The 57,671-nt window shown below is 42.7% G+C and carries 47 protein-coding genes (1 of these 47 running past the window's edge); 33 read left to right on the top strand and 14 right to left on the bottom strand.

Annotation, left to right across the window (positions count from 1 at the left end; genetic code table 11):
* Positions 1–152 carry the 3' portion of a DTW domain-containing protein gene (locus tag AAEY94_RS13820; RefSeq protein ID WP_101086658.1) on the top strand. Its footprint begins 319 nt before the window's first position, so the window shows 152 of its 471 coding nt (coding positions 320–471); the start codon falls outside the window, past its left edge; it ends in the stop codon at positions 150–152.
* Positions 153–227: 75 nt separating this feature from the next.
* On the opposite strand, the gene AAEY94_RS13815 is transcribed toward AAEY94_RS13820, so the two are convergent.
* The 10 genes from AAEY94_RS13815 to AAEY94_RS13770 all read right to left on the bottom strand — a co-directional run bounded on the left by AAEY94_RS13815 (position 228) and on the right by AAEY94_RS13770 (position 16,597).
* Positions 228–2,891 (bottom strand): glycoside hydrolase family 3 C-terminal domain-containing protein, encoded by a 2,664-nt coding sequence (locus tag AAEY94_RS13815; protein ID WP_350979066.1) that lies wholly within the window; start codon positions 2,889–2,891, stop codon positions 228–230.
* Between the two features lie 15 nt (positions 2,892–2,906).
* A complete protein-coding gene (locus tag AAEY94_RS13810; RefSeq protein WP_350979065.1) occupies positions 2,907–3,668 on the bottom strand; it encodes a DUF6445 family protein in 762 nt (253 codons plus the stop codon).
* 9 nt (positions 3,669–3,677) lie between these two features.
* A complete protein-coding gene (locus tag AAEY94_RS13805; RefSeq protein ID WP_182744524.1) occupies positions 3,678–5,165 on the bottom strand; it encodes a tryptophan halogenase family protein in 1,488 nt (495 codons plus the stop codon).
* A 42-nt stretch (positions 5,166–5,207) separates the two neighbouring features.
* On the bottom strand, positions 5,208–6,227 hold the full coding sequence (locus AAEY94_RS13800) for a cupin-like domain-containing protein (protein WP_350979064.1): 1,020 nt from the start codon (positions 6,225–6,227) through the stop codon (positions 5,208–5,210).
* Positions 6,228–6,232: 5 nt separating this feature from the next.
* Positions 6,233–6,955, bottom strand: a complete 723-nt coding sequence (locus tag AAEY94_RS13795) for a SapC family protein (RefSeq protein ID WP_011636785.1) — start codon at positions 6,953–6,955, stop codon at positions 6,233–6,235.
* Between the two features lie 110 nt (positions 6,956–7,065).
* Positions 7,066–8,643, bottom strand: coding sequence for a tryptophan halogenase family protein (locus tag AAEY94_RS13790; protein WP_350979063.1), 1,578 nt, complete (start codon positions 8,641–8,643; stop codon positions 7,066–7,068).
* Positions 8,644–8,965: 322 nt separating this feature from the next.
* Positions 8,966–11,902, bottom strand: a complete 2,937-nt coding sequence (locus AAEY94_RS13785; RefSeq protein WP_350979062.1) for a TonB-dependent receptor — start codon at positions 11,900–11,902, stop codon at positions 8,966–8,968.
* Positions 11,903–12,776: 874 nt separating this feature from the next.
* Positions 12,777–13,790 (bottom strand): LacI family DNA-binding transcriptional regulator, encoded by a 1,014-nt coding sequence (locus AAEY94_RS13780; RefSeq protein WP_101086666.1) that lies wholly within the window; start codon positions 13,788–13,790, stop codon positions 12,777–12,779.
* A gap of 55 nt (positions 13,791–13,845) precedes the next feature.
* Positions 13,846–15,174, bottom strand: coding sequence for a glycoside-pentoside-hexuronide (GPH):cation symporter (locus tag AAEY94_RS13775; protein ID WP_350979061.1), 1,329 nt, complete (start codon positions 15,172–15,174; stop codon positions 13,846–13,848).
* A gap of 91 nt (positions 15,175–15,265) precedes the next feature.
* Positions 15,266–16,597 carry a GH1 family beta-glucosidase gene (locus tag AAEY94_RS13770; protein ID WP_350979060.1) on the bottom strand — a complete coding sequence of 444 codons (1,332 nt, stop codon included), beginning with the start codon at positions 16,595–16,597 and terminating at the stop codon, positions 15,266–15,268.
* Positions 16,598–16,979: 382 nt separating this feature from the next.
* Between AAEY94_RS13770 and fucP the strand changes: the two genes are divergently transcribed.
* From fucP to AAEY94_RS13730, 8 genes are all read left to right on the top strand, one after another.
* The gene (gene fucP / locus AAEY94_RS13765) at positions 16,980–18,287 is read left to right on the top strand and encodes an L-fucose:H+ symporter permease (RefSeq protein ID WP_101086669.1); all 1,308 of its coding nucleotides are present in this window, start codon (positions 16,980–16,982) and stop codon (positions 18,285–18,287) included.
* 33 nt (positions 18,288–18,320) lie between these two features.
* Positions 18,321–20,939, top strand: coding sequence for a glycoside hydrolase family 3 protein (locus tag AAEY94_RS13760; RefSeq protein WP_502959400.1), 2,619 nt, complete (start codon positions 18,321–18,323; stop codon positions 20,937–20,939).
* 136 nt (positions 20,940–21,075) lie between these two features.
* Complete coding sequence (locus tag AAEY94_RS13755; RefSeq protein ID WP_350979058.1) at positions 21,076–22,167, top strand: glycoside hydrolase family 16 protein; 1,092 nt, start codon at positions 21,076–21,078, stop codon at positions 22,165–22,167.
* A gap of 345 nt (positions 22,168–22,512) precedes the next feature.
* The gene (gene cysQ, locus AAEY94_RS13750) at positions 22,513–23,313 is read left to right on the top strand and encodes a 3'(2'),5'-bisphosphate nucleotidase CysQ (protein WP_335691394.1); all 801 of its coding nucleotides are present in this window, start codon (positions 22,513–22,515) and stop codon (positions 23,311–23,313) included.
* Positions 23,314–23,386: 73 nt separating this feature from the next.
* Positions 23,387–24,292 carry a fructokinase gene (gene mak / locus AAEY94_RS13745; RefSeq protein ID WP_101086673.1) on the top strand — a complete coding sequence of 302 codons (906 nt, stop codon included), beginning with the start codon at positions 23,387–23,389 and terminating at the stop codon, positions 24,290–24,292.
* A 142-nt stretch (positions 24,293–24,434) separates the two neighbouring features.
* Entirely contained in the window at positions 24,435–25,193 is a 759-nt protein-coding gene (locus AAEY94_RS13740) for an ElyC/SanA/YdcF family protein (RefSeq protein ID WP_162023472.1), read from the top strand.
* A gap of 70 nt (positions 25,194–25,263) precedes the next feature.
* A complete protein-coding gene (locus tag AAEY94_RS13735; RefSeq protein WP_350979057.1) occupies positions 25,264–25,971 on the top strand; it encodes a DUF2982 domain-containing protein in 708 nt (235 codons plus the stop codon).
* Positions 25,972–26,002: 31 nt separating this feature from the next.
* Complete coding sequence (locus AAEY94_RS13730; RefSeq protein WP_350979056.1) at positions 26,003–26,416, top strand: GFA family protein; 414 nt, start codon at positions 26,003–26,005, stop codon at positions 26,414–26,416.
* Here AAEY94_RS13730 and AAEY94_RS13725 read toward each other — a convergent pair.
* From AAEY94_RS13725 to galE, 3 genes are all read right to left on the bottom strand, one after another.
* The gene (locus AAEY94_RS13725; RefSeq protein ID WP_101086677.1) at positions 26,413–26,772 is read right to left on the bottom strand and encodes a bactofilin family protein; all 360 of its coding nucleotides are present in this window, start codon (positions 26,770–26,772) and stop codon (positions 26,413–26,415) included. The two genes, AAEY94_RS13730 and AAEY94_RS13725, sit on opposite strands and share 4 nt — an antisense overlap.
* A 111-nt stretch (positions 26,773–26,883) precedes the next feature.
* On the bottom strand, positions 26,884–27,369 hold the full coding sequence (napF, locus tag AAEY94_RS13720; RefSeq protein ID WP_350979055.1) for a ferredoxin-type protein NapF: 486 nt from the start codon (positions 27,367–27,369) through the stop codon (positions 26,884–26,886).
* 460 nt (positions 27,370–27,829) lie between these two features.
* Positions 27,830–28,855: a UDP-glucose 4-epimerase GalE gene (gene galE / locus AAEY94_RS13715; RefSeq protein WP_162023469.1), complete on the bottom strand. Its 1,026-nt coding sequence runs from the start codon at positions 28,853–28,855 to the stop codon at positions 27,830–27,832.
* A gap of 353 nt (positions 28,856–29,208) precedes the next feature.
* Here galE and phhA point away from each other — a divergent pair, with 353 nt between their 5' ends.
* From phhA to ompW, 7 genes are all read left to right on the top strand, one after another.
* On the top strand, positions 29,209–30,006 hold the full coding sequence (gene phhA, locus AAEY94_RS13710) for a phenylalanine 4-monooxygenase (RefSeq protein WP_101086680.1): 798 nt from the start codon (positions 29,209–29,211) through the stop codon (positions 30,004–30,006).
* Positions 30,007–30,088: 82 nt separating this feature from the next.
* Positions 30,089–30,427: a 4a-hydroxytetrahydrobiopterin dehydratase gene (locus tag AAEY94_RS13705; protein ID WP_059747329.1), complete on the top strand. Its 339-nt coding sequence runs from the start codon at positions 30,089–30,091 to the stop codon at positions 30,425–30,427.
* Positions 30,428–30,591: 164 nt separating this feature from the next.
* Positions 30,592–32,130 carry a transcriptional regulator TyrR gene (tyrR, locus tag AAEY94_RS13700; protein WP_101086681.1) on the top strand — a complete coding sequence of 513 codons (1,539 nt, stop codon included), beginning with the start codon at positions 30,592–30,594 and terminating at the stop codon, positions 32,128–32,130.
* Between the two features lie 237 nt (positions 32,131–32,367).
* Positions 32,368–33,354 (top strand): fumarylacetoacetate hydrolase family protein, encoded by a 987-nt coding sequence (locus AAEY94_RS13695; RefSeq protein ID WP_350979054.1) that lies wholly within the window; start codon positions 32,368–32,370, stop codon positions 33,352–33,354.
* 98 nt (positions 33,355–33,452) lie between these two features.
* The gene (gene maiA, locus AAEY94_RS13690; protein WP_162023467.1) at positions 33,453–34,103 is read left to right on the top strand and encodes a maleylacetoacetate isomerase; all 651 of its coding nucleotides are present in this window, start codon (positions 33,453–33,455) and stop codon (positions 34,101–34,103) included.
* Complete coding sequence (locus AAEY94_RS13685) at positions 34,090–34,755, top strand: nucleotidyltransferase family protein (protein ID WP_350979053.1); 666 nt, start codon at positions 34,090–34,092, stop codon at positions 34,753–34,755. The genes maiA and AAEY94_RS13685 overlap by 14 nt, the downstream gene beginning before the upstream one ends.
* 246 nt (positions 34,756–35,001) lie before the next feature.
* Positions 35,002–35,649: an outer membrane protein OmpW gene (gene ompW, locus AAEY94_RS13680; RefSeq protein ID WP_350979052.1), complete on the top strand. Its 648-nt coding sequence runs from the start codon at positions 35,002–35,004 to the stop codon at positions 35,647–35,649.
* A gap of 76 nt (positions 35,650–35,725) precedes the next feature.
* Here the strand turns inward: ompW and AAEY94_RS13675 are convergent, their stop codons facing one another.
* Complete coding sequence (locus tag AAEY94_RS13675) at positions 35,726–36,469, bottom strand: SDR family NAD(P)-dependent oxidoreductase (protein ID WP_192115256.1); 744 nt, start codon at positions 36,467–36,469, stop codon at positions 35,726–35,728.
* 361 nt (positions 36,470–36,830) lie between these two features.
* Between AAEY94_RS13675 and metA the strand changes: the two genes are divergently transcribed.
* From metA to AAEY94_RS13590, 17 genes are all read left to right on the top strand, one after another.
* Positions 36,831–37,775 (top strand): homoserine O-acetyltransferase MetA, encoded by a 945-nt coding sequence (gene metA / locus AAEY94_RS13670; RefSeq protein WP_101086687.1) that lies wholly within the window; start codon positions 36,831–36,833, stop codon positions 37,773–37,775.
* 95 nt (positions 37,776–37,870) lie between these two features.
* A complete protein-coding gene (locus AAEY94_RS13665; protein WP_350979051.1) occupies positions 37,871–39,913 on the top strand; it encodes a diguanylate cyclase in 2,043 nt (680 codons plus the stop codon).
* Positions 39,914–40,223: 310 nt separating this feature from the next.
* Complete coding sequence (locus AAEY94_RS13660) at positions 40,224–41,414, top strand: thiolase family protein (protein ID WP_350979050.1); 1,191 nt, start codon at positions 40,224–40,226, stop codon at positions 41,412–41,414.
* Positions 41,415–41,580: 166 nt separating this feature from the next.
* A complete protein-coding gene (locus AAEY94_RS13655; protein ID WP_192115252.1) occupies positions 41,581–43,074 on the top strand; it encodes a CoA-acylating methylmalonate-semialdehyde dehydrogenase in 1,494 nt (497 codons plus the stop codon).
* Between the two features lie 165 nt (positions 43,075–43,239).
* On the top strand, positions 43,240–44,397 hold the full coding sequence (locus AAEY94_RS13650; RefSeq protein WP_101086691.1) for an acyl-CoA dehydrogenase family protein: 1,158 nt from the start codon (positions 43,240–43,242) through the stop codon (positions 44,395–44,397).
* A 50-nt stretch (positions 44,398–44,447) separates the two neighbouring features.
* Positions 44,448–45,230, top strand: a complete 783-nt coding sequence (locus tag AAEY94_RS13645) for an enoyl-CoA hydratase (RefSeq protein WP_162023460.1) — start codon at positions 44,448–44,450, stop codon at positions 45,228–45,230.
* On the top strand, positions 45,230–46,348 hold the full coding sequence (locus AAEY94_RS13640; protein WP_192115251.1) for an enoyl-CoA hydratase/isomerase family protein: 1,119 nt from the start codon (positions 45,230–45,232) through the stop codon (positions 46,346–46,348). Before AAEY94_RS13645 ends, AAEY94_RS13640 begins: the two co-directional genes overlap by 1 nt.
* A gap of 14 nt (positions 46,349–46,362) precedes the next feature.
* Complete coding sequence (mmsB, locus tag AAEY94_RS13635) at positions 46,363–47,262, top strand: 3-hydroxyisobutyrate dehydrogenase (protein ID WP_350979049.1); 900 nt, start codon at positions 46,363–46,365, stop codon at positions 47,260–47,262.
* A 12-nt stretch (positions 47,263–47,274) separates the two neighbouring features.
* Positions 47,275–48,033 carry an SDR family oxidoreductase gene (locus AAEY94_RS13630; protein ID WP_011636818.1) on the top strand — a complete coding sequence of 253 codons (759 nt, stop codon included), beginning with the start codon at positions 47,275–47,277 and terminating at the stop codon, positions 48,031–48,033.
* 203 nt (positions 48,034–48,236) lie between these two features.
* Positions 48,237–48,443, top strand: a complete 207-nt coding sequence (locus tag AAEY94_RS13625) for a hypothetical protein (protein ID WP_101087206.1) — start codon at positions 48,237–48,239, stop codon at positions 48,441–48,443.
* A gap of 7 nt (positions 48,444–48,450) precedes the next feature.
* Positions 48,451–49,425: a DMT family transporter gene (locus AAEY94_RS13620; protein WP_350979048.1), complete on the top strand. Its 975-nt coding sequence runs from the start codon at positions 48,451–48,453 to the stop codon at positions 49,423–49,425.
* A gap of 101 nt (positions 49,426–49,526) precedes the next feature.
* Positions 49,527–50,447, top strand: coding sequence for a M14 family metallopeptidase (locus AAEY94_RS13615; RefSeq protein ID WP_350979047.1), 921 nt, complete (start codon positions 49,527–49,529; stop codon positions 50,445–50,447).
* 185 nt (positions 50,448–50,632) lie between these two features.
* Positions 50,633–51,583, top strand: coding sequence for a hypothetical protein (locus AAEY94_RS13610; protein WP_350979046.1), 951 nt, complete (start codon positions 50,633–50,635; stop codon positions 51,581–51,583).
* Between the two features lie 355 nt (positions 51,584–51,938).
* On the top strand, positions 51,939–53,531 hold the full coding sequence (locus tag AAEY94_RS13605) for an ABC-F family ATPase (protein WP_101086698.1): 1,593 nt from the start codon (positions 51,939–51,941) through the stop codon (positions 53,529–53,531).
* Positions 53,532–53,706: 175 nt separating this feature from the next.
* Positions 53,707–54,072, top strand: a complete 366-nt coding sequence (locus AAEY94_RS13600) for a hypothetical protein (RefSeq protein ID WP_162023454.1) — start codon at positions 53,707–53,709, stop codon at positions 54,070–54,072.
* Positions 54,073–54,097: 25 nt separating this feature from the next.
* A complete protein-coding gene (locus tag AAEY94_RS13595; RefSeq protein WP_350979045.1) occupies positions 54,098–54,904 on the top strand; it encodes an alpha/beta fold hydrolase in 807 nt (268 codons plus the stop codon).
* Between the two features lie 296 nt (positions 54,905–55,200).
* Positions 55,201–57,201, top strand: a complete 2,001-nt coding sequence (locus AAEY94_RS13590) for a methyl-accepting chemotaxis protein (RefSeq protein WP_350979044.1) — start codon at positions 55,201–55,203, stop codon at positions 57,199–57,201.
* Positions 57,202–57,671 lie beyond the last annotated feature (470 nt).

Below are 57,671 nucleotides of genomic sequence, written 5' to 3'. Positions count from 1 at the left end.
ATCCACCTAAATCGATATACCCACTTAGGCGCAATCAAATTGAAGGTGGTTTATGCACAGCAGAATGTGTGGCATTACTGCTTAATCATGCGGGTGAAAGCGCATTATCGACAAGGTTAACCGAGCAACTGATGACATTTATTGAGCGTTAACGTTTGGAGCTGCCTGCGCCAACAGAATAATGTGACGCAGGCAGTTGTTGGGTTATAAGAGACTAAGTTGAACCGCTAAGGTTTGGCTTTATGTTGATAGTCAAAGCGTTTACGCAAACGAATGTCGGCAACCGATGCGCCAATCATCACTTCAAACTGGCCTGATTCGGCTAACCAATTATTAGTGTTAACGTCCCAAAACGATAAGTCGCGTTGGGTTAGCGTAAAGCTAGCTGTTTTGGTTTCACCTGCTTTTAACCATAACTTATCAAAGCCTTTTAGCTCTTTTGCTGGACGCGGTACGCTGGCTTTAACGTCGTGCAAATACAATTGCACTACCTCGGCACCATCGACTTTACTGGTGTTAGTGACATCGACAGTAACGGTGATAGTGTCATTGCCTGCAATGTCATCATTTGTCATGTCATTATTTGCAATGTCAGCGCTTGAAAGACGGATGTTGCTGTAATCAAATTGGCTGTAAGACAAGCCATGGCCAAAGGCAAATAACGGCGCAATATTTTGCTGTTCAAACCAGCGATAACCAATAAATACCCCTTCGCTATAAACTGATTCAGTGGCGTTGTAATCGTTTAACGCTATTGGCGCAGTGTCGGTGAGCTTTTTCGGTAAGGTAATTGGCATTTTACCGCTAGGGTTTTGATTGCCCAATAACATATCCGCGTAAGCATTACCGGCTTCCATACCGCCATACCAGCCCCACACAACCGCTTTAGCGTTATCTGCCCACGGCATTTCTACCGCAGAACCGCCAATCATAAACACCACAGTATTTGGATTCACTTTGAGCAGTTTGGCGATGACCTCATCTTGTTGGCCAGGCAATACCATGTCAGGTCTGTCGATAGACTCGCGGTCATCGGCATGACTTAAGCCGCCAAAGTAGATAACCGCATCGGCTTTTTTAGCTGCGGCTAAATACTCTTGTTCGGTATTGTACAAACTGTTGGGTGTTTCCCAGCCTAAGGTGGCTTGCTTGTCGCCTTGGTAACGTAAGCTCACCGCGTAAGTTTCACCAGCAGTTAAGGTCATGGCTTTACTGATAACATGTCCTTGGTTTGCTTGGGTGCTGGCGATCAGCTGTGTATCGTTAATGTACAATGCCACTTGGCCGTCAGCTTTTATGTTAAAACTGTGGCTGCCCGTTTCGATAGGTTTGATGTTGGCTTTAATATCGACAAACTGTTTTTGGCCTTTGGCATTAAATTGCGGATCGGCTATCCATGATTCACTGGCGAGCTGGGTCATTTTGTTGTCATTGTAATAATTAATTTGCCACGATGGGGTGCCTGTCCAATGACGAGTGGTGAGATAGTCATTGGGTATCGGCATAAACTGGCTGCTGGCTGGACGCATTAGTTGAATGTCGACCTTGTCACCCAGTTTGGCTTTTAAACCGGCTAATGGGCTGATTTCGTAGAGTGCTTTAACTTCTGATGAGCCGCCACCAAATCCATGGCGTTTATCGGCATTGGGACCAAGTACCAAGACATGTTTAAGTTTGTCAGCGTGAAGCGGTAATACCTTGTTATCGTTTTTAAGTAATACAATGCCATTGGCGGCAAGTGTGCGAGCATCATCACGGTGAGCTTGAGTGTTACGCTCGCCGGATAAACGGTGTTTATCCATCATGCCGATGCTGAGTTGCACCCGTAAAATACGGCGGACTTTATCATCAAGTACCGATACTGGTACTTTACCAGCGTTAAGCATCTCGAGTAGCGGTTTTGCCATAAAGTAATCGTCAAAATCAGCGACATCTGTGCCCATTTCAATATCAAGGCCGTTCATGGCGGCATCATAAGTGTTGATGTCGACGTTCCAGTCGGTAAGTAGCACCCCTTGAAAGCCCCATTCGCCTTTTAAGATAGTATTGACTAAGTGCTTGCTCTGATTGGCGTTAGTGCCTCTAAATTCGTTATAGGCGCCCATAATGGCATGTACGTTGGCTTGTTTTACCGCCGCTTCAAACGCTGGTAAATACACTTCACGCAAGGTGCGCTCATCAGGTTTTGCATTTACTTTTGTGCGGTTGAGTTCTTGGGTATTAAGGGCATAATGCTTTACGGTGGCGCCGACATCATTGGCCTGAATCGCTTTAATTTCAGGCACTACTAAGCTAGCTGCTAAAAATGGGTCTTCACCCATGTATTCAAAGTTACGCCCATATAACGGTAGGCGCGCGAGGTTTACACCAGGGCCCAAAATAAGATCTTTATTGCGATGACGTGCTTCGGCGCCAAGCACATTGCCGTGCAGCGTGGCCATGTTGAGATCCCAACTGGCGGCGATTGCGGTTAACGGCGGTAAATAGGTTGAGTAATCGTTAGTCCATCCTGCGGGTGCCCATGAGTTGCGATCGATCTCGTAGCGCACACCGTGTGGGCCGTCTGACATCCACATTTCATGTATGCCTAAGCGCTCAATAGCAGGTATATGAAACTTGCCCGCGGCATGCACCAAAGACACTTTTTCCTTTAAGGTTAACTGAGGCAATAAGCGGTTAATGTCATCTTCGACTTGGCTGATACGATCGCCAATACGTAGCTTTTCATTATCTGGTAACACCGTTAATGCATGTAAGGTTTGTGGGGTAATGGTTGGGTGTGCTGCTAATGCAGCATGGCTGACACCTAAGCATATAAGTGATGAAACACATGCTGTAAGCGCTTTCTTTTTATGATTTGACGAGATGTTGCCGTGCTGTGGCTTAGCCATAACGAGGTCCCTGTGTTATTTGAAATTGATAAAGATATTCGCGGTCAGTCGTCCTGTTTTAGGACTGTTATCGATGTCGGTTGCTGAGTTGACTAACGTCGAGTGGAGTAGGTTACCGGGATATATGACTAAACGATTTGGCCGATATTGAACCTGATGATAAAGGGTGTAGTGATCATTACTATCGATCACATAATCAGGCGTCAGTGCTTGTTGTGCATCGACAACCGGTTGTGCCTGATTAAAGTAATGGTCAATGTTGTGTGGTGTTATCTGTTCATATTGCGTGGCGTTATGGCGAAAAAATCCAGTATCCCCATGAGCACCATCATTGAGATAGTGCAGAATCGCAAAATAGTGCGGGTCTGGGGTGTCAAAGTGTGGCATGCATTGCAGCGGCAATAAACGTTTTGCAGGCTTGTCGATAACCGAAAACACGCATTGTTGGGGTTTTAAGCGTAACGAGTGTGACACCTTGTAGGTATCGTATATTAACTGGTATACCGCATTAATCACGTCTATTACATATTGCTTGGGCAGCGGTGCGCGCTGCCCTGGATAGTATGAACCTTGGTCTTGATTAAATTGACTATCATCTATCGCAATATCGATTAGCGGCGAAAGATCAGCGCCAAAGTCATCAATGATAATCACCGGCGTTTGCTGTAGGCCAATAAACTCAATGTGGGGCGTAAATGGCCCCACCTTGATAATACTCTTGCTTGATAGAGTACTCTTGCTTGATATCGTTTGGTTGTTCGATGAGTCGGTTGTCATGTTACAACCTTACATGCTGGCTGATTTACAGTAATGCTGCACAAAATCATGGTGCGCTGGCAAGGTATCAACTTTACGTTTTACCGTTGCTTTAATGCTGTTTAAAAAGCTGGTTAATTCCGCTTCGTCCATCATGTCGACAATAGGATGATATTCTTTCGGCATTAAGCCTTGGCCCATCATCACTTGTATCCACGAGCTTTCACCAAACAATTCATTGCCGTATTTATAGACTTTGCCTGATTGGCTGAACATGTCGATACGATGTTGTAATGAGGCTGGAATTGGCATGTTTTTACAGTAACGCCAAAAGCGACTGTCTTCGCGATCAGTGACCTTGTAATGCAAAATAATAAAGTCGCGAATGTTATCCATTTCAACTTTAGTTTGTTGATTGAATTCAGCAATATCGGTATCTATAATGCCTTGCGACGGGAACAGCTGTAATAGGCGCACTATGCTGCGTTGGATCATATGAATGCTGGTGGACTCTAATGGCTCTAAAAAGCCGGCAGCTAACCCTATTGCTACACAGTTTTTGTTCCAATGTTGACGACGAGTACCCGTTTTAAACTTAATCACCCGTGGTTGATTGATCGGCGCGCCTTCAATGTTATTGAGCAATAATTCAGTCGCATCAGCATCAGAAATGTATTTACTGCAAAACACTAAACCATTGCCGGTGCGGGTTTGCAACGGAATACGCCATTGCCAACCAGACTCTCGGGCAATCGAGCGAGTATATGGAATTGGTTTTTGAACCGCTTCAGTTTGTACTGCTATCGCACTGTCACACGGTAACCAGTGGCTCCAATCTTCAAAGCCAGTGTTTAAGGTTTGCTCAATAAGCAACGCTTTAAATCCGGTGCAGTCGATAAATAAATCGCCTTCAATTAACTCGCCATTTTCAAGCTTTAACGCGCGGATATTACCCGTGTCGTCGTGTTGTAATACGTCGGCTATTTTACCTTCGATGCGGGTCATGCCATGGTGCTCGGCAAATTTACGCAAAAACTTAGCATAAAGGCTCGCATCCATATGGTAAGCATGGTTGTAGTCTTGATTGGGTAATACGGCAAATCGGCCTTGGCGAGCAGCTAAATGCTCGGTGCAATAGTCGCCAATGTCACTAACCAGGCCTTGTTGTTTGCCCTTAAGCCAAAAGTGTTGAAAGCCACAAGCCCAGCAGTCTTTACCTAAAAAGCCAAATGAATGCAGGTAGTCTTTGTTGACGTCATGCCAGTTTTCAAACTGGATACCGAGTTTGAAGGTGGCATTAGTGGCTGCCATAACGTCTTGCTCTTTTAACCCAAGTAAACGATGGAAAATATGCAAGGTTGGAATAGTGGCTTCACCGACACCAACAGTACCAATTTCGTCAGATTCTACTAATACAATTTCAAGATTTTTGCCCAACAGTTTGCTAAAGGCGGCTGCGGCCATCCAACCTGCGGTTCCACCACCGGCAATGACAACTTTTTTGATTGATTTATTCATCTTGAGCATCCTGTTTGGCTTGATATCTTGCTGTGTTCAGCATTATCGTTTTAATTTATTGATTAAGTCTGCACGTATTTTGCGGGCCGTTAATTCGTCTAATGGCTTAGTTTGCATGCCTTTCACATTGTCGGGAATATGACTGTCATCAACATCGTCATGATCGAAAATGTAGTGTTCGAATATCGATTTCCATGCTTGGCGCTGAGCTTTAGGCAGAGAGCGTAAGCTTAATATACTGTGCAATAAGGCATTGTTAGGTCGGCCTAAAAAGCCAGGAGTATCGCGCCACCAGTGGGTAATGAGTACGTTAAAGTCATCGACGCCACGAACATGGTGCCACCACATGCTGGGAATAAATAACACATCACCAGGGCTTAGCTCTGCTGTTAGGCTGGCGTCTAATGCCTGCTGAAAACGCGGGAAACGTTCAAAGTCGGGATTCGCCATATCAACGAGACTGATGTCTTGGCCACCGGGTGCCAGTTCCATGGGGCCAACATACAAATTACTAATTTGCTCGGGTGGGAATAGGGTAAAGGTACGCTTACCAACCACGTTACACGCTAGGTTTAGCGGAAAGTCATAATGAGCAGCGACCTTGGTTTGATTGCCCAACCAAATACTGGTTAAGGGTTGCATGGGCGCTAAATCTAAACTGTTTTGTGCCCCTAAACCGGGTAAACATTGGTGAATGTCGGTCGAGCCCATGTACATTCCGGCAGGCATGTCTTTAATCATTTCTTGGCTTAATCGGTCAAGCAGTTGATTAAAGTCCAATCGGCCAGCTTGATAATTAAAACCATCAAGTTGTTCATTGTAAAACACTCTACCGTGTTGTTCTGGCGGGACATAATACGCTGTTACTGGCATACCTTGATAAAACTGGCGCAGGTAAGTCATTGCGCTTTCTGTAGACTCTAATCCTGCTTGGACTAACGGCCAATGGCGACACAATCCCTTAAATACCATAGGTTTGTCGGCATCACGGATTAAATCAATGACACTCTCTAATGTACATTCATTGATGTGTTCGACGTGCTGAGTCTGGGCCGTTGTCATCACTATTAACCTTGAGCATTCTTGAGATTAAGTAAGTCTCGTACATTGCTTTGCGAGGCTAATGTCATGTAAATGGCTTGCAAGTAACCTTGCTGATGTAGCTTTGCTAATGCGTCAGCAGACAACCCGGCTAAGGTTTCTTCATTGATGGTATAAAAACCGATCATCTGATTTTTTTGACCGTTGTCTAACTCAATATCTAAAGTGAAGGATTCTAGCAATTGATGTTCAATCAAGGCATCGACAAAGCGTTGACCATCTTGTAAACCATGATGGATGACCTCGAGAATTTCGCCGACTTCATCGAGTAATGGGGTGTTACCACCGTAAGGTAAAAACAAGGCTTCACCCTCGGTTTCGCTGACTCTAGGGTGGTCTAAGTCCACATGAATAACGCGTTGCTGACGTTCTACACCATCTTCTAGTACGGTTTGTTGGCCAATTAGAAAAGGTTGGCGACGCACAGTAAGCGGCACGTATGATGCGCTCCAACCTTGATCGCTTAAAAACACGTTGTCATTCTGCTGAAAACCAAAAAGTGCCACCGCGTAAAACTGACCTGTGGCAGTATCTTTATGAAAAAAGATCGGGTAGTGGGCTTGCACGCTGCGAAACTCTTGCGGAAATGTCACGCTATACCAAAGGTTATCGCCTAGTGCAGCAGAGCGATGAGTCATCACTTTTACGTCTTTATGTTCAATGCTGTTTAGTAATACATGTTGGCTCATTTTAATGTCCTATCTTATTCGTTCAAATACGTCGTATTTTTATGATTATTGTAAGTGAATTTTGTCTGTAATCTTATTTGCGTTGTTATCGTGATTATTTATGTCATGTCTTAAAGCTTAGGGAAACCATATTGCGCAACTTTATCGAGTAACTCGCGATTACTCGGCAGGTTTTTAGCAAGCGCTTGGGTGCGCTGTTGATTGTCATTAAACAGTCGCTGTGCCAATTGTTGCATTGACGGTTTCACATGATTGGGCAATTGGGTGTTATAGCCCATGCCATAAAGTACATATTGAAAACTGGCTGCCGGAAATAAGGCTTCTTTATAACTAATATCTTGTTGGCTCGGTGTTTGATAACGCCATAATTCGAGCATGGCTTGTAAGCTGTCGGGGATTGAGTTTGACTCACGATGGTCACGCCAATAACCATCAGCTTCACGTCGGCTTATCACATAATGCAGCTTTAAAAAGTCGATAATTTGTTGCCAGTGTAGTTGATAGCGCTCGTTAACACGCGTAGCAATCGTGTCCATGACCATACGATTGGGTGGTAATTGTTGGGCTAAGGTAGATGCAGTCCATTCTATTAATGCCAAAGCCGACGCTTCTAATGGTTCGATAAAGCCTGCTGCCATCCCGATAGCAATACAGTTATTTTGCCAGCATTTAGCACGATACCCAGGGTTAATCGTCAGTTGTCTCGGTTCCAATTTGTCAGCTGCAGCGCCATCAACACCGAGATAATTAAACAATGTTTGCTGTGCATCTATGTCATTGGTATGGCTTGATGAATATACATAGCCGACACCTTTACGCGTTGGTAGGCCTATATCCCAAATCCAACCGTTTGACTGTGCAGTTGAGTGTGTGCAAGACGCAATAGAGCTATTTGCATCAGTGTAGGGGACTTGTATCGCTAGTGCGCGATCATTAAAAAGCACCGATTTTTGACATAAAAAAGGCACTTGCAAGTGTTCACCTAACAGTAGAGATTTTGCGCCGGTGCAGTCGATAAATAACTGGCCACTGATTTCGCCATGTTGTTTAGTGATCAGCTTGTCGATGTCGCCATGATCGTTATTAATAATTTGACTGACATGGTCGCGAATATGGGTGACGCCGAGTTTTTGAGTGCAATGCTCTGTGAGTAACTGACTAAACTTAGCGGCATTAAGGTGGTAGCCGTAGTTATTTTGAAAATGATACTGAGCAGTGGCAATGCTTTTGGGGGCTAAACCAAGCTGAGTTAATACTTGCTGGCTACAAACGGCTTCGGCAAAGCTGACTTGTTCGGCATGAGGCAGCCAATATTGGCATAAGTCGAGTTCTTGGTGACCGTGGGGCAAACTAAATGGATGTAAATAGCTGTCAGTGACCTTGCTTTGTGGGTCTGCACACCAATTGATAAACCGAGAGCCCTGTTTAAAGCTAGCATCACATTGGCGAATAAAGTCGTTCTCATCGATACCAATTTTGCTCAGGGTTGAGCGCATTGAAGGCCAAGTGCCTTCACCTACGCCAATAGTGGCCACATCCGGTGATTCGATTAAAGTAATATTGAGTTTGGGAGACTGAGCTAAAACACCGTTATCAACATTATGTTCAGCGGCCAACAAACCGGCAGTTATCCAACCAGCGGTACCGCCTCCAACGATGACTATTTCGGTTATTGGTTTTTGCATCATCTTTACCTACGCTTTTGGCGTGATTATTATTTTTATTCTGATGAATCTAAAAATCTGATTGCTTAAAGAACACATTAACTAGCATTCAATAAAATGTCAGCACATTCAAGTAATAGTTTTTTTATGTTTTGCGTGTATGGTTTCAAACAACTAGGCGTAAAAAATAGTAACGTCCTTGTTACTCAATATGTTGCAATAAAAGGAGGTGACAAAGGCTGGCACCTCAACGACCTGAAAGGGAACTTGAGTGAATTCCGTTTAACACTGGGGTATTAGCCGAAATATCACTCAATGACTATTGCATTACGCTATAGGCTATAGGCTAGAAAGTGTAGCGAGCACCTAAACTATAACGAGCGCCGGTTTCGGTTAGGTTTAACACTTGCTCTTCTGCACGACCGTGAACACGGATGTACTCTTCAGTAATGTTAAGTCCTTCGAAAAACACGGTTAAGCCTTCAACAGATTCGACATCATAACTAACAGACAAATCGATTTGCGAGTAAGCTTCTGTGTACTGTGGGTTAGCGCCAGTACCTTGACCTGTAGAGTTTAAGAACTCATCACGCCAGTTGTATGCGATACGAGCTTGGAAACCATAATTCTCGTACACCAATACCGCATTAGCAGTGTCACTGATACCGATTAATGCTGACTGTGCATCAAATGAGAAGTTGTCGTAAGCCTGATCACTATCAACCAAGGTGTAGTTGGCTATTACACCAAATCCGCTTTCGCCGAAGAAGTGTTGAGCCGCAAACTCCCAACCATCAATGACTGAGTTATTAGAGCTATTTGATGGCGTTGAAATATTAAAGTTCAACAATTCATCATTATTAGCTGCACTGCCGCTAATAATTTGATTGGTGGCATCTACAGCAGCATTATCAGCATAATTTGCGAAAATATAATCACGAACTGCGCCAGCTTCAGTTGTCCCCGTTGCGGCCACAGCAGCTTTATATAAATCACCAGATGCTGGGTTATAAATGCCGTTAGTGGTTTTAACTGTTTCAGAACTGATAAAGTTCTTAGTGTCTTTACGGAAGTATCCTACAGACACGTAGCTCGATGGCGCGTAATACCACTCTGCCGAGAAGTCGATATTTTCAGACTCGAGCGGCAATAATGTAGGGTTACCTGCAGAACCACCACCATTACTACGATTGGCAAGGGTCGCTAATACCGTACCGCCTTGAATATCTGTGTAGCTAGGACGACCAATAGTTTCGCTGTATGCTGCACGAAGCATGACATCTTCTACCACTTCAATATTGAAGTTAAAGCTTGGTAGTAAATAGTCGTAATCACCGGTTTTGGTTTCAAAAACTTGCTCACCAGTACCCACTAATGCAATTTCAGTTTCAGCAATCCAATTTGCGCCATCATAACCAGCAACGGCTGCGGTCGAGGTGACATCAGTTTGCTCATAACGAAGTCCGAAATGCACGTCATATGGCATGCCGGCAATTTCATTATCGTAGTTGTACTGTACATAAACGGCTTGTGATTCCTCTTCAGTGTAACGGTCTGTTTCAGCTGCATAGTTTGTTGAAGGGCAGAAGCCATTACCACAATCACCGCTTACTGCAGAAGCATAGTTTGCTGCTGCAAAATCACGTACTGACGCAAAGTCCCACATGAAAATGGTATCTAAAACATCGAAGTTACCGTCTGAAAGTGAGAAGTCACCGCCATTGGCGTCAAATTTGTCATGAATGGTGTCAGCTGGGAACCATGCGTCTTCAAAGTCACCTGCAGAGCCTACTCCACCCCAATCGTTACGCTGAACGTTGACGCTTTGTGAGTGATTGTTTACGTTCGTTAACGCAACACCAAAGTCAATGCTGCCAGCATCTTCAAATAAGTATTCACCGTCAAATTGGTATTGATCAATTTCAGACTTATTACGTGCGTTACCAAAAACAGAACCGGTAAGCATCATGTCTGCAGGTGTCACTGCATTACCACCACCAACAGCAAGCACTGGTAAGTCACCGCTAAAGTCAGTTGCCGCGCTGGTACGCACAAACGCTGCAGTACTTAAATTGTTGTTTGAACCATAAAGGTTGTTTGGTTTGTTTTCCGCAACCGAGTTGTGCGCATCAAATGTCAGCGTTAAGTTATCTGTTGCTTGCCACTCAAGGTTAAAACCTAAAGAACCACTTTCGTTACGTACGCCATAATCACCAGCCGCCATAGATAAATCAGCAGGTGAACCATAAGTTTCAGAATAAATAAGTGGTGAGGCGATAGGGCCATCAGACCATACGTTTTCAGACGGAACGAAGTTAAACCATGCTGATACGTCATTCGATTGAGTGTCGATGTCGTTACGCATGTAGGTATAATCTAAGCTTGCGACTACGCTATCAACAGGGCTGTACTGTAATACTAACTGGCCGTTAGTACGGGTACGTTGTTGTTCTTCAAAACGATAAACAGTGGTTTGCGGAACTGAATAAATATCGCTATCACCAGGACGATTAACTTGGGTGCTGTCTTTAGCAACGCCGCCCCAATCACTGTTGTCAGCAGAACCTGGGAAGCTACGCCAGCCGGTGCCGACCTGTGCTTGTTGGTTGCCACTTTCACGCTCTTGATAACTGGCCGAGAGTGAAATACCAAATTTATCATCAGCAAACGTGTTTGAGTATAAACCTGATAACTCAGGGGTAACTGAGCCATTATCGGTTGATTGATCATCAACTGCTTTTACACCAAATGTGGCTTTTAAGCCCGGAGAGCTGAATGGCTTATGCGTTAAAATATCAATAGTAGAACCAATACCACCGGTTGAATCTGAAGCTTGGCTAGTTTTGTGTACTTCAACACCACTGATACTTTCAGAAGCGATGTTAGCAAAATCAAATGAGCGCGAACCTGTAGTCACAGGCATTTGACGACCATTGAGGGTGATCAAGTTGTAGTCTGGACCAAAACCACGCACGGATACTTTACTGCCTTCACCGTTAGAACGGTCAATCGATACACCAGTAATACGCTGTAACGATTCCGCTAGGTTGGTGTCAGGAAACTTACCAATGTCTTCAGCTGAAATAGAGTCAACGACTCCACTTGATGAGCGTTTCACATCCATTGATTTAATTAAACTGCCACGAATACCAGTAACCGATATTACTTCGATATTTTCTTCACTTGCTTCATCAGCAGCATAGGCTGGTAACATACTGCTCACACCAAGCACTAGCGATAAACTGGTCGCAAGCTTAGTTTTTGTAAATTTTGTTGTTTTCATCTAGGAAATCCCCATTGACTAGATTTTACTTCTCTCAATATTGCGGGTTAGGCGCAAATCGTTTTTTTAATTCTCTATCCACGCAGTAATCATTATTTATAATTGTAGGGTTATAAAACATCTAATGTAAGCGCTTACATAAAACTAGTGTAAAATGTGACCGCAGTCAACAAAAACAAGTTCGAATTATTACATTTCATTAACTCAGATGTAGATTTTTTTATACTAAATATTGTTATCCATTGTTTTTAAACATTTTTAATTTAATATTTATTTCTGCGTTAAAATGTAAGCGCTTTCTTTTGTGGGTTAGATTGTTACCAATTATATTTATGACTTATCTTATTATTGGGCTTGAATAAGGTGTGCTCAGAGGCATAAGCTAAGGTGTTGTCATGTATTTGGGTGGCATGGTTGTCAATCAATAGGGTTAACACTCACGCCTTTGACTTCATCCTATTACTATCATCAGCGCTGGCTCGTTCAATATAGATACCTTGTTAAAGCAACAATGGTGGTGAAGGTGTTACATTGAATGTTAGATACGTTGAACTATTATATTGTCTGGTGAAAAGGGGAGCTGATAAGTGACTTGAACATGCCAGTAATCACCTAGCTCAGGTAATCGTAATAATGTCAGTCGTGAGCAGGTATTGGAGTTTCACTTAAATACTAAGTGTTATGTTAGCGGTGAATATGTGAGAGGTTTGCTTTTTATTAGTGGGTCGTATCAAAAATCAAATGTTAATAGTTATTACACTCGTTGATAGTTGCTGTATTAGCTAATAGCGACTGCATTATGAGCCAATACCGTTGCTAAATAACATGAACAATTAATGATATATGCTCATGTTATCTGTCTTGTAAATTCAGGTTATTGACTTTTTAGGTTAACCGCTTTGGCTGAATCACGAATAAATAATTCTGGCTGAAATGAGCGTTCAATTACCACGTCTTTATTGTTATAAACTTGTCGAAGTACCCAGCGAGCGGCCATTTTACCCATCTCGTTAATGGGGTTACTGACGGTAGATAATTTAGGTGAAATATATTGTGGGAAAGGGATATTATCGTAACCGATAAATGAAATATCTTCCGGAACACGCAATCCATGCTCCAAACACACTGCAATAGCGCCTGAGGCCATCTGATCATTAGCACACACTACAGCTGTGATCGGTTTGTTCATCGACAATAAACGTTCCATCGCTTCACAACCGCCAGCTTCTTTAAAGTCACTTTCAACGCAAAGGGTGTCATCAAAATCGATATTGTATTGTTGCAATGCTCGTTTATGGCCTTTTAAGCGATCACGAACATCGAGCTTAAACAATGGCCCTGAAATGTATGCGATATCTTTATGGCCAAGTGATAAAATGTGCTCGGTAGCCATGAAGCCACCTTGTTCATTTTCAAGATAAACACAGCGTTCTTTGATAGCGTCGATATAGCGGTTAATAAATACCACCGGCGTTGAACCTTTACTGAGCTCGATTAGGTAATCGTCCGATACAGCCTCAATGTCCAAAATAAGGGCATCACAGCCGCGACTCATTAAAAACTCAACCCCTTCTTTCTCTTGTTTCTCGTCACTATGACCAGCAGCAATAATCACGTGCTTGTTAGCTGTTCTAAGGGCTGTTTCAATTTCGGTCATCATGGGACCGTAAAAAGGACCGTCAAGCTGAGACACCAAAACCCCGACACTGTTTGAACAGTTCGAGGCGAGTGACTGTGCAATCGTATTAGGCCGGTAACCTAACGCTTTCATTGCATCGAGTACTTTTTGTTTGGTTTTATCGCTTACTTTGGTGTTGTTGTTCATGACTCGGGACACAGTCGCCAGAGACACACCAGCCATCACTGATACATCGTAAATAGTTGCCATATAATGAGTATTAAAAAGCCGTCTTGGAGCACATGGCTCCAAGATTAACATGCTTTTATTTTGCTTCTCTATTTAATTCTAAGTGAATTTGGTCCACTTTTTGATTATCTAAAGTGTACCAGCGCATTACAAAAGCCACGACTAAAGATCCAATCGCAGGGTAAATAGTGAATGATAATAATATACCTTGCTGAGTATGCTCCGTTTGCAGGGTATCAGGCTGATAACCATAACCCGCTAATAACCACCCCGCGGAAGCGCCACCAATGGCAACACCCAGTTTGATAAAGAAAATCACTGAAGAATAAATCATCCCGGTAATGCGAACGCCATTTTTATATTGGCCATAATCGACAACATCAGCCATTTTTGCCCAAAGCAATGGGGTGGCCATGTTGAACGTAAAGCCCCAGATAATAAACATTCCAAAGGCGAGCACTACTTGATCGCTAGGTACAAAGTAGCTCACTACGCACATCGCTGCCGCAAGCAGTTGCAAAGTAATATAAGCTTTGACCTTACAAAAGCGTTTAGCCAAAGGCTCAGCTAAAATACAACCAAATATATTACCAACCATACCCAGAGTGATAAATAGGGTGATGGAGTCCGGCATGTTAAGGAAATATTTAACGTAGTAAATCGCTAAGCTAGTGCGTAACACCATGCCTGATAATAAACACACTGCCGCAATAGCTAACACACGCCATTGGTCATTTTTGAGCATATCGGTAAAGTCTTTCTTAAAGCTAGACTGTTGATCCGCTGGCGGGTGTAAACGCTCTTTAGTACCCCAAAAACAGGCAAGAAACATCGCAACACCCAAAACGCTCATGGCGGCAATAGTCAGTTGGTAACCTTTGGCTTGATCGCCTTCACCTAAAAATTCTACTAGGGGTAAGGTTAAACCTGACACCAATAAACCACCGAGCATTGCAAATACAAAACGGTAAGATTGTACTGACACTCGCTCTTTTGGGTCGGCTGTTAACACGCCGCCTAATGCACAATATGGGATATTAATGGCGGTGTAGACCATCATGAGTGCGGTATAAGTAACGAAGGCATAAATCATTTTGCCGTCTTCAGTTAAATCAGGAGTAGTAAAGGCTAAAACACTGATAAAACCAAAGGGTAGGGCAAACCATAATAGGTAGGGTCTAAACTTACCCCAACGGGTATTGGTTCTATCTGCCAACGCGCCCATCAATGGGTCGGTGACCGCATCAATTAAGCGTACAGCTAGAAACATGGTGCCGACAAATGCTGGCGAAATACCGAAAATGTCGGTATAGAAAAAGGTTAAAAACAGCATAACAGTTTGGAAAACAATATTACTGGCAGTGTCCCCGAGCCCGTAAGCTATTTTTTCTCTGGTGCTTATCATACATGCCTCAATTGTTGTTATTTGTTAAAATGATGCAACTGTTTGAATAGAACAAAGCCGTTTTATACAACGGCTTTATCTGGTTAACATATTATTTTCTTAAGTTTATAAATTCTCGATACGCATAGGCGCTGGCTTTCAGGGTGCGTTGTTGAGTTGTATAATCAACATAAACAATCCCAAAACGTTTTAAATAGCCTTCAGCCCATTCAAAATTATCCATTAAACTCCACGCAAAATATCCTACAACATTAACGCCTTGTTCAATGGCATTATTTACTGCATTTAAGTGAGCGTTATAGTATTCGAGTCTGTCTTGATCATCCACTTTACCGTCTTGCAATTTATCATCCATTGCCGCACCGTTTTCGGTAATGTAGATCGGCGGTAAAGGATAAAGTGCATGCAAAGAGGTTAATAAGTCGGTGAAGGATTGTGGGTATATTTCCCAGCCAATATCTGTTTTAGGTTTGTCGACCATATCGATTTGGCTAAAGCCATTTACTGGGTCTGCTTTATAGACCGCACGGGTGTAAAAGTTTATGCCTAAGAAGTCGATAGGTTGAGCAATAATATCAAAGTCGCCTTGTTCAATAACGGGCTTATCTTCAGCGGCGAAGTCATTAATAATGTCAGGGTAGCAACGGTCAAACAGTGGTTTGATGTACCATTGATTAAAGTACTGATCGGCTTTACTTGCGGCGTTAACATCTGCTGCAGAGTCTGTCGCGCTATAGCAAGGCGTGAAGTTAAGTACGATACCATTTTGGCTATTAGGACTGTTTTTTTGCAATACTTTCATGGCTAAACCATGGGCCAATAATAAATGGTGTGCAGATTGACGACCGAACGCTTTGGTTGCTAATCCAGGCGCATGAACGCCAATTTCGTAACCTAAGTAAGAACTGCAAAATGGTTCGTTAAAGGTTGCATATGAATAGACTCTGTCACCGAATGCCTGAGTGATTTTGTCGGCGTAGTCTGCAAATAAATAGGCCGTTTCGCGATTTAACCAACCACCATTATCTTCAATATGTTGTGGTAAATCCCAATGGTATAAGGTCACAAAGGTTTTAATACCACGACGATTTAATTCATCGAGTAAGTCGGTATAAAACGTCACACCTTGCGGATTGAGGCTGCCATCTTTATGCATTACGCGTGGCCATGAAATCGATAAACGGTAGGCGTCAACGCCTAGCGATTCAATTAGATCGACATCTTCACGCCATAACTTTACATGCTCGCATGCTTGCGAACCGTCAGAAGCATCACGAATTTTGCCTGGAGTCGCACAAAAGGTATCCCATATACAAGGAAGACGAGAATCCACTGCGCCTTCAATTTGAAAAGAAGCAGTCGCCACACCAAAGGTGAACGCTTTTGAATGCATTTTAGAATCGGCTGGTAACATAATTTTCATATTTAAATTCACTTAGTATTATTTAATTGTGTCTATTTTTATGACTAACTTATTACGTTGAAATACCCTGATAAAAGGCCTTGCGCCGTGATAGATACGCAGTAAAAAATAAGCTCTCGCGTTTAAAAATCGTTGACATCAGTTATCGATATGTTAAAAATGAAAGCGCTTACATTGAGATTAGTGATTAATTATCCAAAGGTCAATAATTGATTTGGTTAATTATTGAATGCTTATCTGCTTGCTCAAGTGTGGAAATGATCACCAGTCAAATGTCTAGGGTTTACGGGGAATTAACTCTTGGCGTGAGATTATTGGTATCCATTCAATGGCGTTATGTACTGCAACCCAAGATAACTATTAACAACAATAAGGGAATGTCATGGCGACTTCACCGCTTCAACCTGAGTTGGCAAATGCCGATTCGACTCACCAGCAAGGCAACTTTCGTTTTGCTTTGATAGCGTTAACCTCGTTATTTTTTATGTGGGGCTTTTTAACCTGTTTAAATGATATTTTAATCCCTTATTTAAAAAACATGTTCGACCTTAATTACACCCAAGCAATGCTGGTACAGTTCTGCTTTTTCGGAGCCTATTTTATTGTGTCTATTCCGGCAGGAGCCCTAGTCGGTAAAATTGGTTATCAAAAAGGTATTATTACCGGATTGGTTATTGCTTGTGTAGGGTGTTTACTGTTCTATCCATCGGCCAGTTATGGCTCTTACAATATGTTTTTATTTGCTTTTTTTGTACTGGCTTCGGGCATTACCATCTTGCAAGTATCAGCAAATCCATATGTGAGCGTATTAGGCCCAGCCGAAACCGCATCGTCTCGTTTAACCTTAACCCAAGCATTTAATTCATTAGGCACCACGGTGGCGCCATTTTTTGGTAGTTGGTTAATTTTATCGACCGTTGAACATGACAGCAAAGTCACTGAGGTTGGCGAAGTGATTGGCCAGCTATCGATTCAGCAACAAGCCTCTGCAGTACAAACGCCTTACCTTATTTTAGCGGGTGCGTTGTTTGTATTAGCATTCATTTTTATGTTGTTAAAACTGCCTTTACTGGGCAAACGAGACACTCAGTCTAATGCCGCTGTAAAAGGTAGCGCATGGCAATACCCACATTTGGTGCTGGGTGCCGTGGGTATTTTTGTTTATGTGGGCGCTGAAGTCGGGATTGGCAGCTTTTTAATTAGTTTTTTAACTCAAGATGATATTGGCGGCGTGTCTGAATCGGAGGCTGCGCATTACATTGCTTACTACTTTGGTGGCGCGATGGTTGGGCGCTTTATTGGTGCTGCAGTCATGCAAAAAATTAACGCAGGCAAAGTACTCGCGTTTAATGCGCTTTGTGCGTGTGTTTTAGTGGCAGCAGCCATGTTGAGTGCCGGTACCGTTGCCATGTGGGCATTGTTGCTAGTCGGCTTGTGTAATTCAATCATGTTCCCAACCATTTTCAGTTTAGCGCTACAAGATTTAAAACAGCACACCAGTCAAGGTTCGGGTATTTTATGCTTGGCCATTGTCGGCGGTGCTGTTTTACCATTATTACAAGGCATGTTAGCTGACAGTTTAGGCATTCAATTAGCCTTTATTCTACCTCTGTTATGTTACGTATTTATTGGTTATTACGGTTTGATTGGATGTGCTGCAAAACGTCCAGTATTCGCAGATAAGGTATAAGGGAAGACCATGAGATTAACTCAATTACAGTGCATGCATAAAATCAGCACACCGACAAAAACAAGCCTGATAGCCTTAGGCGTATTGCTCGGCTTAAGTGGGTGCGGCGAGAACAACAACGCTACTCAACAAGATAAAAAAACTGCAGTTACCCCAGCCATGGTTGGTGATACAGAAGCTAAGTCGTCATTAGCCATTTGGCCGGATCTTAAGCCTGCTATCGCCAAAGATGATGCTTTAGAAGCCAAAATTGATGCGTTAGTGGCTAAAATGACTATAGATCAAAAAGTCGCGCAAATGATCCAACCTGAAATTCGCGATATTAGCGTTGAAGATATGCGTAAATATGGTTTTGGCTCGTATCTCAATGGTGGTGGTGCATACCCTAACAATGACAAACATGCTACGCCTGCAGATTGGATTGCACTGGCGGAATCTTTGTATCAAGCATCGGTCGATGACAGTGTTGATGGGATTAATATTCCAACCATGTGGGGCACCGATGCCGTACACGGTCATAACAATGTTATCGGCGCGACTTTGTTCCCGCATAACATTGGTTTAGGGGCGGCTAATAACCCTAAGTTAATTGAAAAGATAGCCGCTATCACGGCAAAAGAAGTTATGGTGACCGGTATCGATTGGGTATTTGCACCCACAGTTGCCGTAGTGAGAGACGATCGCTGGGGTCGAACTTATGAAGGTTATTCAGAAGACCCACAAATCGTCAAAGCCTATTCTTACGCCATCGTTGAGGGCCTGCAAGGCTCAGTTAATGGTGACTTTTTATCTGATCAACATGTGATTTCAACGGTTAAGCACTTTTTAGGCGATGGCGGCACTGAAAATGGCATCGATCAAGGCGATAATATTGCCAGCGAACAAGACTTATATGACATACATGCACAAGGCTATGTGGGTGGACTCAATGCTGGTGCACAAAGTGTTATGGCATCATTTAATAGCTGGCATGGGGTTAAAAATCATGGCAATAAATATCTATTAACAGATGTACTTAAAGATAAATTAAATTTCGATGGTTTTGTGGTAGGTGATTGGAACGGTCACGGACAAATCGAAAATTGTACTAATGAGTCGTGTGCGCAAGCCGTCAATGCCGGTTTAGATATCTTTATGGTGCCAACTGCCGCTTGGAAACCGTTATATGAAAACACCATTGCACAGGTGAATAATGGTGAAATAAGCCAAGCGCGTATTGATGATGCGGTTAAACGTATTTTACGGGTTAAGTTCCGTGCCGGTTTGTTTGACAAACCTAGCCCTGCCAATCGGCCGTTATCGGGTAAAACTGAATTAATTGGCCAAGCAAGTCACCGTGAGGTGGCACGTCAAGCCGTACGTGAATCTTTAGTACTGCTTAAAAACAATCAAGGTTTATTGCCTTTAGCGCCTAATGCAAAGGTGTTGGTTGCAGGTGATGCTGCGGATAATATCGGTAAACAATCGGGTGGCTGGACCATTACGTGGCAGGGTACTGATAACCAAAATAGTGACTTTCCTGGTGCTACGTCAATTTACGCTGGTATTGATAAATTGGTCACTCAAGCTGGTGGTACAACAACATTAAGTGTTGCGGGTGAATTTGAACCACAGCAAAAGCCAGATGTTGCGATTGTTGTGTTTGGTGAAGAGCCGTATGCAGAAGGTAACGGCGACATTGATAACTTAGAATATCAACGTGGAGACAAGCGTGATCTTGCTTTATTGCAGAAGTTAACAGCGCAAGGTATTCCAGTGGTATCTGTGTTTATTAGTGGCCGTCCTATGTGGGTTAATGCTGAGTTTAACAGCTCTGATGCATTTGTCGCAGCCTGGTTACCGGGTTCTGAAGGGCAAGGCGTTGCAGATGTGTTATTTACTCAGGCTGATGGCAAAGTTGCTCATGATTTTGTCGGTAAATTGTCATTCTCATGGCCTGCGACACCTCAGCAAACTCAGATTAATGTGCCATTAGCCCAATACAGCACTAAAAAAGCACAAGCTGATTATCAGCCGCTTATACCTTATGGCTATGGCTTAACTTACCAATCTACTGCCAGTGATGCGGTTGTGTTAGACAATTTGTCGGAAGACAATTTAGCTGCAACTCAAACACTAGAAGATTTACCTTTATTTGAGCGCGCAGTGAAATCGCCTTGGTCAATGTTCATCGCTAACGCTTCTGAGCGCCAAGGGTTAACCAGTAGCGTAGCGCAAAATAGCGCATTAACCATTCGTACTATGGATCGTGTAGTTCAAGAAGATGCGCGCTTAGTATCTTTTAACGGCAATGAGCTGGGCACTGTAGGGTTAATTAGTAATTTCCCTCGTGATTTAAGGGCTTACAGTAATAGTGATGCCACGTTATCAGTGAGTATTAATGCAACACAAGCACTGCAAAAGCCGTTATGGCTAGGGTTGGCATGTGAAGGTGATTGTCGTAAGCAAATCGATATTGCCAAGCAGGTGAATACTCAATTAGGTGAATGGCAACGTTTAAGCTTTTCATTGGCATGTTTTGCTGATGAACCAATGGATTTTGCTAAAATTGTGATGCCATTTTACCTTGCCACCGACGCGGCAGTGGAAATTCGTTTCAGTGATGTGGTCATTCAAGCAGCATCAGCAGAAAACACCATACAATGTAACTAATTAAAAGCGAATTAGCCCTATCTGAGTCATTAGATAGGGCTAATTAAACTCAATTTTAAATAGTAATGGTTGGCGACGCTTGTTGTTTTACTACTGCGTGTGGCAAACAGAGAACGATAAATGGATAAGGACAAAAATGAACAAGCTCAATAAGCATCATTCATTTGTATCCTGCTTAACTGCGTTGACTTTGTCGGTCATATTTCTGTCTGGCTGTAATGCTGATGATGTAACAGAACAAGCAACATATACAGTGATACCCAATACCGCAGTATCAGGTTGGCAACTGGTTTGGCAAGATGAGTTTGAGGGTAACCAAATAGACACTGCTAAGTGGAGCTTTGCCGTTGATTGTTATGGTGGTGGCAATGATGAGGCTCAGTGTTATACCGCACGGCCTGAAAATTCTGCAGTTAGTGATGGTTTGTTAGCGATTACGGCATTAAGAGAAACCTTTTCTGGGCCTGCAGTAAATGATTCTGATCCAAGCTATGACGTAAACGATACATCGAAAACATTAGATTACACCTCTGCTCGTTTAGTATCGAAAAACAAAGGTGATTGGAAATACGGCCGTTTTGAAATTCGCGCCAAATTACCGCAAGGTCAGGGGACTTGGCCGGCGATATGGATGTTACCGACAGATTGGGTATACGGTCCTTGGGCTGGATCAGGTGAAATAGACATTATGGAGGCCGTAAACCTTAAGGTTGTTACCGACGATAAGGCGCCAGAGTCTGCAGTACATGGCACATTACATTACGGTAAACAATGGCCCAACAATGTTTATACGGGCACAGAATATCGTTTACCACATGACCTCAATCCTGCAGACGACTTCCATGTTTATGCTGTTGAATGGCAACAAGGTGAAATCCGTTGGTATGTCGATGATGTTCATTTTGCCACTCAACGAGCATCGGGTTGGTTTAGCCAGTATGTCGATGATAATGGTGATGTGGTCAACGCACCTGATGATGCACCGTTTAATCAGCCATTTCACATGTTACTTAATCTTGCTGTGGGTGGCGCATGGGCCGCGAATGTGAATAAAACCGGTATCGATGAGTCGATTTTTCCGCAGTCGATGTTAGTGGATTACGTGCGTGTATATGAATGTGCTAAATCACCTAAAACAGGTGCCGGATGCGAAACAATTGATGGCAGTGTTGACGTTACCTTAGGCAAAATAGCACCAGAAATTATGTCACTAGACTCAGCGCTTTAACAGTGGATTTTGTTTTATGTAGTCAATAATCATCAACTAGCACTGTGAGTGACGATGGTTTTTTACTGTGATATCCCAGCTAAATAGTGTCATTTTATGATGTTGATTTTTAACTGAATACGAATGCAAAGATGCACTGTTTGCTTTGAGTGGTGAGTGGTTTAGCTTAGTATCGAGCAAGTTTAGAGGTGTTGTCAGTATGTTGTAAGCATGTAATGGCATGATCAGAGTGTTTTGGTTTAAGTACGATCAAATGATTATATAAATTTATGATGTCAACAATGGCATAATGGAGCAAATGCACCTTAATGGTATTGAAGCCGTTATAGATTTTAAGGAATTGATTTGTCGAACATTACATTTTCTCTAGCTGAGCTAGAACAGGTAGTCGCCATTGCTAAAGATGCAGGTACTGCGATTATGCAGGTTTATGCTCAAACTGATTTGCAGATTGAGGTTAAACAAGACGATAGCCCTGTTACTGCAGCCGATATTGCCAGCCATAATGTGATTGTCGCTGGCCTTAAACAGCATTTTGCTGATATTGCTGTAATGAGTGAAGAAGCGGCTGATATCAGCTGGGCAGAGCGACAAACGTGGCAAACGTATTGGTTGATCGATCCGCTAGATGGCACCAAAGAATTTATTAAACGCAATGGCGAATTTACCGTCAACATCGCCCTTATTCACCAAGGCAAAGCCATTGCCGGTGTGGTATATGCACCAGTATTAGACAAATGTTATAGCGGTATTGTTGGTCAAGGGGCATGGCTTGAATATAACGGACAAATATCGTTATTAGATATTCGTGACAGAGCATTGCAATCGCCACCTATTGTAGTCGGAAGCCGCTCTCACGTTAGCCCTGATGTTGCCGCTTATTTACAGACTATTGGCGAACACCAAATGTTAAGTGTCGGCAGTTCATTAAAATTTTGTATGGTGGCCGAAGGGCAAGCAGATGTGTATCCAAGATTAGGCCTAACCAGTGAATGGGATACCGCCGCAGCGCAAGCAGTATTAGAAAGTGCTGGTGGTCAGGTGGTTGAATATCCAGCGCTTACACCGCTGCAATACAACCAAAAAGAAAATATTTTAAATCCGTATTTTATTGCTGCTTCATCGGCATGGTTTGCACGCAAATAGCGCTAATCGTTATCAGCTCTTGCAAGCCCAATATGGAACCCCAATTAATAATAAGCAAATGGAGTGACAAGTTATGATGCGCATGGGCGTCGATCTCGGTGGTACAAAAATTGAAATAGTGGCTTTAGCCGATGATGGATCTGAAATTTTCAGAAAGCGCATTCCAACGCCAAAAAACTATCCTGGTACCATTGAAGCCATTGTCAGCTTAGTGGCTGATGCAGAATCAGCAACGGGCCAAACCGGCTCTGTTGGGGTTGGCATTCCAGGTGTTGTGTCACCGTTTACTGGCTTGGTAAAAAACTCTAATTCAACCTGGATTAACGGTCATCCGCTGGATAAAGATTTAAGTGAAGTATTAAGCCGTGAAGTACGTGTAGCTAATGATGCGAACTGTTTTGCAGTATCAGAAGCCGTTGATGGCGCAGCTGCTGGTAAAGGGGTTGTATTTGGCGGCATTATTGGTACCGGTTGTGGTGCAGGTGTTGCGATTAACGGTCGTGTCCATGGCGGCGGTAATGGCATTGGCGGAGAGTGGGGACATAACCCATTACCGTGGATGACAGCAGATGAGTTTAATACCACTACTTGTTTTTGTGGTAATCGTGACTGTATTGAAACCTTTATTTCTGGCACAGGCTTTGTTCGTGATTTTCGTGAAGCGGGTGGTGATGCCACTAGCGGTATTCAAATTTCTGAGATGATGCAACAAGGCGATCCGTTAGCCACAGCCGCATTTGAACGTTATATCGATCGCTTAGCGCGTTCACTCGCACACGTGATTAATATGATGGACCCAGACATGATTGTACTTGGCGGCGGCGTCTCTAATATTGAAGCTATTTATACTGAATTACCTAAAGTGTTACCCAAATATGTTGTTGGCCGTGAATGTGGTACCCAAGTGGTTAAAAATAAGTTTGGTGCATCATCTGGTGTTCGCGGTGCAGCATGGTTGTGGGGCAAAGACGAGAAGTAATCACTTCTTACGCGATATGCAAATACATTAAGTATTACAGTAGATTAAACGGCACTTAAAGGTGCCGTTTTTGTTTTGAGTTTGTTTTAGTGCTCGATAACGATAAACTAGCCGCAATAATGATAAACGAAGTGAATAATTAATGTTTTGGCTTAAAAAACTGTTGTCACAATTGGTGATGCCAATTCCTTTTAGCATAATGTTGTTCGTTCTGGCTGCCATTTTATGGCGAACGAATCGTGTAACGTTACTGCAATTTGGCCGAGTGCTCTTGGTTACCGCTATCGTGGTGCTAACATTAACAAGTCAATCGCAAGTGAGCTATTTTTTAGCAGATTCATTAGAATCACAGCATAACGTTAATCATCAACCGATTACTGGTTCTTGTGTTGTGATGGTATTAGGTTCAGGCAATCGTGAGCAACAAGGCCATACTGCAGTGCAGCAACTATCATCAACAGCACTGGCTCGTTTAACTGAAGGCGTTCGTCAGTTTAGGTTGGGACAGCAATGCACTTTAATTGTGAGTGGTTGGAGTGGCGGATATCTGAAGACAGCTCATGCGACCATTATGGCTCAAGCTGCAGAAGAGTTAGGGATCCCCAAAGCCAGTATTGTGGCCTTTAATGAACCCAAAGATACCATTGAAGAGGCCTATGCTTTACAACAGCGAATTGGGCAGCAACCATTTCGATTAGTCACTTCAGCAACTCATATGCCGCGGGCGATGATGATATTCACCTCATTAGGGATGCAACCCCAGCCTGCACCGAGTGATTTTATTGCACATCAAGGTTTCTGGTGGCGTTTAGATGCAGATCAACTGTTGGCTTCGCAAAAATCTATCCATGAATATGTTGGCATGCTGTGGCTTAATATTAAAGGTATGACTGCTGATTAAATGTATTAGCCAAAAGACGTAAAGCGATATTAAAAACCTTAATTATTATATTTAGTTTAAAGGACAAACCGTGGTCAATGATGAGTTACTAATTAGCCCTTTTACCAAACGAAATGGTATAACCTTAACGGTGGTTGGTGCCATCAGTTTAACGGCTAGCTTGATTATTTTTATCGGCCTTAACGGTTTTTTTGCCGTAGGAATGTTGTGTTTTGCATTAGGCTCAGTGGCACTCATTTTAGGTGTCGCTAAAGTGCATCAGCCGGCGGTTAGTTTTAAGCTAACTGCTGCAGGTGTGGCATTTTTTCATCGCCGCGGCCAAGTGTTTATTGAATGGCATAACATTCAACGAGTCGATTGTGCCCGAGTAAATCAAAACTTGCAGTTGATTGAGCTACCTTATATTGGCGTTAAGCTTAAACAGATTAATCCCATTTTAGACTGTATTTCACCCCGTCTTGCCACTGGTTTACTGACCGAACAGCGGCCATTACTCATGACTGCGGCCACCCAAGATGAAGATTTACAAAGTTTAGAAGGTTATTTGGGGGCTGAATTTACGCCGCTAGTGGTCAATGGTGAACGTTACCGTGGGGTATTGGCAATGTTTGGTCATCGCTGTCAAACGTTAAACGAACAATTGGGTTACCATGTGTATTTATCGATTGATAATTTAGATCGAGAACCGAAAGAGTTTGTGACTTTGTTGCGTCAATGGCAACAGCAAGCCCATCTCCAAACTCAGCAGCACACAACATCTGCGACAGATATCGAATGACACGACTAACAATCATGTAGCAGGTGTTCAAATGGCATTACAAGGCGGTTGTTTATGTGGGGCGATACGTTATCAAGTTATCGGTATGCCATTTGAAGCCGATCATTGCCATTGTAATCAATGTCGTAAAAGCGTTGGTGCGGTAGTCATGAGCTGGATGGATTTTCATACAGACAAAGTGCAGTGGTTACAAGGACCGGTGACTGAATTTGCCTCTTCAGATAACATTCGACGTGGTTTTTGTCAGCGCTGTGGCTGTTCATTGACTTACCGACATTTAGATTATCCACAATACACTTCATTGTCGATAGCCTCTTTAGACCAACCAAACCTAGTACGACCGACTTATCATATACACACTGACGAGCAGGCTAGTTGGTTAAAGATAGATGATTCTTGCCCGCGCTATAAGGCAGGTAAAACAGCAGCTAAAAAACCAGATTAACTTTCTGAGGAAGTACTCGTAAGAGGCTCTCTGTGACGATAACCTAAAAACTGGCCACCATCTAAAATTTCAATATTTTCACAATAAGCATCGCCTTCAAAAATCCCTTGCTCATGGAGGGTGATTTTTTTACAACGCGCTTTACCTGCTAATTGCCCAGCAATCATTAACTCGCGACATAAAATATCACCATCGACAGTGCCACTAGTTTCAATGGTTACATTGCCCTGCGCTTTGATGTCACCACTCACATGACCTGCAATTAGGACATCACCACTAAAAATGAGCTTACCGGTTAAATGGCATTCTTGGGCGATAAAACTGAGTGGATTAGCCGGTTGCTTTTGACGAAACATCTTAGTGCTCTTAAGTTGGTATTATGTCGGTAATATAACGTGATAGGTTGATAAACAACACTAAAATCGCTGACTGTATTTATAACATCTTTCTACATTTTGGAGGATAAATCAGTTTGAATTGCCAATGAGTATCGCATCCGCGGGGCAAGGAGACACACAAGCACCACAACCAGTACAGGCATCAGTATTTATCATGGGTTTAGGCACTTGTCCTATTGCCATAATAAAGCTAATTGCGCGAGGGTCGCAGGCATCTTTGCAGCTCTGACACCAAACACCTTCATGGGTTAAACAGTTGTCTTTTATCGCTGCTGTAATTGACCAAGGTAAGGATTGGTCGCGATCAAATACAGGCTCTGGGCACACATCAACGCATTGCTTACAGAAGGTACATTCATCTTTAGTGAAATCTATTTCAGGAAAACCACCTTCACCGCGTTTAATTATTTGGGTTTCGCAGGCGGTAATACACTTGTCACAGCGTGTGCAATTGTCAGTAAACTCTTGATCCGTTTTGCTCCACGGCGGGCGGGTAACATTGGATTTTCTGCGACTAAATAAATTACGGCGACTTTGATTAATACCTTGGTTCATTTCGGTTCCAATTGAGCTTAAATATATTTGCTGCAATCAATATTAGCATTAACTGCAGCACAAAATTGTTAAGCGCTTGGCAATTCATACCAATTCCAATAATTATCTGGTCATTCAGCGAGAATCGGCATCTTCTAGGCAAGCAATTCTTCTAGGCAAGCAATTCTTCTAGGCAAGCAATAGGATTGTAGGCATAGTTGCTCTCGGCAACAGCTCCTACGTTGCTCTATCTCGTGCATCTTGCCGCCATGGATGGTGGCAATGTCTTATTTTTTATAGAAAAAAATAGACCATGCAGTCGTACGTCAAAATACTATTAAGCAGCATAGTAGATGCATAAACTCGTCCTGCGGGAGCCACTCAGGCTTTCCATTTTTTGTTGCATTGTTTCATAAGGGAATAACCATTCTTTCAACAATGCGCCTCAAACTGAAAAACCTGAGTGACTCTGATAGATCACCTAATTAATGGCGTTGGTATTGTAACCATCAGGATTATTTGATTGCCATTTCCAACTGCTATTTGCCATATCTTCAACGGTATGGGTTGCACGCCAATCCAATTCTGTAGCGGCAAAGCTTGGGTCGGCATAACAGGCTGCAATATCACCAGGGCGGCGAGGACTAATTTGATAAGCAATGGTTTTGCCACAAGCTTTTTCAAATGCCTTGACCATGTCTAACACGCTGTAGCCTATGCCCGTACCGAGGTTATAAGTCACCAGCCCAGGTTTAGTTTGCAGCTTTTTAAGTGCTTGCAAGTGACCCATAGCTAAATCAACAACATGAATATAATCACGTACGCCTGTGCCATCTGGTGTGTTGTAATCATCACCAAAAACGCTTAATTGTTGGCGTTTGCCAACAGCAACTTGGGCAATAAATGGCATCAAGTTATTAGGGATATCGTTAGGGTCTTCGCCAATCAAGCCACTTTCGTGAGCGCCGACTGGATTAAAGTAACGTAAACGAGCTATATTCCAGCTGTTATCCGAGTTATGCAAGTCAGCTAAAATATTCTCAACCATCAATTTTGACTGGCCATAAGGGTTGGTTGCGCCAGTAGGAAAATCTTCTTTAATGGGTAAGCTAGCGGGATCGCCGTAAACCGTGGCAGATGAGCTAAAAACTAAGTTTTTGACGTTATTTTCAGCCATGACTTGGCATAAAATGATGGAACCGGTGACGTTGTTTTCGTAATATTTCAATGGTTTTTCGACCGATTCACCGACAGCTTTTAATCCTGCAAAATGAATGACGGATTCGATGCTGTGATCTGCAAAAACTTTTTGCAGTAAGGCTTTGTTTAGAATGTCACCTTGATAAAACGTGACATCTTTACCGGTAATGGTTCTAACTCGAGCCAACGCTTCAACACTTGAGTTTGATAGATTGTCTACGATGACCACTTTCTGTCCGGCCTTTAATAGCTCTACTACGGTATGTGTACCAATATAGCCTGCGCCGCCGGTTACCAAAATTGTCATAGTTTAATCGTCCTGTGAATTAATGAGTCAAGTTATAGGGCTGGTTGATTTTTGGCGATCAACTTTTATCAGGTCAGTTAGATAAATAGCCTCTCATGTATTGTAAATTATCACAGTTCAATTGCCATTTAAATTATTGATGGCACGTTCAAATTAATACCGGTCAGCTTTCCTATAAAGTGAGTCAAAAGTAGTTATAAAAATGGGCGCTGAGTGAGAGCTAAATCAGTAGTTGTATTTATTTGTTTACGATTAGCACTACATTATGGCAAGACAATAAACTGTGAAGGAGTTAACAAAACATCACCCTTAGCACACTATGTAGGGAGTGAAGTTGACGTAAAGTGGAACCTATGAGTACAGCAACAAAGTATATTGCACACCAACCTGATGCCCAAGGTTACATTGATTACTCAGAGCATGAGAATCAATTATGGCAACAATTGTATCAGCGCCAAGTGACGAATATGCCGGGCCGCGCATGCCAAGCCTATTTACAAGGCTTAGATGCATTAGGCATGTCAGTTGATCGCATTCCACAATTGCCTGAAATCGATAAAGTGTTACTTGATGCAACGGGTTGGAAAACTGCTGCAGTGCCTGCACTGATTTCATTTGGGCGTTTCTTTGAGTTACTGGCCAATAAAGAGTTTCCAGTCGCGACGTTTATTCGCAGCAAAGAAGAGTTTGATTACCTGCAAGAACCTGATATTTTTCATGAGATATTTGGCCATTGTCCGTTATTAACCAATCCATCATTTGGGCATTTTTCACATATGTATGGCCAGTTAGGCCTGGCGGCATCAAAAGAAGAGCGCGTGTTTCTGGCGCGATTATATTGGTTTACTATTGAGTTCGGTTTGGTTCAGGCGAAAAATGAATCACTGCAAATATACGGCGGCGGCATTTTAAGTTCACCGGGTGAAACCATGTATGCATTAAGTGACAGCCCTGAACGTAAGCCGTTTGATTTACTCGACGTACTGCGCACACCGTATCGTATTGATATCATGCAACCTATTTATTATGTTATCGATCATATTGACTATTTAGACGAAATTGCCCGTATGGACATTATGAGCATGGTGACAAAAGCACGTCATTTAGGCATGTTTGAGCCTAAATTTGCTCTAAAAGTCAAAGCCAGTTAACGATTTATTGCAGATGAGCAACCAATAAGTTAGCTCAACAACCTGCAAGTGAGACACTATTTAATTAAGCCAAGGAGTACAAATGAACGCATTAACCGAGATGAAATGTGAAGCATGCCAAGCAGATGCACCAAAAGTAACGGATGCAGAGTTAGCAGAGCTTGTCGGTATGATCCCTGATTGGGGCGTTGAAGTTCGTGACGGCATTATGCAGTTAGAGCGGGTATATAAATTTAAAAACTTTAAGTTAGCGATGGCCTTTACCAATAAGTTGGCCGATTTAGCTGAAGCTGAGTTCCATCACCCAGGTATCTTAACCGAATGGGGCAAAGTCACAGTGACGTGGTGGTCACACTCAATTAAAGGCTTACACAAAAACGATTTCATTATGGCTGCCAAGACAGACCAGTTGTTAGACTAGTTACTATCGCCATCCATTTCAGCATGTTACGTTAACGTAATGTGCTGAAATAGTTTCTCTGTTACAATTCTGCTGTAAACTTCACTTGCCACTGAAGCCATATCCCTCTAACGTTATGCCAAATTTCCGCAATAAAACATTAATAAATAGGGAATCGTTACATTATGCGTTTGGAAGTCAGTTGTATCGATCGCGTGGGTTTAGCGAAAGACATCCTCGTCGTGCTTGAAAAACATGGTATTAACTTAATTGCCATTGATGCCAGTAATAAAGGTTTCCTGTTTTTGCAGTTTGCAGAAATCAGTTTCGAAACCCTGCGTGAGCTAATGCCACAAATTCGTAAAGTCGAAAGTGTGCATGATGTCCGTACCGTATCTTTTATGCCGTCAGAGCAAGAACATTACGCCCTAAAAACCTTACTTAAAACCTTACCCGATTCGGTGTTTTCAACAGACGCGAAAGGGCGGATCCGCATAGCCAATGAGTCGGCATTATTGACGCTTGGTATGGCTGAACATGAAGTGGTGGGCGAGTCACTTAATCATTGGGTACAAGGGTTTAACTTTGCTCGTTGGATGAGTGAAATACCGGTGTTGGCGCAAGCCACACGAGTTCAAATTAACTCGAGCGAGTATTTGGCTGAAATGCTGCCAATTTACTTACCCGATGACGATGAAAAAACTATTTTGGCGGGTGCGGTTATCTCGCTGAAATCACCCGCTAGAGTGGGTAAACAGTTTAATGCTCTGCAAAATCAAACCACTGGTTTTGATAATGTATTGGCTATCAGCGACAAAATGAAAGACATACTCAAGCAAGCCAAGCGTATGGCGCAACTTGATGCACCGTTACTTATCACCGGTGAAACAGGAACAGGTAAAGAGTTGATGGCCCGTGCGAGTCATGATGCCAGCATGCGCCGTGAACATCCTTTTATCGCAATAAACTGTGCGGCTTTGCCCGATAGTGTCGCAGAGGAAGAGTTGTTTGGCTTTGTTAGCAATGGCACCGTCGTTAAACGCGGTCTATTTGAAGAAGCAAAAGGCGGTACGGTGTTTCTTGATGAAATTGCCGAGATGTCTAAAACCGCACAAGTTAAATTATTGCGTTTATTACAAGACGGAACTTTTAGACGGATTGGTGGCGATGAAGAAGTACGCGCTGATGTGCGGATTATTTGTTCAACCCAAAAACATTTGGCTGAACTTTGCCAATCCGGTGAGTTTAGAGAAGATTTGTACTATCGAATCCATGTCTTAAGCTATCACATGCCATCACTGCGTGAGCGTCGTGTAGATGTGATTCCATTAACTGAGATGTTTTTAGAGCATTATAGTCAGCAGTTATCGAGTCCCTTAAGACGTATCTCGGCAAGTTGTCGCGATTACCTATTTACCTATGCATGGCCGGGTAATGTGCGCCAATTGAAAAATGCGATTTTTAGAGCGGTATCAATGTGGGATGGCTCAACAGAATTGACCGTTGAGCAACTTAAATTACCTTCATATGCTGAAGGCTTTGGCTACTTCGATGAAGAGTTTGAGGGCACGTTAGACGAGGCGATGAAAGAATATGAAGCCAGTTTATTACGTCGGTTATATCCCGCGTACCCAAGTACACGCCAATTAGCCAAAAAGTTAGGTGTGTCTCATACCGCTATTGCTAACAAGTTGCGTGATTACAGTATTAGTAAGAAAAAGTAATGTAACGATTTAATGCCAGCCAAGTGCTGGCATTTTGGTCATTTTAACGCTAACAATCAGTGTTGACGTGGCCTTTTATGTTTTGTAACGAATAATTTACAAATCACGATTAGCACCGCAAAAATGTGATTTAGTACCTACTATAGGATTTTCCGTCACGATCGGTTATTTCTATGGTTAGATTGAGAGTCTTGTATCGAGTAGGACGCAGATCTCACCCAGAATTTAGGAGCAGTAATGAAACTTGCAAGTTATCACAACGGACGTCGCGACGGCCAATTGATGTTAGTCAGTAAAGATTTGTCCAAAACAGTCGCGGTACCCGCTATTGCCCATACTATGCAGCAATTATTAGATGCTTGGGATTTGCTATATCCACAACTTAATGAGTTGTATGAAGCACTAAACGCCGGCCAGATGGACAATGCAGTAGATTTTGATGAAGCACGTTGTTTATCTCCTTTACCAAGAGCCTACCAATGGGCCGATGGCAGTGCGTATGTTAACCATGTTGAGTTAGTACGCAAAGCGCGTGGCGCTGAAATGCCAGCATCGTTTTGGACTGATCCTTTAGTGTATCAAGGTGGTTCTGACAGCTTTATCGCCCCTAAAGCGGATATTCAAATGGCCAGCGAAGAATACGGTATCGATTTCGAATCAGAAATTGCTATTGTTACTGATGATGTTGCCATGGGTGTTAACAGTGAAGATGCAACTAAGCACATCAAATTATTGATGTTAGTTAACGACGTATCACTGCGTAACTTAATCCCAGGTGAATTAGGTAAAGGCTTTGGCTTTTTCCAATCTAAGCCATCGAGTGCCTTTTCACCCATTGCGATTACCCCAGACGAGTTAGGTGACAAATGGCAAGACAGCAAAGTACATTTGCCGTTAGTGACTCATTTAAACAGTGAGTTGTTTGGCCGCCCGAATGCCGGCGTCGACATGACGTTTAACTTTAGCCAGTTAGTAGAGCACGTGGCTAAAACACGTCCATTAGGCGCAGGTGCAATTATTGGTTCTGGTACTATTTCTAACTACGATCGCAGTGCTGGTTCAAGTTGTTTAGCTGAAAAACGCATGCTTGAAATCATTGCCGACGGTAAAGCATCAACACCCTTTATGCATTTTGGTGACACTGTTCGCATTGAAATGTTTGATGATAACGGTGTGAGTATCTTTGGTTCTATCGATCAAAAAGTGGTTGAATACAAAGCTTAAGATTATGAAAGCGATATAAATCGAAATATAAAGGCAATAGCGGTTAATCGTTATTGCCTTTTTGTTAGGCAGATTAAAATAAAAATAAGGGAATTGACATGAAACTCTATGGCTACTGGCGTTCAAGTGCGGCATATCGCGTGCGTATTGCGTTAAATTTAAAGCAGTTAACGGCTGAACATATTTCAGTTCATTTGGTTAATAATGGTGGTGAGCAACATTCTGAGGCTTACCATCAACTCAACCCCTCGGATCTTGTGCCGACGTTTATCGACAATAATGAGTCAGGCGAGATTAACTTATCGCAATCGTTAGCCATTATAGAATACCTCGACGAAAAACACCCTCAGCAACCGTTACTTCCCAGCAATATTGAGCAGCGAGCTATTGTTCGCAGCATGGCTCAAGCCATAGCATGTGAAATTCATCCTTTAGATAATCTTCGAGTATTACAATATTTAGTTAACGAAATGGGTGTATCAGAAGCTGATAAAATGCGTTGGTATCACCATTGGATACACCTTGGTTTTGCTGCTTTAGAACAGCAGTTAAGCCGATATTCTGGACGTTTCTGCTTTGGTGATACGCCTTCGCTGGCCGATATTTGTCTGATCCCGCAAGTGTATAATGCCAAACGCTTTAATTTAGAGCTTGCTGCGTATCCTAATATTGTCAGAATTTGGGATGAGTGCCATAAGTTACCTGCATTTGCTGATGCCGCGCCAGAACAACAGCATGACGCGACGTAATCAAACCTTGTTTAATCAGCACCAGTTAAATCCGCCCCTGTTAAACCAAGTGGCCATTGATCAGTTGCAACATGGACAGGCTAAGCCATTGTTCTTGTTGTGGCAGTGGTTACAACAAGATGAAACCAGACTGGCTGCGTTAATGGTGTGCCAGAAAGTGATGCAACAACAAGGGATCACCGACTGGTTAATTAGTGCGGGTTTTATACGCAATTTGATTTGGGATAATTTGCACAGCATGACCTCACAGCCCTTAAACGACATTGATGTCATTTACTGGTGTGATAACAACCCATCTTCTGCAGAAGACCAGGCGATTGAAGCTTTACTCGTTAAGCAGATAGCTCTGCCATGGTCGGCGAAAAACCAAGCCAGAATGCATCTTAGAAATGGTGATATGCCCTATAGTTCTTGTGTTGATGCCATGTCATTTTGGCCAGAAAAACAAACGGCTATTGGGGTTAAATTAGTTCCCTCTGATGACCATACAACAGCTGAGTTTCAATTACACGTGACGAGTGTGTTTGGTTTAGGCTGTTTGTTTGACTTGTCATTAAGTCCAAACCCAAAGCGTGACAAAGCTATTTTTAACCATCGCGTGTCCCAAAAGGGATGGTTAATCCATTACTGCAAACTATCTGTAACAGATTAATCATCAATAATAATTCACCTGTTCAACCTCACAAAACCTAACTGTTAAATACCTCTTTCATCTCTTTACCGCCTCACTTTGTGATCTAAATCATGTGTCTGGGATCTAATTAGGTACCTCTATAGGGGTACTGCTGTTTTGTTGATCTGAATCAATGATGTTAACGATTAACTTCAGTAGGTTAACCGCAAATGTTAAGGATGCACAGAATTGCATCTAGTTGTCATTGCCAAGGAGTGTTAAAAAATGAATAAGAAAATTACCCTAAGTTTAGTTGCTGCTTCTTTATTAACTGCTGGTTTTTCATTTGGTGCTGCGGCCCATCAAGCAGGAGATATTATTGTTCGTGCTGGTGTGGCAATGGTTGCTCCAAATGAGTCAAGCCCTGTAGTCGCAAATATTGCTGAATTTAGCGTAGATAACGATGTCCAATTAGGGCTAAATTTTGGTTATATGCTAACTGATAATATCGGCATTGAATTATTAGCGGCATCGCCTTTTAGTCACGATGTGTCACTGGGTGAACTCGGTAAAATTGCTGACTCAAAGCAATTACCTCCAACACTGGTCGCACAATATTACTTTGGCGATTCACAGTCTGCTTTACGTCCCTATATTGGTTTAGGGATTAACTTTACCAACTTTTATGACAGTGAATTTACTCAAGAGGCGAAAGATCTTGGCTTAGATAATTTGAGCCTATCGAACTCTTGGGGCGTGGCGACTCAAGTTGGGCTTGATTATCAAATTGATAAGAAATGGTTGGTTAATGCGTCTGTTTGGTATGCTCAAATTGCAACGGATGTGAGCTTTGATATGGGGGCAGATCATGTTGTGGTTGATACAGACATTGATCCTTGGGTTTACATGATCAGCGTCGGTTATACTTATTAAGCTAGGGTAGAATACGTTAGCGAAAAACGAACATATGAAACAGGAACCTACGGGTTCCTGTTTTTGTTGATGGCACTTATGGAGACTTTTTACGCGGTTTCCAATGGCGAGTATTGTAAATGTACTCTGGTAATAAACGATTTATCCACGCGACAATGCGCCAGCGTTTAGTGACATACACTCGGCGTTTACCTTTTTGCAAGGCTGAGATGATTTGTGTAGCCACTTTATCGATAGGCGACAACAGCAATTGTGTATTCAAATGAACGGCTTTATCAAATAACCCTAATTGAATATCACTAATGGTAATAGGCAGCTTTAATCGTTGTGCATGCATACTCAAGCCTTGCAGGTAATTTTCAGCAAAGGCTTTGGAGGCATGATAAGCCACATTAGGCCCTCCACGTTGACCGGCTATTGAGTTAATGGCGGCTAGTTGGCCGTAACCTTGCTCGCACATTAATTTAAAAATACAGTTATTTGCCGCAGCAAAGCCCATTACGTTAATATCAATAGTGTGCTTATCAATTGCCCAAGGCAGGGTAGAATCGTAGTCATTAACACCGGTATTAACAATCACCAAATGGGCGCCATTATGTTTGCTCCAGGCGGCATTCAGCTGTGCTATTAGTGTGTCAGGTTGATTAATTACTAACGGATATACACTGACATCGCCAGGCAGACTTTGACTAAACTCGTTAAGTGATTCAGGGTCGTTAACAAAAAGCACCAGCGAAACTTGCTGTGCAGATAACTGTCTGGCTAAGGCTTGGCTCAGTTGAGAGCTGGCGCCAATAATCATCGCTGTCGCTGTAGACATGATTCATCTCATCAAAAATAATGACTCATAATAGAAATAACATCAGTTGATAACAAGTAAGAAAAAAATTCAACTTGAGACGTGTAGACTTCCAGCCATCCAAGTGTATGATGGTTATCTAACAGATTGACCGATATTAACGTTAGCAATAAGCCATTCTGTCGCGGTTTAGGCTAGGTGAGTAGGTTAGTTATGTTTGCAAACGACATTTGACAATCGATGATGACCGCTGTTTTTAGCGCTAAACTGAATGTTGAAACTGTGACATAACAGACATTAACGTTATTGTGAAAAGGCTGGTTGGTTAATCGAGCGCTGGTTAATCAAGTACATGTGTTTAATTAATCTAAAGGTGAGACGTATGCCGGTTCGAATTCCAGATAACCTGCCTGCAGCAGGTATATTAGAGTCAGAAAATATCTTTGTGATGTCTGAAACCCGAGCTGCTAATCAGGACATTCGTCCAATGCGGGTATTAATCTTGAATCTAATGCCTAATAAAATCGAAACTGAAACCCAGTTATTGCGATTACTGGGCAATACGCCCTTGCAAGTTGGGGTCGATTTATTACGCATTCATGATAAGGAATCAAAGCATACATCAGTGGATCACATGAATACTTTTTATCGTGATTTTGAAGACATTAGAAATAACAATTACGATGGTTTGATTATTACAGGTGCACCGTTAGGAAAAATTGATTTTAAAGATGTGGTGTATTGGGACCACATTCGCGAAATTATTGACTGGTCACAACAACATGTCACTTCAGTACTGTTTTTGTGTTGGGCAGCTCATGCTGGTTTGTATCATCTTTATGATTTACATCGTCAGTTATTAGCGAATAAACGTTCAGGTGTATTTAATCATCGAAGAACCAGCGACCCACACCCACTATTGCGCGGTTTTGATGATGAGTTTTTTGCACCGCACTCCCGATTTGCTGAAATGGATATTGAACAAATTCGTCAACATCCAGATTTAGAAGTGTTGGCTGAATCAGACGAGGCTGGCGCGTATATTGTACTCAGTCGTGATAATCATAATGTGTTTGTTATGGGCCACCCTGAATATCAAAAAGACACCTTGAATGAAGAATATGTGCGCGATGTTGGCGAAGGCCTCAAGCCAGATATTCCGCAAAACTATTACCGACAAGATGACCCAACACAAGATACTATTGTTCGTTGGCATAGTCATGGCAGCTTATTAGTCAGTAATTGGCTTAATTATTATGTTTACCAGTTAACGCCATATGACTTGTCTGACATGAATGCGAAAACACCATGGGAAAGTAAAAAGTAAATTTGAATATAGTTTCACCAGCGTTTTAACGTTGACTTCGTTTCGATAAAAGCTATTGTTAAACTTAGATGTTTTTATTGTAAGGTCGAGGTTAAATGGTTAAAACCAAGTTGATGATATTATTGGTGTGTGCAGTAAGCTGGCCGCTAACTACCTGGGGGGCCGGTGACATTTTTAGTGACGCTAATGGCACTATTATGAATGGCGCCAATGTTAGCGACAATACTTTTAGCGACAATACCGTTAGCAACAATACTGTTAGCGATAATACTGTTAGCAACAATACTGTTAGCGATAATACTGTTAGCACAGAAATTACTGATAGCACAAAAATTACTGATAGCACAAAAATTACTGATATCAAACAACAGTTAGCCACATTAAGCTCATCACAACAACGCATTGACTTTTTACAACAACAGCTACCACAAAGTGCTCAATGGCCGATTGAACAGCAAGGCCAGTTATTGCATTTACTGGCAATAGAGCAAGAAGTTAACAGTGATCTTGTTGCTGCAATTAACAGCTATAGCCATGCCATTAAATTACTTACACCACATCCTCTTAGCAAAGAATTGGTCAAAAGCTATCTCGAGCGTTCATTCATACTTTACCTTCAAACTAACGACACCCAAATTTATTGCCCAGATCGTGAAGTGGCGATTACATTAGCCCGTCAACTTGGACAAGTAGATATCTTGGCCGAAGTGTTAGCGCAAAGTGCGTATTGCCATAATAAACCAAGTGATTTTGGCGAAGGTCTCAAAAGGTTAAATGAAGCTTTAGCGATAGCGCAACAGCATCAATTAGGACTGAGTCGTCAAGCGATGATATTCAATGCCACGGCTGCTATCTATCGTGACAATGGTTTAAACCGTAAAGCCTACGAATACTTTAACAAAGCCTATGACTTTTGGGAGCAAGCCCAAGATAAGCAAGACATGTTTAATATGTTGCATAACATGGTGGGCGAATCGATTAAATTGGCCTTGTGGGGGGAAAACAAAGCTCATTTAGCCCAAATGCAGCAACTGGTAGAGCAATCGCCAGAGTTTGCTGACTTTGATTTTTTCTATCAATTTAATACGGGTATTAGCTGTTGGGCTCAAGGTTTATTTCAAGAAGGTATAGATCATTTTTTGCGCGCACTTGAAGTGCAAGATACAACCCAAGAAAAATACTTTGTCGACGCTACGCATGCATGGTTGGCATTGAGTTATTTTCGCCAACAACAACCAGATAAAGCTTTTAAGTATGCTGAAATATTTTCTGGTTCGGCGACTTATGACGGCCATTCCAATGAACTGAAATTGATGATTGCGGCCATTATTGATTACGCCAATGGGTCGAGTAATCTGGGCATGAATAAGCTTTTGGATACCATTGATTTACAAAAAAAGCACTTTGCTAACATCATAAATAATGATGTGGTTAATTCATCATTAGACCATAATCTTACCGTGGCTGAGTTTAATAATCGTCTGCTCGAAAAGCAATTGGCAATCAATAAGTTGAATTTAGAGGCTGAAATAGATTCTCAAAAAATTACTAACTTATCAATGGCAATCGCAGTGCTAATTGCATTGGTGTTATTGGTGGTGGTCATTTTCTTGTGGCAATCTCGCCGACAATTTAAACGCCGCTCTCAAACGGATTATTTGACGGGGATTGCTAATAGACGTCATACTTTTGAGCAGGGTAAAAAGCGCTTTTATCAGGCTAAAAAACATCATCGATCACTAGCCGTTATTATGTTCGATATCGATAACTTTAAAGCCATTAATGACCATTATGGTCATGATATTGGCGATTTAGCCATAAAAGCGTGCGGTAGACGAGCACGCAATTGGCTCAAGAAAAACGATATTTTAGGTCGCATCGGTGGCGAAGAGTTTTTAATTATTTTACCTGATACCGAGCAAGCACAAGCCGTTGAAATAGCCGAGCGATTGCGAACCAGTATTGAGTCAAACCAGTTTGTGTTTAACGATGTTAAAATGAATTTCACCATCAGTGTGGCTGTCGCTATGTTAACCCCGCAAACTCATGAGCTTGTCGACATTATTAAGCAAGCCGATTTAGGCTTATATCAAGCAAAAGACAACGGTCGCAATCAAGTCGTGGTTGTCGATCATTAACCCTGCCTAAGTGCCGATGCAGTTGTTTGGTCGCTGCGGCTACTTTCTACTTAGACTAAAGTTTTACGCTCAACAAATCACTCAACAGTAATCATGTTACTGATAAATAGATATTGATATGTATCATAAAAACAATATCTTACATCAAATTTAAACGTGACATTCTTAAACTGTAAATCTTCACTGACAATTCCTATTAATTAACATCAGTATTTAGACCATTTTTTACTTGCTTTACGTTCGCGTCAACGTCAAAGTGATATCCATATTATTGATGTTAATTTTTCAAGCGCAGTAAATTGGAGTGGTTATGAGTACAGAGCAAACAGGTCAAGATATCGTTATTGTTGCCGCGAAACGTACACCAATGGGTGGGTTTCAAGGCGCATTGTCTGAGGTAGCTTCTCCAGTATTAGCTGCAACCGCTATCAAAGGTCTTATCGCCCAAACGGGGATCAGCGTTGATGCTGTTGACGAAGTATTGATGGGTTGTGTATTGCCTGCCGGTTTAGGCCAAGCACCTGCTCGCCAAGCAACTCTAGGTGCAGGTTTACCGTTAAGTGTTGGTGCAACAACAGTCAATAAAGTCTGTGGTTCTGGTATGAAAACCGTCATGTTAGCCCACGATTTAATTAAAGCGGGCAGCAGCCAAGTTGTGGTTGCGGGTGGCATGGAAAGCATGAGCCAAGCACCATATTTACTCGACAAAGCACGCAGCGGCATGCGTATGGGGCACGGCAAAGTCATGGACCACATGTTTTTAGACGGCCTTGAAGATGCTTACACTGGTGGCGCAATGGGCACATTTGCTCAAAAAACCGCTGATGACTTTGGTTTAACTCGTGAGCAAATGGATGCTTTTGCATTAAGTTCGCTCGAAAAAGCCAATGCAGCGATTAACTCTGGCGCATTTAAAGACGAAGTCGTGCCAGTAACCATCAGCACACGTCGTGGTGACGTGACGGTAGACACTGACGAGCAGCCTGGTAACGCCCGCCCTGAAAAAATCCCGACATTACGTCCTGCATTTACCAAAGACGGCACAATTACAGCTGCCAACTCAAGTTCAATATCAGACGGCGCAGCAGCGTTAATGTTAATGACGCGCGAAAAAGCCCAGCAACTTGGCTTAAATGTTTTAGCCACCATCAAAGGTCATACTACCCATTCACAAGAACCGTCAATGTTCACCACCGCACCGGTTGGCGCGATGCAAAAACTGTTCGATAAAGTGCAGTGGAACAAAGATGACGTCGATTTATACGAAATCAACGAAGCGTTTGCCATGGTCACTATGTTAGCGATTTCTGAGTTGAACTTAGATGCCAGCAAGGTCAACGTTAATGGCGGCGCATGTGCAATGGGACACCCAATTGGTTGTTCTGGAGCGCGTTTGCTAGTCACATTGATTTATGCCCTAAAAGCACGCGGCCTTAAGCGCGGCGTGGCATCGTTATGTATTGGTGGCGGCGAAGCCACAGCAATGGCGATAGAAGTGTAAATAGACAATACAAGTTAAGTTCGACAAGACCACCGCACAGGTAAATGTATACGCAGCCACTTAATATGTGCGACTGACAAACATAATAAATCGCATTACCTGCGCAGTAACTCAATACGAGTGATGTTATTCACTCATAAGATGTTCAAGGATCGAGGAAAACAACATGATCACACAAGTTAAGCATTATATTGATGGCGAATTCACTTATGGCAGCGGCGATCGCAATATTGATGTGACCAATCCAGCCAATAATAGCGTTATTGCTAAAATTAACTGCGCTACTACTGCCGAAGTAGAGCAGGCCATTCACAGTGCCAAAGAAGCGTTTAAAACCTGGAAAGAAGTCCCCGTGTCTGAACGTGCGCGCGTCATGTTGCGTTATCAACATTTGCTCAAAGAGCATCACGATGAACTAGCAACTATTTTAGCTCACGAGACCGGTAAAACTTTTGAAGATGCTAAAGGTGATGTATGGCGCGGCATTGAAGTTGCTGAACATGCTTGTGGTGTTGCCTCGTTAATGATGGGCGAAACCGTTGAAAACGTCGCTCGTAATATCGATACCTATAGCTACACTCAACCATTAGGTGTATGTGCCGGTATTACTCCGTTTAACTTCCCTGCGATGATCCCGCTATGGATGTTCCCGTTATCGATTGCTTGCGGTAACACGTTTATTTTAAAACCGTCAGAACAAGATCCTATGACGCCACAGCGTTTAGTTGAATTGTTTGTTGAAGCAGGCGCGCCAAAAGGCGTGTTGCAACTTATTCATGGCGACAAAACAGCAGTAGACATCTTGCTGAGAGACCCAGCCATTAAAGCGATTTCGTTTGTTGGTTCTGTGGGTGTTGGCCAATACATTTATAAAACTGGTACCGACAACCTAAAACGTGTTCAAGCGTTTGCAGGTGCTAAAAACCATTGTGTGATCATGCCTGATGCGAACAAGCAGCAAGTGATCAATAACATGGTTGGAGCCTCTGTTGGTGCTGCTGGTCAGCGTTGTATGGCGATTTCAGTCGCTATTTTTGTCGGTAAAGCCAAAGAGTGGATCCCTGAATTAAAAGAAGCGTTAGCTAAGGTTCGTCCTGGTTTATGGGATGACAAAGATGCTGCTTACGGCCCTGTTATCAGTCCAGCAGCAAAAGAGCGCGTACTCAAATTGATTGCTCAAGGTAAAGCTGAAGGTGCTGATTGCTTACTCGATGGAACCGATTTCACCGTTGCAGGTTACGAGTCGGGTAACTGGGTTGGCCCAACCATGTTTACCAATGTCACCACCGACATGAGCATTTACAAAGAAGAGATTTTTGGTCCGGTACTGTGTTGTATGGAAGCGGATAACTTAGACGATGCTATCGAACTGGTTAACAACAGCCCTTACGGTAACGGTACCTCAATCTTTACTGCATCAGGCGGAGCTGCACGTAAATATCAACATGAAATTGAAGTAGGCCAAGTGGGTATTAACGTGCCAATTCCGGTGCCATTACCATTCTTCTCATTCACAGGTTGGAAAGGCAGTTTCTATGGTGACCAACACGCCTACGGCAAGCAAGCGGTACGTTTCTGCACAGAAACCAAAACCATCACCACCCGTTGGTTTGACTCAGAAGCCGTTAGCGGTCCTAACATGAGTATTGATCTTAAATAGAAATGATGTTTATTGCCGTGACGCTGTCACGGTAATATTTTTCGCTAAACAACAAGACCACCTTACCTCCCATTGCAGCTAGTAATGAGTTAACCGCTTAAAGCGGTATGCGGCTAAGGCAATAAATGACCCAAGAGTCATCCAAGACAATATTAGGAGTCCAGCATGGATTTTAATTTAAACGAAGATCAGCGTCAGTTTGCTGATTTAGCCCGTCAATTCGCTGCCGAAGAACTCGCGCCATTCGCCGCCAAGTGGGATGAAGAACATCATTTTCCTAAAGACGTTATTCAAAAAGCCGGGGAACTGGGCTTTTGTTCTTTGTATTCGCCAGAATCAGAAGGCGGCATGGGCTTATCCCGGTTAGACGCTTCAATTATTTTTGAAGAATTAGCCCATGGTTGTACAGCCACCACAGCAATGTTAACTATTCATAATATGGCAACCTGGATGGTGACTACGTGGGGTACAGAAACCTTGCGCAAGCAGTGGTCAGAAGGCTTAACCACAGGGCAGTTATTAGCATCTTATTGTTTAACAGAACCTGGTGCTGGCAGCGATGCCGCTTCATTGCAAACTAAAGCTGTGCGTGATGGTGATGATTACTTGATCACTGGTTCAAAAATGTTTATCTCTGGTGCCGGTGAAACTGAGTTACTAGTAGTTATGTGCCGTACTGGTGAATCTGGCCCTAAAGGGATTTCAGCGATTGCCGTACCAGCAGATGCAGTAGGCGTCACTTACGGAAAAGCAGAAGATAAAATGGGTTGGAATGCACAGCCAACAAGAATGATCAGTTTTGAAAACGTGCGTGTACCGGCTGCCAATTTACTTGGTGAAGAAGGCCAAGGTTTTACCTTTGCGATGAAAGGCCTAGACGGCGGACGTATTAACATTGCCACCTGTTCAATTGGCACCGCGCAAGCTGCACTGACTCGCGCAACTCAATACATGAATGAGCGAAAGCAATTTGGTAAACCGCTGGCGGCATTCCAAGCATTGCAGTTTAAACTGGCTGACATGGCAACCGAATTAGTGGCTGCCCGTCAAATGGTACGTTTAGCAGCTTTTAAATTAGACACTCAAGACCCTGAAGCCAGCGCTTATTGTGCTATGGCGAAACGTTTTGCGACCGATGTAGGTTTCCAAGTGTGTGACGGTGCGCTACAAATTCACGGCGGTTACGGTTATATCCGTGAATACCCTTTAGAACGTCATTTCAGAGATGTGCGCGTGCACCAGATTTTAGAAGGCACTAATGAAATTATGCGCCTGATTATTGCTCGCCGTTTGCTCGCTAGCGATGCTCATCCGATCCTGTAATTAGCGGTTCCATTCGTGACTCACTAGCTTTAGCATAAGGACATAGCATTATGACTACACACCCTGCAATTCTAAAACATATAGTCGGCCACACGGCCATTTTGACTCTGAATAATCCGCCAGCTAATACTTGGACCGCTGACAGTTTGCAAGCGCTGAAACATATCGTGCTCGAACTGAATCAAAACAAAGATGTTTATGCGCTTGTGATCACCGGTCAAGGTGACAAGTTTTTCTCAGCAGGTGCTGATTTGAATTTGTTTGCCGACGGCGATAAAGACAATGCAGCTTCCATGGCAACACATTTCGGCGAAGCGTTTGAAGCCTTAAGTGCGTTTAGAGGTGTATCTATTGCAGCCATTAATGGTTATGCCATGGGCGGCGGGTTAGAAGTGGCATTAGCTTGTGATTTACGAATTGCAGAAGCGCAAGCCCAATTGGCATTGCCTGAGGCCTCAGTGGGTTTACTGCCTTGTGCTGGTGGCACCCAAAACTTAACCGCATTAGTGGGTGAAGGTTGGGCAAAACGGATGATTTTATGTGGCGAGCGTATTGATGCTGCGAAGGCTGAAAAAATTGGCTTAGTGGAAGAAGTCGTTGAACAAGGCCATGTCTTAGATGCCGCAGTGGCGCTAGCAGCGAAAGTGGCTAAGCAATCACCTAGTAGTGTCAGCGTATGTAAAACCCTTATTCAAGCTGGACGAACTATGCCGCGAACTCAAGCATTACCGCTTGAGCGTGAACTGTTTGTTGGCTTATTTAATACCGAAGATCAGGCTGAAGGTGTGAAGGCCTTTTTACAAAAACGCGCCCCAAACTGGAAGAACTGCTAATGACTCAAGATGTAATATTTCAAACCTTAGGCACGTTATCAGGTCAATCTATTGGCGTGGTAACTCTGAATATTGAAAAAGCACTTAATGCATTAACCCTCGACATGGTTGCAGCAATGCAAGCACAACTCACTAAATGGCAACAAGACGACAGTATTGCGTGTGTTGTGCTTGATGGCGCCGGCGAAAAAGCCTTTTGCGCTGGTGGAGATGTACGTGCCATTTACCATGCATCCATCGCCAATCCGAACAACATGACCACAGAGGCGTGTGAGTTCTTTACCCAAGAATACCAACTTGATTATTTACTGCATCAATTCGGCAAACCCGTTTTAGTGTGGGGTGACGGCATTGTTATGGGCGGTGGACTCGGGCTAATGGCGGGCGGGAGCCATCGTGTTGTTACCGAGCGTAGCCGTATTGCAATGCCTGAAGTGACCATTGGTTTATACCCAGACGTTGGCGGTAGCTACTTTTTAAACCGTATGCCGGGAAAAACAGGGTTGTTTTTAGGCTTAACCGCTTACAACATGAACTGTGCAGATGCGCTGTATGTCGGTTTAGGGAATCATCTTCTTAATAGCGATGAAAAAGAGCCGTTATTCGATGCCATGGCTGAACTGGCTTGGAGTCAAGATAGTGAGATAAACCATCAACTGCTAAGCGGATTGTTGACCAATATGAGTCAGCCACACTTAGCGGCATTATCCGTTAGCCAACTGCAACAATTTCAAGCACAAATTGATTTGTTGATGGCGGGTGACATCCTTGATGTGCATCATCAATTATCGACATTAAACACTGAGCTTGATTGGCTAAAACGAGCCCAAAAGACCGCGTTAGCTGGCAGTCCTATTAGCTGGCACTTGATTTTTGCTCAGGCAGAACTTGGCACAGAACTTAGCTTAGCTGATTGCTTTAAGTGGGAGTTAGGTGTGAGTGTCAATTGTTGCTCTATGGGTGATTTTTGCGAAGGTGTTCGCGCCTTACTGATTGATAAAGATCGCCAACCTAAATGGTTATTTGCAGATGTAGACGCAGTGGATGCGAATAAAGTGACCCAATTGGTTACCTCGCCTTGGGCTGAAGATAGACACCCATTAGCAGACTTTACTTAAAAAGGATTAACGAAATGGCAACAGTAGCATTTATTGGTTTAGGTAACATGGGTGGCCCAATGGCGGCCAATTTAGTTAACGCGGGTATGACAGTCACTGTGTTTGACTTAAACACTGTCGCAGTAGAAGCGTTAACGGCGCAAGGCGCACTCAGTGCTAAAACCGCGTGCGGCGCAGCGGCAGCCGCCGATTTTGTGATTACCATGCTGCCAGCAGGCAAGCATGTTCGCAGCTTGTACCTAGGCGATGACAATAATAAAGGTTTGTTAGATGTCGTGTCTAAACAGGCATTACTGATAGATTGCTCAACCATAGATGCCGACAGTGCCCGTTTAGTGGGTGCAAAAGCCGCCGAAAAGGGCATCGAATTTATGGATGCGCCAGTATCAGGCGGCACAGCAGGCGCGGCAGCCGGTACCTTAACCTTTATTTGTGGTGGTAGTGAAGCAGCCTATCAACAAGCGCAAACGGTATTAACGGTTATGGGCGGCAATATTTTTCACGCTGGTGTAGTAGGTGCAGGTCAAATTGCTAAAATTTGTAATAACATGCTGTTGTCTGTGTTAATGGTGGGTACTAGCGAGTCATTACAACTTGGTTTGGATAATGGTTTAGATCCTAAAGTGTTGTCTGATATCATGAAAGTCAGTAGCGGCGGTAACTGGACGTTAGAAAAGTACAATCCATGCCCAGATGTGATGGAGAATGTGCCGTCGTCAAAAGATTACCAAGGTGGCTTTATGGTTGACTTGATGGTTAAAGATTTAGGGTTGTCGCAAGAAGCGGCGGTCGCCTCTAATTCAAGCACACCAATGGGTTCTCTGGCTCGCAGTTTATATGTTAATCATGCTCGCCAAGGTCATGGTCGTCGCGATTTTTCGAGTATTTTTGAACAATTTTCAAAGAAAAAATAAAGGATTCAGTTGATGGAATTAAAAGATAAGGTTGTCGTCATTACTGGCGGAGCTGGTGGGTTAGGTCTCGCTATGGCGCATGATTTAGCTGCCCAAGGTGCTAAATTGGCGCTTATCGATGTTGATCAGGCTAAACTTGAACAAGCTTGTGCTGATTTAGGTTCTGTAACTGAAGTTCAAGGTTACGCCCTAGACATTACTGATGAAGAAGATGTGGTCTCTGGCTTTAAATTTATCGTTGAAGACTTTGGTAAAGTGAATGTGTTAATTAACAATGCCGGTATTTTACGTGATGGGCTAATGATTAAAGCCAAAGATGGCGTTGTCACCGATCGCATGTCGTATCAGCAGTTTCAGTCTGTCATCAATGTTAACTTAACTGGCACTTTTTTATGTGGACGTGAAGCCGCAGCAGCGATGATTGAAACCAAGCAAGCAGGGGTAATTATTAATATCTCTAGCGTTGCTAAAGCCGGTAACATGGGGCAATCTAACTACTCAGCGTCTAAAGCAGGCGTTGCTGCAATGTCGGTTGGGTGGGCAAAAGAGTTAGCCCGTCATAATATTCGCAGTGCCGCTGTGGCTCCTGGTGTTATTGCTACCGAAATGACCGCAGCGATGAAACCTGAAGCATTAGAGCGTTTAGAAAAAATGGTCCCAGTAGGGCGCTTAGGTCAGCCTGAAGAAGTGGCTGCAACCGTACGTTTTATTATTGAAAACGATTACGTTAACGGCCGTGTATTTGAAATTGACGGCGGTATTCGCTTATAAGCGATAGAGTATATTCATTGTGCTCATTATCTGTTCGCTCAGCGCAATATAACGCGTTGCGCACTTTCATATAATGAATGTGATTGGTATTCCCTGCATTCAGTTTGTTATGATGTTGTCACGCCGAGCTTATGCTCGGCGTGATTTTTTTACTTTTAAGGATTAATGACGTGGCGAAGTTAGAATACCTGCTTAAAAAAATCATGCTAATCGTAGGCATTCTGGGCGTGATTATTATCTATGGCGGTTTTTTGTATTTATTGTTTTCAGGTCGCTCGACTGCGGCGCTCCCGTGGTTTTTACTCATTTCACCGTGGATTTGTGTTTACTTTGGCTTAACCCACGTACAGCAAGTGGCTGTAATACAGTGGTTTACTCATAAATTTAGTTTCAAAAAATCGACTAAGTAGCTCTATTATGTCTAGCTTATCCGCATTTTTATCAAGGTTTTCTATCGCTTTATATACCTTAATTGCCTTGGTCGCCTTTGCTGCCAATTCAGTTTTGTGTCGTATGGCATTATCGACCCAACAAACTCCGGCACTCATTGATCCCAGTAGTTTTACTGCTATTCGTTTAGTTGCTGGTGCGTTGGTATTGTGGTTATTAATGCTGTTGCGAGGTACTAAAACCACAGTGAGTAACTCTGCTAGTCGTGGCAGCATGTTTGCGGGTGGATTACTGTTTATCTACGCGGTGACTTTTTCATACGCCTATGTGCTACTCGATACCGCCACTGGTGCGTTGATTTTGTTTGCCGCGGTGCAAATTAGCATGATGTTAATCAGCTATGTTCAAGGCCAACGCTTAACCCTACTTGAATGGATTGGCGCATTATTGGCTTTTAGTGGTTTTGCTTATTTAGTGTTGCCCGGCGTGAGTGCGCCTTCGATGACCGGCTTAGTGCTAATGGCGATCAGCGGCTGTGCTTGGGGTGGATATACTTTGCTTGGCAAAAAGTCAGTTAACCCATTATTTGATACAGGTTATAACTTTATTCGCAGTTTACCTCTGGTCGCGGTGATGATATTGGTGGTGTGGCTCTTACCTCAATTAACCTCAGCGCCACAATTAACCTCAGCGCCACAATTAGTCTCAATACCACAAACAACGGTATTGTCTGCCAAAGGAGTGTTGTTAGCCTTCTTATCAGGTGCAATTGCTTCGGGTATTGGTTATGCGTTGTGGTATCAAGCATTGCGTGGACTCACATCAACCCATGCCGCGGTTTTACAATTAACGGTACCTGTGATTGCCGCAGTGGGCGGTATTCTCTTTTTAGATGAAATGATCAGTTTTCATCTAGGTGTATCGGCTGGCATTATCTTTGTTGGGATTGCATTGGTTATCTTTGCCAAAGCCCATCCAGTTAGCCAGCGAAATGGTCAGTAAAACGGTATATAAGTAAACAAATAGTTGAGCAATAAACATCAGTTAAAACCAAGTGACTTACACATACATAACTCAATAAAATAAATGATTAACGAGGTTATATGAGCAATTCAACACCGTATCCAATTGGTACACCAGGTCAAAAATGGACCGATGCAGATAAAGCACAATGGTTAGCACAAGTTGCCATAAAGCGCTCATATCAAGATGAAGTGGTGAGTAAACTGGCTCAGATTACTGGTCCGTTTGAACAAGTACAATACGGCGCATTATCTTATGACGCTGATAAGTATCCACTGTTTGCATTTAAATCTCAGCAGTGGGATAGCAATAAAAAAACCATTCTTGTGACCGGTGGGGTACACGGTTATGAAACCAGCGGTGTTCATGGCGCGATTCAGTTTTTAGCCACTAAAGCACAGGATTATACTCAGTATTTTAATGTGGCCATCGCGCCGTGCATTAGCCCTTGGGGTTATGAAACCGTTAATCGCTGGAACCCGAAAGCCATCGATCCTAATCGCTCTTTTTATGCCGATAGCCCAGCAGAAGAGTCTGCTGCATTGATAGCATTTGTCGCGAGTTTAGGTGAGGTATATGCCCACATTGATTTGCATGAAACCACCGACACTGATGAGTTAGAGTTTAGACCTTTGCTGTCTGCACGTGATGGCGTTGAATACGATAAAGGCATTATTCCTGACGGTTTCTACCTAGTCGGCGACAGTGATAACCCAACTCCAGCGTTCCAAAAAGCAGTGATTGATTCAGTGGCTAAAGTGACTCATATCGCGCCTGACGATAATGGACAATTAATTGAAGTACCGATTGAGCAATTTGGGGTGATTAACTATCCGGTCAAAAAACTCAGTTTATGTGCTGGTATTACTGACAATCACTTCAATACCACCACAGAGGTTTATCCAGACAGTCCAAACGTGACAGCGCAAGAATGTAACGATGCTCAAGTCGCCGCTATCACTGGTGGATTGGATTATCTTATTGGTTATTTGAAGCTCTAAAAAACGTTAAGTGATATAGACGATTACAAGCGATGCCGTTGTCGTCTAGACATATTTTAGTATAATGGCGGTGAGTCGCTGTTTGAATGGAATCTAAAAGACTCATTGCTGTTAAAACCTGTGGTTCCTCGGTTATTGATTAGCCTCCTCGCTAGTCGCCTATTTTTTATTAATAAAGGATTAAAATGAAAAATACTCTGTTGCTATGTCTATTCTGTTTATTGATGACGCCCCATCTTGCACACGCCAAAGCGGGTTTAATCTCTTTCGGTGGTGAAAACATTGTACCTGTTGTGGCACTTCCTGATGATCCACGTTTTCAAACACAAGATGGTGAATTCATTGATGTAGGTTATATCTATAAATCTGTTGATATATTGTTTCTACCACTGTGGAATTATGATGGCCGTTTTGCTGGAATGTTGTCACAACAAGACTTGTATATAGACTTAACCCCCTTGGAAGTCACTGGACTCGTTTTAGAGGCTGGCGTGGTATTACCTCAAGCTCCATACCTCGATTTCTGGCATCGTATCGGTGGGAAAATAGTTTTTTTACTGCTTTGTGGCTCATTAGCACTTTACGTTAGACAGCGCATGCAAAAAAAGGCGGCTTATTTTAGCTCGTTAGCGACTGGGCGTGAGCGATTGAAAGATATCTTAATCAATAGCAATGACTTTACTGAGTTAGACCTATCTGTTATTGAGACAGAAGGTAAACCCAAAGTTGAAGGCATAGCATTTATTGCGGCGAAAAAGTATTTTAACAATATTATTTCAATATCTGTAATTGATATGGGTAAGGTGTCAATTGAGCAAGTTCAAGCTCAGCATGAGCAGTTATTTACTGCGTTACTTGGGTTGAAGAAAACCCTAGGGATGACGTCTCAAAGTACGATTCATTATCTGTATTTTACTTTTGACAACACTCCATCAAAAGCAGACATCAGTATATTGAAAGCATTGAGAAAACGTCAAATCACCAAAGCAACTAATTTAATTCCAATTATTATCGATTTTGATGCGCAGATGATTGATAGTGCTGTGGGTGTATATCCGTCTAAAAAAATTCTACAAAACTGCTTTTCCCAAGCTGAAACTCTCTCAGATGATGTGGCTGAACCTGCAAAGGTATAATGTAATTAAGATTTTTACTAAACGGTTCACAAGGTTATGGTTGATGCCGAAAGCGGCTCTAGGTTTTCGGCATTAAATCAACGCTGACGCATTATCGCTATTTAGACATTTATAATGACGCGCAAATACTTCTTTCATCACCGTCACATCTCAAAACGGGCAGTATTTGTATCATTGCTAGGTTGATAATTAGGCCAAAAATCCTTACACTGTCGCGCTTCGTATTTACCTCGGCTCTGCCGTATGCCAGTTTCAATATCATTTTTGTTTGCTTGAGTCATATAGATGTCAACTCGAGCAAGTAGACTACAATTTGATATGGGCTTTAACACACAACACGATTTGGAATTTCATTTTGATTACAACAGCTAACATCACGATGCAGTTTGGCGCTAAGCCACTGTTTGAAAATCTCTCAGTAAAATTTGGTGGCGGTAATCGCTACGGTTTAATTGGCGCGAATGGTTGTGGTAAATCCACCTTTATGAAAATCCTTGCCGGTGATTTAGAGCCATCAAGCGGTAACGTCTCTATAGATGTTAACGAACGCATGGGTAAATTAAACCAGGACCAGTTTGCCTACGAAAACTTTTCAGTAGTCGATACTGTGATCATGGGCCACAGAGAACTGTGGAAAGTAAAGCAAGAACGTGACCGTATTTATTCTTTACCTGAAATGAGCGAAGAAGACGGCATCAAAGTGTCTGAGCTTGAGATGGAATTTGCTGAAATGGACGGTTACACTGCTGAATCTCGCGCAGGTGACTTACTACTAGGTGTAGGTATTTCCATTGAGCAACACTTTGGTTTAATGAGTGAAATTGCTCCAGGTTTTAAATTGCGTGTGTTATTGGCGCAAGCACTATTCTCAAATCCAGATTTACTGCTACTTGATGAACCTACCAACAACTTGGACATCGATACTATTCGTTGGTTACAAGACATGTTGAATCAACGTAACAGCACCATGATTATTATTTCGCATGACCGTTATTTCTTAAACTCAGTGTGTACTCACATGGCTGACTTAGATTACGGTGAGTTACGAGTGTTCCCTGGCAACTACGACGAATACATGATGGCTGCACAGCAATCACGTGAACGTTTAATGAGTGACAACGCCAAGAAGAAAGCGCAAATTGCTGAATTACAAACCTTCGTAGCCCGTTTCTCTGCTAACGCATCTAAAGCGAAACAAGCTACATCACGCGCTAAGCAAATTGATAAAATTAAGCTAGATGACATCAAAGCATCAAGCCGCGTCAATCCGTTTATTCGTTTTGAACAAGAAAAGAAATTGTTCCGTAATGCATTAGTGGTTGAAAACTTAGCCAAAGGTTACGACACACCATTGTTCAGCAAACTTAACCTAATGGTTGAAGTGGGTGAACGTATTGCTATCTTGGGTCAAAACGGTGTGGGTAAAACCACCTTGTTACGTACTTTAGTACATGATATCCCGCAAGACGATGGCACCATTAATTGGTCTGAAAATGCCAATATTGGTTACTACGCCCAGGACCATGAAGCAGATTTTGCTAATGAAATGACCTTGTTCGAGTGGATGAGCCAATGGCGCAAAGAAAATGACGATGATCAATCTGTACGCGGTATTTTAGGCCGTATGTTGTTTGGTGCAGATGACATTAAAAAGTCAGTTAAAGTATTATCTGGTGGTGAGAAAGGCCGTATGTATTTCGGTAAACTTATCATGCAAAAGCCGAACATTTTATTACTCGATGAGCCAACCAACCACATGGACATGGAATCTATTGAGTCGTTAAACAACGCGCTTGAAAAATACGAAGGGACGTTAATGTTCGTGTCTCATGACCGTGCATTTGTATCGTCACTAGCCACTCGTATTCTTGAAGTGACTCCTAACGGAATTAATGACTTTAAAGGCACTTACGACGAATTCTTAGTGAGTAAAGGTATTGACGCGTAATTCTGGTTTTATAACCAGTACTGTCAGTAACCAGCATTGTTTGTAACCAATGCCCACTGATTAACACCATTAGCCCTGAACAATTGTTCGGGGCTTTTTGTTTTTATTTATTCGGCTAGGCCATATACTCTAGTGATATAAATCAATGACATTCTCCAGCACAGGCATCTACTTTATGAGCATCACCCTTGAACAAGTCGCATCAACCTTGAATGAACTGCAATGTCGTACTAATTTTAATATTAAGAATGTCACCGAATACATGCTACCTGAGTTAAAAGAGCCGGTTTATTTGCATGTAGAAGGAAAAACGCCATTACTGATCATTCGTCCGGCATTTGAAGTTTTTTCCACTGAGCTGGCTACGATTGACGGGGTACACGCGAAATATGATTACTATCACAATGCTCAAATGACCCGATTTCCAACTCGTCGTAACAAAGGCTTAAGTGAAATTCATTACGGTTTAGCATTTCGGTTTGATACCACAGATGCAATCAAATTATTTATTAATAGGTTGATTGAAATAGTAAGAGGATAAATAACCTCATTAGGAGTGCCGCATCATGACAGAGCAATTTAATATCAATCAATTTAATTGTTCCATTAATGGTAAAGGACAAACTCTGATTTGGGCTCATGGGTCAACCGGCAGTATCCAAAGTGAAGATGCGATTGGTTTATATGCCTGGCATCGGTTTCCTAAAAAATTACAGCTTATTCGCTATGATGCCGTCGGCCATGGCTTATCTTCTGCCGGTAAGTGCGTAGAAGACTATTTATGGCCAGAACTGGCCAATGACATGATAAGTATCGCGACGCACTTTAACCCAACGCCATCGCTTATTTTAGGTGGCCAATCAATGGGCAGTGCTACGTGTTTGTTCGCAGCATTAAAACATCCGCATAAGGTAAAAGGGTTAATCTTGATGAACCCGCCCACAGCATGGCATGCTCGTGCAGCACAAGTAGGCGAATATCATAAAATGGCCAAAGCAGCGCGCATTTTTGGTGGTAAAGGTTTAGCTAAAATAAACGCTAAACATTGGGATAAATTACTTCCAAGTTGGCTGATTAATGGTCATGAACATAGTGTATTAGGCATGCTCGACGGATTAAAACTAATGACACGTCAAACGCTAGATCATTTGTTTCGCGCTGCCGCCCTTAACGACCTGCCCAGTAAGCAGCAACTTGCCGAACTGACCATGCCAACCCTGATTTTAGCGTGGCACGGCGACAAGACCCATCCCATAGAAACTGCCATTCAATTACATGCCACAATACCTAATTCGACCTTACACATTGCAGCCTCGATAGATGAGGTTAATGAATGGCCTGAATTGATCAGTGAGTTTTGCCTCAGTTTATAAGTTGTTATTGATGGTCTAAAAATAGTGTTTAGTTTGTTTATCGCTGCAACCATTCACGATAAAAACATTCATTGATTTTATTGTCCGACAATGTCGTAAGTATGGCGTTAACGCAGGTGGAATAACTTTCACTATTCAATTATATGTATTTAAAGCATTATTAAATTAAAAGAAACTAAATTAGCTGTGAGCAAGATCTGAGTTTGTTGTAAATAACTTACCAAAATCTATTAATCTAGTTTATGGTTCAGTGAAGAAAAATTTACTTATCGCAAGTGTTTTAAAAAGGATGATGTATGAATTGGCAATGGATTAGCAACCTCAATATTTCGCGTAAACTGGCCTTACTTGTCATTCCCCCTTTATTAACCAGTATTTTATTCGGTGGTATGTACCTTAATAATGAGTACAAAACTCAGCATCAGTTAGCACTGGTTATTGATTTAACCCAGGTTGCCATTATCAATAGCTCCTTAGTACATGAACTGCAAAAAGAGCGAGGTATGAGTGCCGGTTTCCTCGGCTCTAAAGGACAAGCATTTAAAGACAATTTAGTGACTCAACGTGCTCAAACAGACATACAAATTCAACGTTTTAATCTTGTTGCTCAGCAAGACGATTTTCCGCAACAATTACAATCCACATATAATGAAGTTGCTTCAGCATTTAATCAGCTAAGCCAAATGCGTAATAATGTCACGGCCCTTAACATCAGTGTCGCAGAGCAAGTTAGTTATTATACCCGCATTAACACCCTATTATTATCTATGGTTGATAATGCAGCTAGTCAGAGTGTTGATAGCCAAATAGGTATAACACTCAAAGCGTTCGCAGCATTTTTACAATTAAAAGAACGCGCAGGAATAGAGCGAGCAGTACTCAGCACAACTTTTGGTCGCAGTGAGTTCCCTCCTGGGTTATATCGAAAGTTTGTCACTTTGGTGGCGGAACAACAAACTTATGCCGAACGGTTTATTGCCGCAGCTAGCCCAGAAAACATTCGCATTTTTAAACAAGCCCAACAAGACAGTGCTATGGCAAATGTTAGTCAACTTCGTGAAATTGCTTTTGCACAAGACAGCGCTGCAATGGCGCAGCAAAGCCCTGAAGATTGGTTTAAAATAGCAACGGTACGTATTGAGCTGTTAACTCAGCTTGAAAAACAATTCAGCCAAGATTTGTCGCAATTAAGCCAAGACAAATTGTCACAAGCAACTGAGCATATGTATCTCACAGGCGCGGTGTTATTGCTGGCTCTGATTTTTGCTATTGTGATGAGCATGGTTGTTTCTCGCTATTTGCATCGTAGTTTAAGTCAGCTACACAAGCAGATATTGCATGCTGGTACTCAGTTTGATTTAACCACTCGCTTAAGCCATCAATCTGATGATGAGTTTGGCCAAATCTCGATAGCATTTAATCAAATGATGGCAGAATTTGAACACGTTATTACCCACGTACGTCAAAATGCATTGAGTTTGGTTCATGCCGTTGAACAAATGAATGGCTTTACTCGTTCAATGCAAGCCGATGTTGAACAAGGTTCGTCAGAAGCCGAACAAGTTGCATCTGCTATGACAGAAATGAGCGCAACCGTCCATGAAATTGCTGCCAATGCGGTACAGGTTTCAGAAGCTTCAGCCAATGCCAATATCGAAGTGCAGAGTGGCAACAATGATGTCAGTAAAACTAGCGATGCGATTCAATTGTTGGCTAAAGAGATAGCTAATGCCGCACAAAGTATTGAACGTTTAGATAAAGATGTACAAGATATTGTGACCATTTTAGCGGTCATCAGCTCTATTGCTGACCAAACTAATTTACTCGCATTAAATGCGGCAATTGAAGCTGCTAGAGCGGGTGAGCAAGGAAGAGGTTTTGCCGTTGTTGCCGATGAGGTTCGTACTTTAGCTCAGCGATCACAACGTTCAACAGAAGACATTAAAGCGATGACCGAGCGCCTTAAAGCGGGTGCAGCCACTGCCGTCAGTGCTATGCAGCGAGGCCAAGTACAAGCACAACAAAGCGTTACAGAGTCACAACATGCAGGCAATGAGCTTAAATTGATTGCTCAACACGTTAGCGTGATTGACAGCATGAACCAACAAATTGCCGCTTCAACACATGAACAATCGGCCGTAGCAGAAGAAGTAAATCGTAATGCGATGAAAATCACCGATATCTATCACCATACGCAGGAAATATCACAACAGATTGCTTTGCTCAATGACAACCTATTAAGTGATGCCAGTGACATGTCACAACAAGTCAGCAAATTTATCCTTTCTAAAAGCTAAGGCGATAAATCGATAACAAGCGGTAACAAGCGGTAACGAGCGATAACAAGCGATAACAAGCGGTAAGGGCGATAACAAGCGAACGAGCCTAGATGCTAGAACGCTTCGCTGCTAGAGGCTATAAAAGCTTGAGCGACTAAGTCTGAAGGTTTTTTGCTACACCACGGATCCAACTATTGTCCGCTCTTATAGCCGCGCAGCGTCTAGCAGGACGAAGTCCGCCCTAGTCTCTAGGCTATAAATTGATAACAAGCGATAACAAGCGGTTAGGGCGATGACAAGCGAGAGAACAGCGAACGAGCCTAGATGCTAGAACGCTTCGCGACTAGAGGCTATAAAAGCTTGAGCAACCAAGTCTGAAGGTTTTTTGCTACACCACGGATCCAACTGTTATCCGCTCTTATAGCCGCGCAGCGTCTAGCAGGACGAAGTCCGCCCTAGTCTCTAGGCTATAAATTGATAACAAGCGG

It is taken from the genome of Shewanella sp. AC34-MNA-CIBAN-0136 (assembly GCF_040309945.1).
Classification (GTDB): domain Bacteria; phylum Pseudomonadota; class Gammaproteobacteria; order Enterobacterales; family Shewanellaceae; genus Shewanella.
Note: the sequence above shows the minus strand (reverse complement) of the source record. Positions and strands in the feature narration are given on the sequence as shown.

What these genes read in the sequence shown, in the direction of transcription:
- AAEY94_RS13815 (WP_350979066.1), bottom strand. Translation starts at nt 2,891, where the DNA reads ATGGCTAAGCCACAGCACGGCAACATCTCGTCAAATCATAAAAAGAAA.
- AAEY94_RS13810 (WP_350979065.1), bottom strand. Translation starts at nt 3,668, where the DNA reads ATGACAACCGACTCATCGAACAACCAAACGATATCAAGCAAGAGTACT.
- AAEY94_RS13805 (WP_182744524.1), bottom strand. Translation starts at nt 5,165, where the DNA reads ATGAATAAATCAATCAAAAAAGTTGTCATTGCCGGTGGTGGAACCGCA.
- AAEY94_RS13800 (WP_350979064.1), bottom strand. Translation starts at nt 6,227, where the DNA reads ATGACAACGGCCCAGACTCAGCACGTCGAACACATCAATGAATGTACA.
- AAEY94_RS13795 (WP_011636785.1), bottom strand. Translation starts at nt 6,955, where the DNA reads ATGAGCCAACATGTATTACTAAACAGCATTGAACATAAAGACGTAAAA.
- AAEY94_RS13790 (WP_350979063.1), bottom strand. Translation starts at nt 8,643, where the DNA reads ATGATGCAAAAACCAATAACCGAAATAGTCATCGTTGGAGGCGGTACC.
- AAEY94_RS13785 (WP_350979062.1), bottom strand. Translation starts at nt 11,902, where the DNA reads ATGAAAACAACAAAATTTACAAAAACTAAGCTTGCGACCAGTTTATCG.
- AAEY94_RS13780 (WP_101086666.1), bottom strand. Translation starts at nt 13,790, where the DNA reads ATGGCAACTATTTACGATGTATCAGTGATGGCTGGTGTGTCTCTGGCG.
- AAEY94_RS13775 (WP_350979061.1), bottom strand. Translation starts at nt 15,174, where the DNA reads ATGATAAGCACCAGAGAAAAAATAGCTTACGGGCTCGGGGACACTGCC.
- AAEY94_RS13770 (WP_350979060.1), bottom strand. Translation starts at nt 16,597, where the DNA reads ATGAAAATTATGTTACCAGCCGATTCTAAAATGCATTCAAAAGCGTTC.
- fucP (WP_101086669.1), top strand. Translation starts at nt 16,980, where the DNA reads ATGGCGACTTCACCGCTTCAACCTGAGTTGGCAAATGCCGATTCGACT.
- AAEY94_RS13760 (WP_502959400.1), top strand. Translation starts at nt 18,321, where the DNA reads ATGCATAAAATCAGCACACCGACAAAAACAAGCCTGATAGCCTTAGGC.
- AAEY94_RS13755 (WP_350979058.1), top strand. Translation starts at nt 21,076, where the DNA reads ATGAACAAGCTCAATAAGCATCATTCATTTGTATCCTGCTTAACTGCG.
- mak (WP_101086673.1), top strand. Translation starts at nt 23,387, where the DNA reads ATGATGCGCATGGGCGTCGATCTCGGTGGTACAAAAATTGAAATAGTG.
- AAEY94_RS13740 (WP_162023472.1), top strand. Translation starts at nt 24,435, where the DNA reads ATGTTTTGGCTTAAAAAACTGTTGTCACAATTGGTGATGCCAATTCCT.
- AAEY94_RS13730 (WP_350979056.1), top strand. Translation starts at nt 26,003, where the DNA reads ATGGCATTACAAGGCGGTTGTTTATGTGGGGCGATACGTTATCAAGTT.
- AAEY94_RS13725 (WP_101086677.1), bottom strand. Translation starts at nt 26,772, where the DNA reads ATGTTTCGTCAAAAGCAACCGGCTAATCCACTCAGTTTTATCGCCCAA.
- napF (WP_350979055.1), bottom strand. Translation starts at nt 27,369, where the DNA reads ATGAACCAAGGTATTAATCAAAGTCGCCGTAATTTATTTAGTCGCAGA.
- galE (WP_162023469.1), bottom strand. Translation starts at nt 28,855, where the DNA reads ATGACAATTTTGGTAACCGGCGGCGCAGGCTATATTGGTACACATACC.
- phhA (WP_101086680.1), top strand. Translation starts at nt 29,209, where the DNA reads ATGAGTACAGCAACAAAGTATATTGCACACCAACCTGATGCCCAAGGT.
- AAEY94_RS13705 (WP_059747329.1), top strand. Translation starts at nt 30,089, where the DNA reads ATGAACGCATTAACCGAGATGAAATGTGAAGCATGCCAAGCAGATGCA.
- tyrR (WP_101086681.1), top strand. Translation starts at nt 30,592, where the DNA reads ATGCGTTTGGAAGTCAGTTGTATCGATCGCGTGGGTTTAGCGAAAGAC.
- AAEY94_RS13695 (WP_350979054.1), top strand. Translation starts at nt 32,368, where the DNA reads ATGAAACTTGCAAGTTATCACAACGGACGTCGCGACGGCCAATTGATG.
- maiA (WP_162023467.1), top strand. Translation starts at nt 33,453, where the DNA reads ATGAAACTCTATGGCTACTGGCGTTCAAGTGCGGCATATCGCGTGCGT.
- AAEY94_RS13685 (WP_350979053.1), top strand. Translation starts at nt 34,090, where the DNA reads ATGACGCGACGTAATCAAACCTTGTTTAATCAGCACCAGTTAAATCCG.
- ompW (WP_350979052.1), top strand. Translation starts at nt 35,002, where the DNA reads ATGAATAAGAAAATTACCCTAAGTTTAGTTGCTGCTTCTTTATTAACT.
- AAEY94_RS13675 (WP_192115256.1), bottom strand. Translation starts at nt 36,469, where the DNA reads ATGTCTACAGCGACAGCGATGATTATTGGCGCCAGCTCTCAACTGAGC.
- metA (WP_101086687.1), top strand. Translation starts at nt 36,831, where the DNA reads ATGCCGGTTCGAATTCCAGATAACCTGCCTGCAGCAGGTATATTAGAG.
- AAEY94_RS13665 (WP_350979051.1), top strand. Translation starts at nt 37,871, where the DNA reads ATGGTTAAAACCAAGTTGATGATATTATTGGTGTGTGCAGTAAGCTGG.
- AAEY94_RS13660 (WP_350979050.1), top strand. Translation starts at nt 40,224, where the DNA reads ATGAGTACAGAGCAAACAGGTCAAGATATCGTTATTGTTGCCGCGAAA.
- AAEY94_RS13655 (WP_192115252.1), top strand. Translation starts at nt 41,581, where the DNA reads ATGATCACACAAGTTAAGCATTATATTGATGGCGAATTCACTTATGGC.
- AAEY94_RS13650 (WP_101086691.1), top strand. Translation starts at nt 43,240, where the DNA reads ATGGATTTTAATTTAAACGAAGATCAGCGTCAGTTTGCTGATTTAGCC.
- AAEY94_RS13645 (WP_162023460.1), top strand. Translation starts at nt 44,448, where the DNA reads ATGACTACACACCCTGCAATTCTAAAACATATAGTCGGCCACACGGCC.
- AAEY94_RS13640 (WP_192115251.1), top strand. Translation starts at nt 45,230, where the DNA reads ATGACTCAAGATGTAATATTTCAAACCTTAGGCACGTTATCAGGTCAA.
- mmsB (WP_350979049.1), top strand. Translation starts at nt 46,363, where the DNA reads ATGGCAACAGTAGCATTTATTGGTTTAGGTAACATGGGTGGCCCAATG.
- AAEY94_RS13630 (WP_011636818.1), top strand. Translation starts at nt 47,275, where the DNA reads ATGGAATTAAAAGATAAGGTTGTCGTCATTACTGGCGGAGCTGGTGGG.
- AAEY94_RS13625 (WP_101087206.1), top strand. Translation starts at nt 48,237, where the DNA reads ATGCTAATCGTAGGCATTCTGGGCGTGATTATTATCTATGGCGGTTTT.
- AAEY94_RS13620 (WP_350979048.1), top strand. Translation starts at nt 48,451, where the DNA reads ATGTCTAGCTTATCCGCATTTTTATCAAGGTTTTCTATCGCTTTATAT.
- AAEY94_RS13615 (WP_350979047.1), top strand. Translation starts at nt 49,527, where the DNA reads ATGAGCAATTCAACACCGTATCCAATTGGTACACCAGGTCAAAAATGG.
- AAEY94_RS13610 (WP_350979046.1), top strand. Translation starts at nt 50,633, where the DNA reads ATGAAAAATACTCTGTTGCTATGTCTATTCTGTTTATTGATGACGCCC.
- AAEY94_RS13600 (WP_162023454.1), top strand. Translation starts at nt 53,707, where the DNA reads ATGAGCATCACCCTTGAACAAGTCGCATCAACCTTGAATGAACTGCAA.
- AAEY94_RS13595 (WP_350979045.1), top strand. Translation starts at nt 54,098, where the DNA reads ATGACAGAGCAATTTAATATCAATCAATTTAATTGTTCCATTAATGGT.
- AAEY94_RS13590 (WP_350979044.1), top strand. Translation starts at nt 55,201, where the DNA reads ATGAATTGGCAATGGATTAGCAACCTCAATATTTCGCGTAAACTGGCC.